At 43.9% G+C, this 57,671-nt stretch carries 63 protein-coding genes, 12 pseudogenes and 1 other annotated feature (1 of these 76 running past the window's edge); of the genes and pseudogenes, 62 read left to right on the forward strand and 13 right to left on the reverse strand.

Features of this window, described 5'->3' with window-relative positions:
• The 39 genes and pseudogenes from JCM19037_RS06030 to JCM19037_RS06205 all read left to right on the forward strand — a co-directional run.
• A partial coding sequence (locus JCM19037_RS06030) for a sigma factor-like helix-turn-helix DNA-binding protein (RefSeq protein WP_052363598.1) occupies positions 1-525 on the forward strand: 525 nt, incomplete at its 5' end.
• A gap of 92 nt (positions 526-617) precedes the next feature.
• Entirely contained in the window at positions 618-1,358 is a 741-nt protein-coding gene (locus JCM19037_RS22200; protein WP_052363599.1) for a hypothetical protein, read from the forward strand.
• 408 nt (positions 1,359-1,766) lie between these two features.
• Entirely contained in the window at positions 1,767-1,907 is a 141-nt protein-coding gene (locus JCM19037_RS26825) for a hypothetical protein (RefSeq protein ID WP_238544582.1), read from the forward strand.
• A gap of 332 nt (positions 1,908-2,239) precedes the next feature.
• On the forward strand, positions 2,240-2,794 hold the full coding sequence (locus tag JCM19037_RS06045; RefSeq protein WP_042398953.1) for a hypothetical protein: 555 nt from the start codon (positions 2,240-2,242) through the stop codon (positions 2,792-2,794).
• Between the two features lie 91 nt (positions 2,795-2,885).
• A complete protein-coding gene (locus JCM19037_RS06050; protein ID WP_042398956.1) occupies positions 2,886-3,086 on the forward strand; it encodes a hypothetical protein in 201 nt (66 codons plus the stop codon).
• Between the two features lie 252 nt (positions 3,087-3,338).
• A complete protein-coding gene (locus tag JCM19037_RS06055) occupies positions 3,339-3,677 on the forward strand; it encodes a hypothetical protein (RefSeq protein ID WP_042398958.1) in 339 nt (112 codons plus the stop codon).
• A gap of 89 nt (positions 3,678-3,766) precedes the next feature.
• Positions 3,767-3,910, forward strand: coding sequence for a phage terminase small subunit-related protein (locus JCM19037_RS26830; RefSeq protein WP_238544583.1), 144 nt, complete (start codon positions 3,767-3,769; stop codon positions 3,908-3,910).
• A 106-nt stretch (positions 3,911-4,016) separates the two neighbouring features.
• Entirely contained in the window at positions 4,017-4,382 is a 366-nt protein-coding gene (locus tag JCM19037_RS26835; RefSeq protein ID WP_052363601.1) for a hypothetical protein, read from the forward strand.
• A 97-nt stretch (positions 4,383-4,479) separates the two neighbouring features.
• The gene (locus JCM19037_RS06065) at positions 4,480-5,643 is read left to right on the forward strand and encodes a PBSX family phage terminase large subunit (protein WP_238544576.1); all 1,164 of its coding nucleotides are present in this window, start codon (positions 4,480-4,482) and stop codon (positions 5,641-5,643) included.
• Positions 5,644-5,853, forward strand: a complete 210-nt coding sequence (locus JCM19037_RS06070) for a hypothetical protein (RefSeq protein WP_042398964.1) — start codon at positions 5,644-5,646, stop codon at positions 5,851-5,853. It begins immediately after the preceding gene.
• Positions 5,854-7,314, forward strand: a complete 1,461-nt coding sequence (locus JCM19037_RS06075) for a phage portal protein (protein ID WP_042398967.1) — start codon at positions 5,854-5,856, stop codon at positions 7,312-7,314.
• On the forward strand, positions 7,311-8,504 hold the full coding sequence (locus JCM19037_RS06080; RefSeq protein ID WP_042398969.1) for a phage minor capsid protein: 1,194 nt from the start codon (positions 7,311-7,313) through the stop codon (positions 8,502-8,504). Before JCM19037_RS06075 ends, JCM19037_RS06080 begins: the two co-directional genes overlap by 4 nt.
• A gap of 48 nt (positions 8,505-8,552) precedes the next feature.
• On the forward strand, positions 8,553-8,966 hold the full coding sequence (locus tag JCM19037_RS06085; protein WP_042398972.1) for a hypothetical protein: 414 nt from the start codon (positions 8,553-8,555) through the stop codon (positions 8,964-8,966).
• An 11-nt stretch (positions 8,967-8,977) separates the two neighbouring features.
• Positions 8,978-9,190, forward strand: a complete 213-nt coding sequence (locus JCM19037_RS06090) for a hypothetical protein (protein ID WP_042398974.1) — start codon at positions 8,978-8,980, stop codon at positions 9,188-9,190.
• Positions 9,191-9,211: 21 nt separating this feature from the next.
• A complete protein-coding gene (locus JCM19037_RS28290) occupies positions 9,212-9,691 on the forward strand; it encodes a phage major capsid protein (protein WP_202963221.1) in 480 nt (159 codons plus the stop codon).
• Positions 9,670-10,242 carry a phage major capsid protein gene (locus JCM19037_RS28295; RefSeq protein ID WP_202963222.1) on the forward strand — a complete coding sequence of 191 codons (573 nt, stop codon included), beginning with the start codon at positions 9,670-9,672 and terminating at the stop codon, positions 10,240-10,242. The genes JCM19037_RS28290 and JCM19037_RS28295 overlap by 22 nt, the downstream gene beginning before the upstream one ends.
• Positions 10,242-10,682: a head fiber protein gene (locus JCM19037_RS06100; protein ID WP_042398977.1), complete on the forward strand. Its 441-nt coding sequence runs from the start codon at positions 10,242-10,244 to the stop codon at positions 10,680-10,682. Before JCM19037_RS28295 ends, JCM19037_RS06100 begins: the two co-directional genes overlap by 1 nt.
• Complete coding sequence (locus JCM19037_RS06105; RefSeq protein ID WP_052363602.1) at positions 10,679-10,777, forward strand: Rho termination factor N-terminal domain-containing protein; 99 nt, start codon at positions 10,679-10,681, stop codon at positions 10,775-10,777. The genes JCM19037_RS06100 and JCM19037_RS06105 overlap by 4 nt, the downstream gene beginning before the upstream one ends.
• 4 nt (positions 10,778-10,781) lie before the next feature.
• Complete coding sequence (locus tag JCM19037_RS06110; protein ID WP_042398983.1) at positions 10,782-11,210, forward strand: hypothetical protein; 429 nt, start codon at positions 10,782-10,784, stop codon at positions 11,208-11,210.
• Entirely contained in the window at positions 11,207-11,563 is a 357-nt protein-coding gene (locus JCM19037_RS06115; RefSeq protein WP_042398986.1) for a hypothetical protein, read from the forward strand. Before JCM19037_RS06110 ends, JCM19037_RS06115 begins: the two co-directional genes overlap by 4 nt.
• A gap of 25 nt (positions 11,564-11,588) precedes the next feature.
• Positions 11,589-11,939, forward strand: a complete 351-nt coding sequence (locus JCM19037_RS06120) for a hypothetical protein (RefSeq protein WP_152548967.1) — start codon at positions 11,589-11,591, stop codon at positions 11,937-11,939.
• A gap of 128 nt (positions 11,940-12,067) precedes the next feature.
• A complete protein-coding gene (locus JCM19037_RS06125; RefSeq protein ID WP_255357863.1) occupies positions 12,068-12,343 on the forward strand; it encodes a minor capsid protein in 276 nt (91 codons plus the stop codon).
• A 12-nt stretch (positions 12,344-12,355) separates the two neighbouring features.
• Positions 12,356-12,790: a hypothetical protein gene (locus JCM19037_RS06130; RefSeq protein ID WP_042398992.1), complete on the forward strand. Its 435-nt coding sequence runs from the start codon at positions 12,356-12,358 to the stop codon at positions 12,788-12,790.
• Positions 12,790-13,251: a hypothetical protein gene (locus JCM19037_RS06135; protein WP_042398993.1), complete on the forward strand. Its 462-nt coding sequence runs from the start codon at positions 12,790-12,792 to the stop codon at positions 13,249-13,251. Before JCM19037_RS06130 ends, JCM19037_RS06135 begins: the two co-directional genes overlap by 1 nt.
• Positions 13,252-13,349: 98 nt before the next feature.
• A complete protein-coding gene (locus JCM19037_RS29160; protein ID WP_307189735.1) occupies positions 13,350-13,499 on the forward strand; it encodes a hypothetical protein in 150 nt (49 codons plus the stop codon).
• Entirely contained in the window at positions 13,500-17,060 is a 3,561-nt protein-coding gene (locus JCM19037_RS22215; protein WP_052363603.1) for a phage tail tape measure protein, read from the forward strand. It begins immediately after the preceding gene.
• A gap of 60 nt (positions 17,061-17,120) precedes the next feature.
• Positions 17,121-17,924, forward strand: a complete 804-nt coding sequence (locus JCM19037_RS06150) for a phage tail family protein (RefSeq protein WP_052363604.1) — start codon at positions 17,121-17,123, stop codon at positions 17,922-17,924.
• 11 nt (positions 17,925-17,935) lie between these two features.
• Complete coding sequence (locus tag JCM19037_RS06155; protein ID WP_052363605.1) at positions 17,936-18,295, forward strand: hypothetical protein; 360 nt, start codon at positions 17,936-17,938, stop codon at positions 18,293-18,295.
• Positions 18,270-19,148, forward strand: coding sequence for a hypothetical protein (locus JCM19037_RS22220; protein WP_052363606.1), 879 nt, complete (start codon positions 18,270-18,272; stop codon positions 19,146-19,148). Before JCM19037_RS06155 ends, JCM19037_RS22220 begins: the two co-directional genes overlap by 26 nt.
• Before the next feature lie 2 nt (positions 19,149-19,150).
• Positions 19,151-19,459, forward strand: a complete 309-nt coding sequence (locus JCM19037_RS06160) for a hypothetical protein (protein ID WP_042398997.1) — start codon at positions 19,151-19,153, stop codon at positions 19,457-19,459.
• Positions 19,443-19,601, forward strand: a complete 159-nt coding sequence (locus tag JCM19037_RS24035) for an XkdX family protein (RefSeq protein WP_081829104.1) — start codon at positions 19,443-19,445, stop codon at positions 19,599-19,601. Before JCM19037_RS06160 ends, JCM19037_RS24035 begins: the two co-directional genes overlap by 17 nt.
• A gap of 110 nt (positions 19,602-19,711) precedes the next feature.
• A complete protein-coding gene (locus JCM19037_RS06165; RefSeq protein ID WP_042399000.1) occupies positions 19,712-19,921 on the forward strand; it encodes a hypothetical protein in 210 nt (69 codons plus the stop codon).
• 146 nt (positions 19,922-20,067) lie between these two features.
• A pseudogene (locus tag JCM19037_RS06170) lies at positions 20,068-21,167 on the forward strand (siphovirus ReqiPepy6 Gp37-like family protein).
• Positions 21,168-21,207: 40 nt separating this feature from the next.
• Positions 21,208-21,555, forward strand: coding sequence for a hypothetical protein (locus JCM19037_RS06175; protein WP_042399002.1), 348 nt, complete (start codon positions 21,208-21,210; stop codon positions 21,553-21,555).
• A gap of 12 nt (positions 21,556-21,567) precedes the next feature.
• The gene (locus JCM19037_RS06180; protein WP_042399005.1) at positions 21,568-21,912 is read left to right on the forward strand and encodes a phage holin; all 345 of its coding nucleotides are present in this window, start codon (positions 21,568-21,570) and stop codon (positions 21,910-21,912) included.
• 124 nt (positions 21,913-22,036) lie between these two features.
• Positions 22,037-22,714, forward strand: coding sequence for an N-acetylmuramoyl-L-alanine amidase family protein (locus JCM19037_RS22230; protein ID WP_052363609.1), 678 nt, complete (start codon positions 22,037-22,039; stop codon positions 22,712-22,714).
• 102 nt (positions 22,715-22,816) lie between these two features.
• A complete protein-coding gene (locus JCM19037_RS06190; protein WP_042399006.1) occupies positions 22,817-23,023 on the forward strand; it encodes a hypothetical protein in 207 nt (68 codons plus the stop codon).
• A gap of 175 nt (positions 23,024-23,198) precedes the next feature.
• A complete protein-coding gene (locus tag JCM19037_RS06195) occupies positions 23,199-23,444 on the forward strand; it encodes a DNA-binding protein (RefSeq protein ID WP_042399007.1) in 246 nt (81 codons plus the stop codon).
• A 451-nt stretch (positions 23,445-23,895) separates the two neighbouring features.
• On the forward strand, positions 23,896-24,579 hold the full coding sequence (locus JCM19037_RS06205) for a helix-turn-helix transcriptional regulator (protein ID WP_042399009.1): 684 nt from the start codon (positions 23,896-23,898) through the stop codon (positions 24,577-24,579).
• A gap of 24 nt (positions 24,580-24,603) precedes the next feature.
• On the opposite strand, the gene JCM19037_RS22235 is transcribed toward JCM19037_RS06205, so the two are convergent.
• Complete coding sequence (locus JCM19037_RS22235) at positions 24,604-24,948, reverse strand: YolD-like family protein (protein ID WP_052363610.1); 345 nt, start codon at positions 24,946-24,948, stop codon at positions 24,604-24,606.
• A gap of 981 nt (positions 24,949-25,929) precedes the next feature.
• On the opposite strand from JCM19037_RS22235, the gene JCM19037_RS06215 reads away from it, so the two are divergent.
• The gene (locus JCM19037_RS06215) at positions 25,930-26,268 is read left to right on the forward strand and encodes a YxeA family protein (protein WP_238544578.1); all 339 of its coding nucleotides are present in this window, start codon (positions 25,930-25,932) and stop codon (positions 26,266-26,268) included.
• Between the two features lie 155 nt (positions 26,269-26,423).
• The gene (locus tag JCM19037_RS06220) at positions 26,424-26,852 is read left to right on the forward strand and encodes a DUF4429 domain-containing protein (RefSeq protein WP_042399019.1); all 429 of its coding nucleotides are present in this window, start codon (positions 26,424-26,426) and stop codon (positions 26,850-26,852) included.
• A gap of 42 nt (positions 26,853-26,894) precedes the next feature.
• Here the strand turns inward: JCM19037_RS06220 and JCM19037_RS06225 are convergent, their stop codons facing one another.
• The gene (locus JCM19037_RS06225) at positions 26,895-27,626 is read right to left on the reverse strand and encodes a hypothetical protein (RefSeq protein WP_042399031.1); all 732 of its coding nucleotides are present in this window, start codon (positions 27,624-27,626) and stop codon (positions 26,895-26,897) included.
• Positions 27,627-27,921: 295 nt separating this feature from the next.
• Here JCM19037_RS06225 and JCM19037_RS25575 point away from each other — a divergent pair, with 295 nt between their 5' ends.
• Positions 27,922-28,092: a hypothetical protein gene (locus JCM19037_RS25575; RefSeq protein WP_193744677.1), complete on the forward strand. Its 171-nt coding sequence runs from the start codon at positions 27,922-27,924 to the stop codon at positions 28,090-28,092.
• 24 nt (positions 28,093-28,116) lie between these two features.
• On the opposite strand, the gene JCM19037_RS06230 is transcribed toward JCM19037_RS25575, so the two are convergent.
• The 7 genes and pseudogenes from JCM19037_RS06230 to paaA all read right to left on the reverse strand — a co-directional run bounded on the left by JCM19037_RS06230 (position 28,117) and on the right by paaA (position 32,611).
• The gene (locus tag JCM19037_RS06230; RefSeq protein WP_042399034.1) at positions 28,117-28,899 is read right to left on the reverse strand and encodes an enoyl-CoA hydratase/isomerase family protein; all 783 of its coding nucleotides are present in this window, start codon (positions 28,897-28,899) and stop codon (positions 28,117-28,119) included.
• A gap of 4 nt (positions 28,900-28,903) precedes the next feature.
• Entirely contained in the window at positions 28,904-29,680 is a 777-nt protein-coding gene (locus JCM19037_RS06235; protein WP_042399036.1) for an enoyl-CoA hydratase-related protein, read from the reverse strand.
• Entirely contained in the window at positions 29,670-29,981 is a 312-nt protein-coding gene (locus JCM19037_RS06240; RefSeq protein WP_042399040.1) for an EthD family reductase, read from the reverse strand. The genes JCM19037_RS06235 and JCM19037_RS06240 overlap by 11 nt, the downstream gene beginning before the upstream one ends.
• 12 nt (positions 29,982-29,993) lie before the next feature.
• Positions 29,994-30,482, reverse strand: coding sequence for a 1,2-phenylacetyl-CoA epoxidase subunit PaaD (gene paaD, locus JCM19037_RS06245; RefSeq protein WP_042399043.1), 489 nt, complete (start codon positions 30,480-30,482; stop codon positions 29,994-29,996).
• Positions 30,476-31,287: pseudogene (gene paaC, locus JCM19037_RS06250) on the reverse strand (1,2-phenylacetyl-CoA epoxidase subunit PaaC). Before paaC ends, paaD begins: the two are co-directional and overlap by 7 nt.
• A complete protein-coding gene (paaB, locus tag JCM19037_RS06255) occupies positions 31,265-31,633 on the reverse strand; it encodes a 1,2-phenylacetyl-CoA epoxidase subunit PaaB (RefSeq protein WP_042399044.1) in 369 nt (122 codons plus the stop codon). Before paaB ends, paaC begins: the two are co-directional and overlap by 23 nt.
• Positions 31,633-32,611: pseudogene (gene paaA / locus JCM19037_RS06260) on the reverse strand (1,2-phenylacetyl-CoA epoxidase subunit PaaA). The gene paaB and the pseudogene paaA overlap by 1 nt, the downstream one beginning before the upstream one ends.
• Positions 32,612-32,937: 326 nt before the next feature.
• Here paaA and JCM19037_RS26845 point away from each other — a divergent pair.
• From JCM19037_RS26845 to JCM19037_RS06285, 6 genes are all read left to right on the forward strand, one after another.
• Positions 32,938-33,285 carry a hypothetical protein gene (locus JCM19037_RS26845; RefSeq protein ID WP_052363611.1) on the forward strand — a complete coding sequence of 116 codons (348 nt, stop codon included), beginning with the start codon at positions 32,938-32,940 and terminating at the stop codon, positions 33,283-33,285.
• Positions 33,248-33,988: an ABC transporter substrate-binding protein gene (locus JCM19037_RS06265; protein ID WP_052363612.1), complete on the forward strand. Its 741-nt coding sequence runs from the start codon at positions 33,248-33,250 to the stop codon at positions 33,986-33,988. The genes JCM19037_RS26845 and JCM19037_RS06265 overlap by 38 nt, the downstream gene beginning before the upstream one ends.
• A 30-nt stretch (positions 33,989-34,018) precedes the next feature.
• The gene (locus tag JCM19037_RS06270; RefSeq protein WP_042399045.1) at positions 34,019-35,035 is read left to right on the forward strand and encodes an ABC transporter permease; all 1,017 of its coding nucleotides are present in this window, start codon (positions 34,019-34,021) and stop codon (positions 35,033-35,035) included.
• Positions 35,010-35,810, forward strand: a complete 801-nt coding sequence (locus JCM19037_RS06275; protein ID WP_042399046.1) for an ABC transporter ATP-binding protein — start codon at positions 35,010-35,012, stop codon at positions 35,808-35,810. The genes JCM19037_RS06270 and JCM19037_RS06275 overlap by 26 nt, the downstream gene beginning before the upstream one ends.
• A 73-nt stretch (positions 35,811-35,883) precedes the next feature.
• Positions 35,884-36,747 (forward strand): phenylacetic acid degradation operon negative regulatory protein PaaX, encoded by an 864-nt coding sequence (paaX, locus tag JCM19037_RS06280; protein WP_042399176.1) that lies wholly within the window; start codon positions 35,884-35,886, stop codon positions 36,745-36,747.
• A gap of 3 nt (positions 36,748-36,750) precedes the next feature.
• Positions 36,751-37,176: a PaaI family thioesterase gene (locus tag JCM19037_RS06285; RefSeq protein WP_042399047.1), complete on the forward strand. Its 426-nt coding sequence runs from the start codon at positions 36,751-36,753 to the stop codon at positions 37,174-37,176.
• An 847-nt stretch (positions 37,177-38,023) separates the two neighbouring features.
• On the opposite strand, the pseudogene JCM19037_RS29915 reads toward JCM19037_RS06285, so the two are convergent.
• The 4 genes and pseudogenes from JCM19037_RS29915 to JCM19037_RS06315 all read right to left on the reverse strand — a co-directional run bounded on the left by JCM19037_RS29915 (position 38,024) and on the right by JCM19037_RS06315 (position 41,917).
• A pseudogene (locus JCM19037_RS29915) lies at positions 38,024-39,205 on the reverse strand (dihydrolipoamide acetyltransferase family protein).
• Positions 39,206-39,213: 8 nt separating this feature from the next.
• Positions 39,214-40,233, reverse strand: a complete 1,020-nt coding sequence (locus tag JCM19037_RS06305) for an alpha-ketoacid dehydrogenase subunit beta (RefSeq protein ID WP_042399055.1) — start codon at positions 40,231-40,233, stop codon at positions 39,214-39,216.
• Positions 40,230-41,255 carry a pyruvate dehydrogenase (acetyl-transferring) E1 component subunit alpha gene (gene pdhA, locus JCM19037_RS06310; RefSeq protein WP_042399179.1) on the reverse strand — a complete coding sequence of 342 codons (1,026 nt, stop codon included), beginning with the start codon at positions 41,253-41,255 and terminating at the stop codon, positions 40,230-40,232. The genes JCM19037_RS06305 and pdhA overlap by 4 nt, the downstream gene beginning before the upstream one ends.
• Before the next feature lie 335 nt (positions 41,256-41,590).
• Positions 41,591-41,917, reverse strand: coding sequence for a hypothetical protein (locus tag JCM19037_RS06315; RefSeq protein WP_042399058.1), 327 nt, complete (start codon positions 41,915-41,917; stop codon positions 41,591-41,593).
• A gap of 223 nt (positions 41,918-42,140) precedes the next feature.
• Here JCM19037_RS06315 and ilvE point away from each other — a divergent pair.
• From ilvE to lonB, 14 genes and pseudogenes are all read left to right on the forward strand, one after another.
• Positions 42,141-43,045: pseudogene (ilvE, locus tag JCM19037_RS06320) on the forward strand (branched-chain-amino-acid transaminase).
• 92 nt (positions 43,046-43,137) lie between these two features.
• Positions 43,138-43,386, forward strand: a binding site (T-box leader).
• Between the two features lie 93 nt (positions 43,387-43,479).
• A pseudogene (gene ilvB, locus JCM19037_RS06325) lies at positions 43,480-45,208 on the forward strand (acetolactate synthase large subunit).
• Positions 45,205-45,723 (forward strand): acetolactate synthase small subunit, encoded by a 519-nt coding sequence (ilvN, locus tag JCM19037_RS06330; protein ID WP_042399061.1) that lies wholly within the window; start codon positions 45,205-45,207, stop codon positions 45,721-45,723. The pseudogene ilvB and the gene ilvN overlap by 4 nt, the downstream one beginning before the upstream one ends.
• A 29-nt stretch (positions 45,724-45,752) precedes the next feature.
• Positions 45,753-46,772 (forward strand): annotated as a pseudogene (gene ilvC, locus JCM19037_RS06335) (ketol-acid reductoisomerase).
• Positions 46,759-48,310 (forward strand): annotated as a pseudogene (locus JCM19037_RS06340) (2-isopropylmalate synthase). Before ilvC ends, JCM19037_RS06340 begins: the two co-directional pseudogenes overlap by 14 nt.
• A 16-nt stretch (positions 48,311-48,326) precedes the next feature.
• Positions 48,327-49,400, forward strand: a complete 1,074-nt coding sequence (gene leuB / locus JCM19037_RS06345; RefSeq protein ID WP_042399064.1) for a 3-isopropylmalate dehydrogenase — start codon at positions 48,327-48,329, stop codon at positions 49,398-49,400.
• Between the two features lie 14 nt (positions 49,401-49,414).
• Positions 49,415-50,826 (forward strand): annotated as a pseudogene (leuC, locus tag JCM19037_RS06350) (3-isopropylmalate dehydratase large subunit).
• Positions 50,827-50,846: 20 nt separating this feature from the next.
• Positions 50,847-51,436 (forward strand): annotated as a pseudogene (gene leuD, locus JCM19037_RS06355) (3-isopropylmalate dehydratase small subunit).
• A 537-nt stretch (positions 51,437-51,973) separates the two neighbouring features.
• Positions 51,974-53,032 (forward strand): sodium/glutamate symporter, encoded by a 1,059-nt coding sequence (locus JCM19037_RS06360; RefSeq protein WP_373900481.1) that lies wholly within the window; start codon positions 51,974-51,976, stop codon positions 53,030-53,032.
• 75 nt (positions 53,033-53,107) lie between these two features.
• Positions 53,108-54,001, forward strand: a complete 894-nt coding sequence (locus tag JCM19037_RS06365) for a hypothetical protein (RefSeq protein ID WP_042399066.1) — start codon at positions 53,108-53,110, stop codon at positions 53,999-54,001.
• Between the two features lie 217 nt (positions 54,002-54,218).
• A pseudogene (tig, locus tag JCM19037_RS06370) lies at positions 54,219-55,530 on the forward strand (trigger factor).
• 107 nt (positions 55,531-55,637) lie between these two features.
• Positions 55,638-55,754, forward strand: a pseudogene (locus JCM19037_RS24045) (ClpX C4-type zinc finger protein); the annotation flags it as partial.
• A 244-nt stretch (positions 55,755-55,998) separates the two neighbouring features.
• Positions 55,999-57,279: an ATP-dependent protease ATP-binding subunit ClpX gene (gene clpX, locus JCM19037_RS06375; RefSeq protein WP_042399068.1), complete on the forward strand. Its 1,281-nt coding sequence runs from the start codon at positions 55,999-56,001 to the stop codon at positions 57,277-57,279.
• 130 nt (positions 57,280-57,409) lie between these two features.
• Positions 57,410-57,671 carry the start of an ATP-dependent protease LonB gene (gene lonB, locus JCM19037_RS06380; RefSeq protein WP_042399069.1) on the forward strand. It continues 1,412 nt past the right edge of the window, so 262 of the gene's 1,674 nt are visible here — the first part of the coding sequence; it begins with the start codon at positions 57,410-57,412; the stop codon falls past the right edge of the window.

Here is a 57,671-nt window from a genome sequence, read left to right on the forward strand (position 1 = left end):
TGGATGTTGGATCTGATTATTGAGTACAAAGTGAAGCTCAAGGAATTAAAGGAATACAGAGAGACATTAGAGCGGAAACCTGTCGAGACGAAAGCGGCTTGGACGCAATTGAAGCATGAGAAAAGTGAGCACGAAATTGTGGGCGATGCAATCAGCAGCTTAGAATATGCCATCGAGTGGATGGTGACCAGCCGGAAACCGGGAGCTAAGCGGGATATTGATCGGCGCTCTGTGCACCAGCGCACAGTGTACATGGACCCGGACAAGCTCGAGCGTTTGCAGCATAATGTCGTGGAGCACACGGAGATTAGCGAGGTGGAGCACAACCGGTTGGACGACGCGCTGTCTGTGCTTACGGAGAGGGAGCGGGAGGTTTATGTGATGTGTAAGGCGGAGATGCTGTCGATGGAGCAGGCGGGGCGGTATCTGGGCGTCTGTAAGGGGACGGTGCAAAAGACGGTGGGGCGTGCAGAAGCAAAAGTTAATAACCAGATTAACACGAGCCTCTTCTCCTTTGTGGGATGAGGCTTTTTAGAGCATTGTTGATATATTGACTTAATTGACTCTTTATATATTTAGTAACGTTTAGTACACTTTAGTTAAAAAGGAGGATGAAATTGCCGCCTTTTGACGAATTTGGTTATACAGCTCGTGATTACTATGGAACGATTGAAGAAATCATTCATATTATAAAAAAACATTTTCTTGAAGTAACGTATGTTTGGATTGAATCGTTGCAAAATGAAGGATCTAATCCATATAATTTGAAAAAGAAACAAGTGTCACATATTGTGAGTATTATGGAGTCTTACGATCAGTATCAGTTCAATCATAATTTTGTTGATATTTTGAATGGCTATAATGAGTATCTAACTTTCTTGACCATTTATGACCTCGATTACTTGGAGGATAATTATTCACAGTTGGATTTGAGGATGAGGGTAAAAGAACCTCAATCATACGTAAGTAAGCTTCTTCATTATAGAATAAATAAAAATGAACTTGGAAAGATACCATTAAACAAATGTTTAAATGATCTTTTAGGTCTAAGATTGATTGTGCCGGGTTTTGATTATAATTGCCCGGAATTTAGAGGATTATTCGAAAGTATCCAGAATAGGTTTAAAGATGAGGGTTTTAGGGTTAAACTAAATCATCAATGCGTTGGTGATTACGAAGCTATTCACATATATTTCGATGGAGAGAATAACACCCATTTTCCTTGGGAGCTTCAAATTTGGAGCAAAGAAAAAGCTAAAGGGAATTATGATTCTCACGCATTACATAAGCAGGCTTACACTGAGTGGGCTGGTTCTTATAAGGATATACAAACATCTGAAAGAAAAGGAGGAGAGTAGAATGGTGAGCCATTTCATTGCAATTCAGAGCTCGTATGTTCAAGGAAAAAGAATAGGGTGGCATTCTGTCAATGAAGATGAGATGGACAAAGATCACATTCGCTCTTTCTTAATTAAATATAAACGTGAATGTGGAAATGTTCACTTAGGCATTCACAAATTAAAGACTGATAGAAGATCGAAGAAATCAATTGCTGAAAAAGACAAGTTCTTTGAAGATGTTATATTCACATCCGATATTGATGAGTTTATTAACATTGCTAAGAGGGACGGTGAACTAGTAGCTGATGACGTTGCTCGTTTCATTCTTAGTATGCTGCCTGTTTCTCATTTAAAGTTGCAGAAGTTGATTTATTTAGCTACGCTAGGTATCTTAAGAAGACCGGAACGAAACTATTCCAAGAACCGATTGTTGCATACAATTATGGTCCAGTTGTTGAATCGATATTCCGAGAATATAGAACTCATGGAAGAGACAACATTGAACAGGTTGAAGATGATGTATTCGAAATCTTAGTGGAGGAAATGGCAGTTACGCATCATTCATGAGGATCGCTACGTCAAAACACGGTTTAGTAGCAATTGAATCTATACTGGGTGTTTTGAAAAAATATATGGATTACAAACCATTCGATCTTGTGGAATTAACCCATAAATCAGGCGGGCCGTGGTCTCGAGTATACGAAGAATATATGAACAACACGATAGAGGATTCGGTGATTTTAAAGTACCACGATGTTATCGAGGATTAGATATTGCCATACGCCCGCCACCTATATATGAGAGCCATTCTTATTAAGCCGCAGCGAGGTTGGTCGTTGTGGCTTTTTGGTGCAATTACAAAACCTTCTAGATTATACTGTTTTTAGGGGGTTTTAATAATGGAACAAATTTTAAGTTTATTACCAGTGTTTTTGCCGGTTATAACAACTTTTGTGGGTATCTGGATCGGGAATGCATTAACAAAAAATAACAATGAAGAGCTAGAGCGCCGATTTATGAAAAAAAGATTACGTGCCGAGAAAATTGAAGTATTATTAAATGAATACAGCAACATATCTAGATCTATATCTAAAATAAATCTTTTAACAAAAAGGTTAGTTAGACAAGAAATAAGCAGTTTAGAATTTAGAAATCTTGAAGATGAACAAGAAATAATTATAGCTGATTCAGTAAGGTTGATTGCTGTTAACATGCCTGTTATAAGCGAATTTGAAGAAAGTTACGATGCTTTTCTAGGTGAATATATTAAAGTGATGGAAAAGGTTCATCAAAAATATATTAATAAAGAAAACGAAGGTAAAATGCTTATAAAGTTTTCGCCAGAGCAAATAAGTGACGTTAAGATAAAAGACGATTTTGAATTATTGCTGAAGCTGTTAGAAACTACTCAAAAAAAGTTAAGCGAATCATTAAAAGATGTGTTGGATAAATAATGCACCCAACCAGGCGCTTTTTGTTTATTGATGCAGGAATATAGTCCCTTATGGCGAAGTTGGTAGAGAAACCAAATTATAGGGGGTTAATATGGGATTTAGTATAAGAAAACTTCAAATGTTGCAATCAAAAGTAAATAAAATGCTCAGTAACGCATTTTGTGTTATGGACGTACTAGATAAAGAAAAAAAGTTGTCAGATGGCGATTTTTTGTTAGCTCAGGGATTTTACACACTATCAGAAAATTATAGCTCATCAGCTAATGATGTATACTTTGAAAATGAAGCTTAGAAAACTACAAATATGATGAAATATTTATTGCATTTGATGCTTGGAGCTTTCAAGTTAGAAAATTTATTGTGGACAAAAATAATTTCTCTTATGTCACAAGTAGCTTTGATGAACTTATGGAAAAATCAAAGGAATTGACCAAATTTGTTAATGAATCAATTGAGAATTTAGAATTAAAGTAAAAGATATTTAAAGTATAAGGAATAAAAGCACCCACTCGGGTGCTTTTTTAATGCTTACATAACGAAAGGGGTGATCATCATTGAAAAAGCGCTAGTAACATGCGATTGCGGGAAGCATTTTAAAGTAAGAGAGATTAAAAAAAGAAGAATGGGTGTGCACCAAGGTCAAAAGGTGCGTGCCCATTTTTTTGTTTGTCCTGATTGCCGTAAAAAACACCCGTTTCTTTGGGAGAACGATGATATACGCAAGCTCAGGCAAAAGAACAAACAGCACCAGGACAAGATGGGCGAGTATATAAGAGCAAAGCAAATTGGCAAGGCAGAGCACGAAAAATGGCAGTTTGAACAGGGAATGACGAAGGCGAGGGGGATAAAGGGGGAGTTGAAAGAACGCTTCCCATTCCCTTAAATCGCAAAACAACTTAACGAGATGTCGGGGGTGGTGAGCTTGTAGTGACTGAGCAACAGTTAAAAGCACAGAGAGATTACGTTAATGGAATGAAGTATAAAGATATTGCAGATAAACATGGCGTCTCACTAAACACCGTTAAGAGTTGGAAAAAGCGCCATGCTTGGTCACGCAAAAAGGTGCACACAAAAATAAAGATGGGGTGCACCCGAAAAAGCCCGGCGCTCCATTAGGTAACGGCAACGCAATAGGCAATAAAGGCGGTGCGCCAAAAGGAAATAGCAACGCTGTCAGCCACGGTTTGTTTGCTAAGTACCTACCGCCGAAACACTAGAGCTCGTGGAACATTTTGAGAACGAGGATCAGATTGCCAAGTTAAAGCGAAATATCGCCATACAGGAAGCTGCCATTATCCGATCTCAAAAAATCATGTATGTTGATGATAAAAACGAACTCATTAAAGAGCTGAAAAAGAAACAAAAAGGAAATGTGAGCGGCGAAGAGTGGGAAATCCAGTTTGCTTGGGATCGCCAAGGCAATTATCTCAATTCATTATCCCGTGCCATGACAACATTAGTGAGCATGTACAAGCAACTGGATGAGTTAACCAGAGATAGCGGCGAGGATGTACAGACATCTATCGGCTCATTCGTGGATGCTCTCAAAGACAACGTAGAGGACGTGTGGGACGATGAGCAAGAATAGGAATAAAATTGCGTCGTTTAAATATCGTCCATTTTCTCGCAAGCAAAAGAAGGTACTGACGTGGTGGACAGAACGAAGCCCATATAAAGATCACGACATGCTTATTGCGGATGGAGCAATTCGTTCGGGTAAAACCATTTCATGCATCGATAGTTTCGTGACCTGGTCGCTTTCGTCATTTGAAAACGAGACCTTTATCATCGCTGGTCGTTCAATGGGTGCGCTCAAACGTAACGTGTTGCAACCGTTATTTCAAATACTGGCTGCAAAAGGGTTGGGCTATCAATATAATCGCTCGGAAAACTTCTTTGTCGTTGGCTCAAACACTTATTACTGTTTTGGAGCGAGCAACGAAGCGAGCCAAGACGTTTTGCAGGGCTTGACCGCAGCAGGCGCATATGCCGATGAGGTGGCGTTGTTTCCCAAATCGTTTGTTGAGCAGATGATCGGTCGTTGTTCGGTTGATGGCGCAAAGATATTCGCTAACTGCAATCCACAAGGACCAAAACACTGGTTCAAAGAGCAATACATCGATAAGGCAAACGAGAAGAAAATCCTGTATCTGCACTTTACGATTAACGACAATTTGACGCTTGCTGAGCGAGTGAAAGAGCGTTATCGCAGGATGTTTACAGGCGTCTTTTACAAGCGCTTTATCCAAGGCTTATGGGTGATGGCTGAGGGGCTTATTTTCGACATGTTCTCTGAGGAAGATAATGTTGTCAAAGAGCATCCCAAAATCCTGCAACATTGGGTAACGATTGACTATGGTACAGCTAACCCGACGGTGTTTCTGCTACTAGGATTAGGCAACGACAACAATATTTATGTGATCGATGAGTGGCGTTGGGATAGCAAAGCTAAGGGTCGTCAAAAGACGGATAAAGAGTACAGCCAAGCACTCAGTGTTTGGTTGCGTAGCCATAAGCTCATCCCGTCCTATATATTTGTCGATCCATCGGCAAAGTCATTTATATTGCAACTTAACAAAGATGGATTTAAAAAGATTGTGCAAGCTGACAACTCAGTACAGGACGGTATACGTGTTGTCTCATCCATGTTTGGTGCCAATCACTTATATGTGCACAAACGATGTGATGGCTTAATTAAAGAGCTATACGCTTATGTGTGGGACGAAAAGGCGCAGGAGCGTGGAGAGGATAAGCCTATGAAAGTAGATGATCACGGTCCCGATGCATTGCGGTACGGCATCTACAGTCGTCCAAGCGTGTGGCGTAATATTCTAAAGGAGGCGGGGTAAATGGATGGGTATAAACAAATGGAGCTAGAATATGCCATTGAAAACATGAAAAAATTGTCGCCTTATTTTGTGGATATTTCGAAAGAAATGGCAAAAATCACAAAAAGTTATTATGATGGCTTAATTAATCAAGGTTTTATGCATGATGATGCGGTAAAGATGTCCGTAAAATATACATTGGGAATATCGCAGGGGAAAGTTGGTGATTAAATGGCATTCCCACAAGAAAATAGTCAATGGCCGCCGCCAGCGTGGCAGTTTTGGTTTGATAAATTCCGAGAATGGGGCGCTTGGTACTCCGGTGACGAAGAAACGTTAATCCGGTACTACGGTAACAAAGTCACGCCAGCCATCAAAAACACGTTTTGGCAAAATCAAGCCGTGGAAAAACGTTCGAACAGCGTAAAGGTACATTTGCCCATTGCTGGGGACATTGCTTCCACAAGCGCAAACCTGCTATTCGGCGAAGTTCCTGACATTCAGTATGACGAGGATGCAGGCGGCGGAGATCGCATCAAACAATTTTTAGAGGACAACGCTTTTTACAATCTCATATTGGAGGGTGCGGAAATGAGTGCGGGGCTGTCCGGGCTCTTTTTTAAATTGGATATTGATCCCGAGCTGATGGACGTGCCGGTTGTGTCAGCAATTACACCTATCCAAGCGTTGCCCGAGTTCACGAGAGGGATGCTTACAGCCGTTACCTTTTATCAAGTGGTGCGCAGGGAGCAGAGCGGGAAAACCTATCGACTGTTTGAGGATCGGCGTCGTGAAAACGGACAACTGGTCATCCGGTATCGCTTGTATGACGGCAGTCACGATAGGATTGGATTGCCGATGGATTTAAACCAGCTTGAGGAGACCGCCGGAATGGATTTAGAGGATATATCCTACAACATGGAGGGATTAGGTTGCGTCTATATACCAAACATGCGCCCGAATCGATTACAGCCCGGCAATGCACTCGGAGTATCGGACTACCAAGGGGCGCTATCCCTGATGTCGAGTTTGGATGAAACATGGTCCTCGCTCATGCGCGATATTCGTCTAGGTTTAGGTCGTGTCCTTGTCGATGAGGAATTAGTGGACGAAAACGACTCGTTTGATGTGTTTAACGAGGTATTTCTAAAATTAAAAATGGGTGATTTACGTGTCGGTAGTGACAGCTATGATCCTATTAAAGAGGTGCAGTTTGACATCAGAGTAGACGAACATCTACGCACCGTTGAGGAACTTTGTGGGCAGATTGCGAGTCGTGCAGGCTACAACCCTCAAACGCTCGGATTTAACATACAAGGTCAAGCTGAGAGCGGTACAGCGTTGCATATAAGAGAGCGTAAGTCATTGTTAACGCGCGAGAAGAAAAGCCGTTACTGGCAACCTGCTTTACGCCAACTGCTCACTCAGATGCAACAGATGGATATAGAGAGCAGTTTGAGCACGCGTTATACGCCGCAGACCGTTTATGTGTCCATGCAGGATGGCGTTGTGCCGAATGAGCGTGAGGAGAGCGAGACGATCCGAAATCTTGATCAAGCTAAAGCTATATCGACGCTCATGAAGGTGCGTAAGCAACACCCAGATTGGGAGGAGAAAGAAGTGCTGGAAGAAGTTGAGCGTATCAGAAATGAGAATGGATCTGAGGGAATGCCGTTCCCTGGATTGCCATGATAAATCCGACGAGTTACGAGCGATACGGAGAGCCATTATTTGGTGCTGCCGAGATCGCGACATTAGGTGTTGGTGCGGCGTTATCCTACGTGCTTGGACGTGCTGTCCAAAATCCAGATGCGGTGCACGATCTTGAGGGGCAATTCATGCAGGCGGCGAGGGAGCAAGCAAGCTTGTTTGAGTCATCGTGGCAAGATTGGGCATCGGAAGAGTTAGCAAAGGCGTATATTCGGGGTATTAGGCACACCGACGCGGAATTACGACAGTTGGAAAATCGCATTGTCATACCGCCGCCGACTCGAGATATATCTCCCGGTACACCGATCCTCAAGCGGCAACCATCTACACAACAGCCATTATCGCAATCTGAGGGGCAAAGGTTTCGTAATTATGCCAAACACACCAAGTATTATGGCGTGTTTAAAGCGGCGGCACACGAGGGATTAGAGGGCACGCACTCACAAATTATCCGTTACAGCCAGGACGTATATAGACGTACAGCAATTGCGGTTGGCGATGCTAGTTTTCGCGAGGGCAACACCTTAACTCGTGTCGATATAGCACAACGCCAGTTAGATGATTATGCTCGGCAAGGTATTAAAGGTATCACGTATCGCAACGGTCGCAACTTCCCATTAGATGCATACGCCGAGATGGTAGGGCGGACGATGTCTGGCCATGCGGCTATCCAGGCAAGCCTTAACCGATATGAAGAGTATGGATATGATCTCGTGCGAATCTCCTCGCATTTTAGAGCTTGCGATATGTGCACGCCGTGGGAAGGTATTATCCTTACTCAGTCGGGCAACGACGCACGGTATTACACTTTGGAGGAGGCGATTGCGTCGGGGCTGTTTCATCCAAATTGCGCTCATGACATTAATCCTTATTTTGAAGGTATATCACCGGAGCAAGAGGTTAGAGTTGATCCGGCCGAGAGGGCGCTGATCGACGAATACGGTTACGAGCAAGCGCAGGAGGTGGCATACAATGCCCAGCAACAGCAAAGGGCCATAGAGAGGGAAATAAGAAAGGCGAAGCGTCAAGAGGCTACAGGGCTTACGCAAAGGGATAAAGAAGATAGCAAAGCAAAAGTCAATCAATTACAAGCGCGGCAACGAGAGCACTTAGAAAAATATCCGTATTTGCCAAGAAAATATGTACGAGAGCAAGTTAAAACAGCGCATTAATCCATACGCCCCAGGAGGGCTATTTTTTATATCAAAGGAGTGGGCTAGATGCCTTATAAACCAGTTTTACCAATGAACTTGCAGTATTTTGCTGATGGAGGGGACGGCGGCGACGGTGGTAATCAGCAAACCGATCAAGGTGATGGTGGTAGTAGCCAACAAACAAATCAGCAGACCCAACAGCCAAGCCAAACATCAAATAATCAGTCGCAGGACGGCAAAACGTTTGATGAGTCATATGTAAAGTCATTGCGAACAGAAGCCGCGGGTTATCGTACCGAGAAAAACGCACTACAAGAGCAAGTGAATCAAATGAAAAGGGCGCTTGGTTTGGAAAATGATGAGGTGGACCCTGATCAACTAGCAAACCAATTGCAGGACCGAGATCAAGAGATTAAATCGCTCAAAGTCGAGAATGCATTTTCTGCAATTGCTAATAAGATTGGCGCAGACCCGAACTGACTCTGGCAGTCATGAAGGCAGGTGGTCAACTTAAAGACTTAGACCCGAGTAGTCAATCGTTTAATGCTGATTTGGAATCAGCAATCAAGTCGTCAGTGGAGTCAAATCCGAAGCTGAAAGCCTCACAACCACGCCGCGCCGGTGCAACGCCACCCGACAATCAAAATGGCGATGGTAATGGGCTAGATATGAACAGTATGATTCGTCAAAAAGCAGGAAGATAAATAAAATTAGAGGTGAATTATATGAAAAAGAACATCACTGGATCAATGAAAATGAACTTGCAACACTTTGCAGAATACAACGGCATTATCTCTCGTGATGATGCACAAGCGCTAATCCCGGAAGAGGTCAGTCGAGAAATTATTGAGGGCGCTGTACAAAATAGTGCTGTCATGCAGTTAGCAACAAGAGCACCAAACATGAGCCGTAATCAGCGCCGTATGCCGGTACTTGGCAGCTTGCCTATGGCTTATTTTGTTGACGGGGAAGCGCCGGACGGAGGTTTGAAGCAAACCACGAAAATGGCGTGGAAAAACAAGTTTCTGAACGTTGAAGAGATCGCAACTATTGTGCCGATTCCAGAGGCAGTGCTTGACGATACCGATTATGACATTTGGGGTCAGGTACGACCACGAATCGAGGAAGCGATGGGCGTGCTTTTCGACCGTGCTGTACTGTTTGGTGAGACTGCCCCCGCATCATGGCCGGAGCATGTACTCTAGGTGCTCAAAACGCCGGCAATAGCGTTGCACTTGGTACAGGATCAGATATTTATGATGACATCATGGGTGAAAGGGGATTGATTGCAGGCGTTGAAGAAAGTGGATTCATGGTTAACGGTCATGTATCTTCCATGTCGATGCGTTCTAAGTTGCGCGGTTTGCGTGATGGTCAAGGACAACCACTGTTTAACTCCACAATGCAAGAAAGCACGAGGTATCAACTAGATGGCGAACCTACCATTTTCCCGCGTAACGGAGCAATTACAGCAGATGACGCCGCGCTTATGTTTGCAGGCGACTGGAATCAACTCATCTACGCTATGCGTCAAGACATCACCTATAAAATCCTTGACCAGTCAGTGATCACGGATGCTGATGGCAACATTGTTTATAACCTCGCTCAACAAGATATGGTTGCCTTGCGTGTGGTTATGCGTCTAGCTTGGCAAGTACCAAACCCAATTAACCGTATTAATCAAGATGAGTCTAGCCGTTATCCATTTGCGGTGCTTACGCCGCGTGAAACTAGCGGAGAGGGCGGTGAGGGTTAATGACCCGTATCACAGTCAATGTTCAGGGCGATGTGCAAAAGCATCGCCTTATGTGTTTGACAAAGTGGCATGATCCAGCAGATGAGGTCAATGTCCGGGCGGCGCACGATGGTGAAGTGCCTGAATTTGTCTCCACGAGCGATCTCAGTGATGGTGACAAAGTAATTATCAACATTACAGGAAACCCTACATGGGATGTAGAGGCTGGCGAGGATTTACCGGCAGGTATCCCCGTTGCTTGCGGAGAGGATGGCGTTGTAGTTGCCACGTCACCCTCATATGCTCGATTAATCGGATACACCGCAAACGCAGCGTCCGCAGGGTCAGTCGTAAAAGTCGTTAAGCAATTTATTGTTAATCGCAATTGGTTGGATGGCGTTGAAGAAACTGATTCAGAGCCGAGAGTGGAGGAGATGGAGAAAACGAGATTGAATCGATGACGGTTGCTCAGCTCAGAGATGAGGCAGAAAAAGAAGGAATCGAAGGCTACTCCTCTATGAAAAAGGCTGATCTTATTGATGCGTTGAAAGGGTGACGCTATGTACCTATCAGCCGAGGAATTTGTTGAATTGACCGGAAAAGATGAAGAACAAGCGACGGAACAACGCATAGCACTTGCGTGCATGTTGCTAGATGCTCGGTTAGGGAGTCGATCGGCGCACCGTGGGCGCATAGCTCAGCTAGATTATGAAACTGTGCTTGATTTCCCACCAGACCGCGAATGGATATTAGATATGGATAAGTTGTACACCTATCAACAAAGTGCTGTTAAGCAATGGGTGGCTCACATGATTGGATATTTGCATGATAACCAAGATCAAGCACCCGACGCAGCCACATTGTCTCTTGGGCGTTTTTCGGTGTCTAAAAATGCAGATGAGGTGTCGCCTGTACCTGCACAACTGCAATATGCAGATGGGTTACTCGCAACATCTAGGCTTGTTAAGCGGCAGGTGAAGATGTCATGACGAGCAAACAGCAAATCAAGTCTTTAATGTCTCACCGGGTGACAATAGATAAGCGAGATCGATCATACAATGGTGATTGGGAAACGGTTGAGTCGTACAGTGATCAGCCCGCATTTGTGGAGTATGGTAAGCGTCGGAGTGTCAATCAGCAAGGTGTCGAGGTCATGGTGAATGCACTCATATTTTTGCCCGATGACGCACCTATAGATGTGCAGCACGAGAGCTGGAGAATTACGCAAACGCACCCTTATCAGAGATCACCGATGGAAGCTATTAATATAGCGCCAATAGACGACCCGCGCACGGGTGAAACACATCACTATGAAATTGAAACACGTATGGGGGTGAGGTAGTGGCAACAAAAGCAGGATGGAAAACGTGGCTGGCAGCAATCTTTTAAAGCATGTTGCGGACGGTGGTCGTGCAACGGTACAAAAAACGGCTCATGTCGTGTTAGAAGGAGCAAAACAACAAGTTCCTCATGATGAAGGAGAGCTTCAACGTTCCGGTGTTGTTGTAATGGGAAACGGCGCAGAGGCTTGCATCAGCTTTGGCGGTGGTAGTGGCACTGGTCGTCAGAGGTTGCCATATGCAGTCCGTTGGCATGAGAATAACGCCAACTTCCAAAAAGGAAGAAAAATGCGCTATCTTGCTGATCCATTGCAACAATTAGGCCCGCGTGCATTTATAGCGGCTGCACAGCATGAGCTTGGAGGTCGATTGCGATGAGCATGGCAGATCAAGTCGCAAAATATTTAGTTGGTGAAGGTCTTGGCCGTTTAGGTCAGGACTTTTTTTGTTGGCACGCAACCAGATAGCCCTAACGACTGTGTGACATTTTATGATGAGGCAGCGCAATATACGAGCCGTCACACGGATTAAATGTCGATCAATTTGGTGTGCAGGTTATTGTGCGTAATGATAGCTATTTTTTGTCTGAGGAACTGTTGATGGAGATACACAGTCATTTGGTCGCTTTTGGTGATGACAAGTTTGTTGAGGGTGGTCCCGATATTTGGGTTGTGATGCTCCAAACAGCACCAGGAAGCATAGGGCGTGATGATAAAGGCAGAAATGAGTGGACAGTGCATTATACAATACGCGCGGAAGGGCGCGGCAAATACAGATTATAGGAGCGTGAAAATATGCCAGTAGCACGTAGATTTGCGGGCACGACAGTTGATGTAAACGAGGAAGTAGTTGCAAAGATCACTAGTTTCGGACACTCGATGGATATCGAGGAAGCAGACATTACCGGTTCGGAGGATTTAGTTGAGGGTGGCCTTATCTATCGTCAACAATTTATTGCGACGGCAGTTGGCGAGACGGTATCACTTGAGGGTATCTCAATTCAAGGCGACAAAGGGCAATCAGAGTTAAAAACAACCGCAGAGCAAGGCCGACAAGCCGAGCTCACGCACACAGACGCATCTGGGCGTGGTCACAAATTAACAGGATTTTTCACTTCATACGAGGAAGAGGGTTCGGTTTCTGACGGAATTTACAATTTCTCTGGTGAATTCCGAGTGAACAGCAAAGAAGAAATTGATCCAGGTAACGGGGAAGGAGGCGAAGGATAATGCATAACGCTGAAAAGCTTCACTATCTCAATGAAAAAGCAGATGAAATCTCGCAAATTCAGCAAGAAAGTCTCGCTGCTGATTACGATGTTGCATTAAAAGAATACAACGAAAAAGACAAGCCGAAAGTCGTTAAGTTTAACAACGAGTATTTTCCAGTTGCCAAAGAAATGCCGTTTAAATTTGCAACATTTTATTTTAGGCATTGCGTGCGTAAAGTACAAGGAAAAACACAAATGGAAGTGCCAGAAGATCGGATGTATGAGTTTATCGAGTTGATGTTTGGTGAAAAATTTTTAAGCTCGCTTGAACGATCAGAAGCCGGTATTAATTTTGTGTTTCAGCACATCGTGCCTGACATCATGGGCATGTGGGGACACGATGTAGACACTGGTCAAGGTGGTAAGGCTCAAATCAGTGGGAACGGTGGAGCAAAAAACGGAATGACCCCCGGGTATTAATCTGGGGGTGGGCGTCGTTAGAAGCTGATTTTTTAAGATTTTATAGCATGGATTTAAATACAGAAGCGTTTTCAGACCGTCTCTCATGGAGGCGGTTTTTGGTTTTAGTTGGTGCATTGCCAGAGGACTCCGCATGGATACGTTTCATGCGCGATAAAAAGAAACGCTCAATGGCTGAATGGGACGAGTCAGAAGTCAACCAAGCAGCATCAGCAACAAGCAAACCAAGCAAGAGGGGAGGGGCATAAATGGCTTTTGTGGTTGGTCAATTATCTGCACCAATTACGTTGGATGACTCGGGGTTTTCCTCGTCCTTGTCTGGCGTGAGGTCAGCAGGAGAATCGTCAGCAAGTGCAATAGGCAAGAGTTTTCAACAAGCCGGGCAGAAAGTTACGGACATAGGGAAAACACTCACAAAAGCAGTCACCGTACCTATTGCTGGTATTGCGACGGCCGCCGTTGCTGCAGGTATGAGTTTTGATAGTCAAATGTCAAAGGTACAAGCAATATCTGGCGCTACAGGCAGTGCAATGGACGACATGCGTAATAAGGCAAAGGAGATGGGCGCTACCACTCGTTTTACGGCTACACAATCCGGTGAGGCGATGGAATACATGGCATTGGCTGGTTGGGATGCTCAGCAGATCATTGCAGGTTTGCCGGGCGTACTTAATCTAGCGGCTGCCGGTGCACTTGATCTCGGTCGTGCTTCAGATATTGTAACGGATACGATGTCGATGTTTAGAATGGAGGCGCACGAGGCGGCGCGTGCAGCGGACGTGTTTGCATATGCTCAGGCAAACTCAAACACGAACGTAGAGCAATTAGGCGAGGCGCTTAAATACTCTGGTGCGACAGCGGCAGCCGCAGGAATGGACTTGGAGCAGACATCTGCAATCCTCGGCGTACTTGCGAACAACGGTATTAAAGGATCGTCAGCAGGTACAGCGCTTGATGCGATGTTTAGAGACTTACGCCAAAGCGCGGAAAATGGAGCTATAGCGATTGGAGACACAAGCATTGCTCTGTACGATGCGCAAGGAAATATGCGGCCGATGACAGATATACTCGGCGATATTGAGGGTGCGACAGAGGGGATGACAGATGCTCAGCGAGATGCGGCACTAAGCTCAGTTTTCCAAGCGCGTTCTATGCGTGGTGTAAACATTTTACTTGGAGAGGGTACAGATGCAATACGAGAACTAGAAGCAGGCATGTATGGCGCTGACGGTGCGGCTCAATCAATGGCAGACATCATGAGTAACAATCTAGGTGGATCAATGATTGCACTTAAATCAGCTTTAGAGGGTGCTGCCATCGCTATCTACGAAGTGTTTGAGCCTGCCTTACGAGCAATCATAGATTTTTTGGCAATGCTAGTACGTAGCTTTATCGACTTAGATGACAGTATCATGAAAGCTATCGTTGTGATAGGTGGTATCGCTGCAGCAGTCGGGCCCGTTTTAATCGCTATGGGTGCCATGCTCAAAATTATAGGTGCAACAATACCGGCTCTCGCTGGGATGGTGTCGCCGGTTGGTTTAGTGGTTGCTGGTTTGGTTGGTCTTGGTGCTGCTTTTGTAGCCGCATACAGCAACTCGGAAACCTTTAGAAATATTGTCCAAGGTGCGATGGAAGCCGTAAGAAACATCGTTATGACAGTTGTCACAGCAATTACAGGGTATTGGGAACAGTACGGATCGACAATATTGGCGACTGCAACCACTGTATTTGAGACCATCCGCACGACAATCATGACCGTATTAGATGCAGTTGTATCATTTATCAGCGAGAAATTACAAATGATTCAACAATTTTGGGCAGAAAACGGCGAGGCGATTTTGCAAGCGGTCACTAATGTCTTTAACTTTATCGCTACGATTATCACAACCGTAATGAATACCATTTGGTCAATTATGGAGTTTATCTGGCCAGCAATTAAATACCTCATTATTACAACGTGGGAGCTAATCAAAGGAGCAATAGATGGGGCGCTTAATTTTATTATGGGTCTTGTCAATACATTTGCTGGTTTGTTTACTGGAGATTTCAGCCGCATGTGGGAAGGTATTAAGCAGATGTTTACAGGTGCGGTGCAATTCCTATGGAACGCTATTCAGTTGTATTTTATTGGACGGATCGTCGGTGTTGTAAGGTCATTCGTAGGCTTAATGCGTAACTTTATATCAAACATGTGGAACGGCATTAGAAATCTGTTTACAAACGCACTAAACACGATAAGGTCAACAGTCCAAAACGTCACAAGTAATATACAAAGCATTTGGAATCGTATCTGGGATGCGGTTTTTTCTTTTATCCGCACAATTTGGAACAACATTTTAGGCGTGTTTCGAAATGCACTGAGCAACATCGTGAACTTCGTACGTACTCAGTTTACAGCAGCACAAAACAATATTCGCACAATCATGACAGCGGTACAGACGGTAATCCGAACGATTTGGAATACGATCCAAACCGTTTTTCGTAACATTTTAACAGCGATTGTTAACTTTGTACGTGGGCGTTTTGATGCTCAAAGACAAATGATTCAAACGACGATGAATAACATTAGAACGTTTTTACAAACAGTTTGGAACACAATTAGAAACGTATTTCAGACGGTGCTTAACGCAATCAGAAGCGTCGTGCAAACAGTATTTGATGCCATAAGGAACGCCATTACTACAGTCATGAATGCTATACGGTCACTAATCACAACAGTGTGGAATGGCATTAGAAACACGGTGACAACAGTCGTTAATGCTATTAGAAACGTGATCCAAACCGGTTTTAATGCAGCGCGTAACATCGTCAACAATGTGATGAGCGCAATTAGAGGGTTTATTTCGAATGGCATGAACAGTGCTAGAAACGTTGTTACAACAGTTACATCAGCAATCCGCAGTACTTTTACAACGGTATTCAACGCTCTCCGTGGCATTGTATCTACAGCGTTTAATGCTGTTGTTAGCGCAGTGAGATCAGGTATTACTAGTGCACTAAATGTTGTCCGAAACGCAGGGCAACGCTTTTTAGATGCCGGTCGTAATATCGTAAAAATGATTGCTGATGGAATCAAGAATGGTATTGGTATGGTAACAGGCGCTATTACAAATGTCGTAGACGCAGTGCGTGACTTTTTACCATTTTCCCCGGCAAAGACAGGACCATTAAAAGACATCCACAAGCTCGATTTTGGAGGTCCAATGGCAGAGTCGATTGAAAAGGCGACGACACAGGTCGTTAAAGCGATGAAAGAAGTCATGGAAGAGGTTAAGAATGTAATCTTATCCACGCTAGATGAGATTGTTAGAGATATGAAGGGGTACGCTCCAGAGTTTAAGGACGCTGGAAAAACGCTTGGAGAATCTGTTGCTGAAGGTATGGAGGAATCAAAAGATAGCATCAAAAAAGCCGCAGATGGGATCAAAGATGCTGCTGGCGGCGCCGTAAATCAAACGTTTAAAGGAAACGGACAAAGCATCCGAGGTGCACTAGAAAACATGGGTGTTGACCTCGGTTTTGGTAGCACAGGATTTGCGATCCGTGACAACCTCGGGGCAGATAGTGTAATCGGCAAGAATGGCGAAACGATAGTGGATCGGGAAATCTATGAAAAGGCTCTAGGAAAGGTAAGAGGGAATGGACTTGGCGAAGGCGGAGGAATACCGATGCGCCAAGAAAGACAAAATCAACCCCCTGTAATTAATCAGTACAATACGTATAATGACCCGAGAAATCCAAGTGAAGAGCGACGAAAGCAGAAAAAGCAAGGAAAAGACCTAGCGACACAATTGGGGATGAGCTAATGAGGATATCTTATACAAACCCTACAGGCAGAGTATTACATTCAGCCCGATACTAGTCCTATGTACAAAGTGAGAAACAAACAGGGTTTTGGTGGCACTGATATTGAAATGCAATTACAGTCTGCCCCGTATCAAGATGGGGCGACTCTCATTGATCAGCTCTTTGATCCTCGGGATCTATCTATCGGCATTTTTATATTTGGTGATCAATCAGAGTTGGCAGACCGACGAAGGATGATAGCTCGTGTTTTTAATCCTCGTCTTGGGTTGGGGCAATTACATGTAGTTGCAAACAACGGGGTTGAGTATGTGCTTCTTTGTGCACCTGATGGATCACCTAAATTTGATGAGGATAGCACGCAAGGGGCACAACACCAATTATCGACATTAGAACTCGTCGCCCCCGACCCGTTTTGGCGGAGTGTGCGCATCAGCGAGACACCACTAGCGGCGTTTCTTGGTTTATTCGAGTTTCCGTTTGAATTTCCTATGGAGTTTGGTATTCAGTCCGATTACGCATACATCAACAATGACGGCGATGTGCCTTGCCCGATCAATATTGAGTTTAACGGTCCAGCGGTTAATCCTACGATTGAAAATGTTACTACGGGCGAATACATCACGATCAGCCGTGATCTCCTTGAAAACGAAACGCTGAGGATCAACACAGCGCAGGGGAGCAAAACGGTCGAGATTACACGAGAGGATGGCACGACAGAAAACGGATGGAACTATATCAGAGATTACAACATAAGCTTTTTTGACCTTATTGTCGGGGAAAATGAAATCAAATACAGTGCAGATGAAGGTGCGGAGGATGCGACCGTTGTAATCACGTACCAAAAACGATATGTCGGTATTTAGGAGGGGTAACGTTGACCGAGATTTATAGCTTTTTTAATAGCACACCCGATGATCGTAGACCAAAGCAAGCAGAGGATTGGGCGAATTACTTTTCCAAGTTTTTAACCACAGGCTTGTACCACAAAAACGCCGAGGCAGGGCTTGCCGTCACGTCCGACGCCCAGATGAGAGTCCTGGTGGATGCGGGCGCGGCGTTTTTTAGCGGCTACATGTATGAAAACACCGCCCCGTTGCCATTAACCGTGCCACTAGCAGACAACAACCGTATCGATCGCGTGGTCGTGCGTCTCAACTTAAACGAGGATCAGCGCAATATCAGGGCGCATATCAAGCAGGGAACAGAGGATGAGCCGCCGGAGCTACAGCGATGAGTGGATCTATGAGCTCTCCATTGCTCGCATCAACGTAATCGGCGGGCAGTCGTTTATTGAGCAGTCTCAAATAATGGATGAGCGGTATGATGAGGACGTTTGCGGACTTGTGAGGTCGTTGTTGGACTTAAACGTCGATGAGGCGATGGAGCATATTGATGCGGAGATCCAGAAGTTTAGGGATGATTTTTCTAATGTAAATAATTATCCGATGGCTACACAGGCGCAAGCTGAGGGTGCTAGTTGGTTAATTGCTTATATGTCACCCAGAAATACAAGACAATTAATCCAAGCAAACACCCCATATCAAATTATCCATGATCAAGCAATTCCGAATGGCACGAAAGAGTTGGAAGTTAATATTCCCAATGGCAGTGATGTACGTGGTTTAAAAATACAGATAAACACATTTTTAAGTTTAAGTAACGCAAGTGGCGGTAGCGGTAGTACCACTCAAGGTGTTATTCCTTATTTAGTTGTAGGCAATACAGATATAAATTTGGTAGGTCATGTAGGTAATCTTAGGCTTGGGGGGTGGAATATAGCTAGTAGTTTTAATGATCCCGGTAGGGTATATGAAAGATTCGCAGAAGCAGTATGGATATGGAATCAAAACAATAGAATAGGTACTCCTGCTAGTGACAATAGCCGAGGGCTATCAAAGATATTAACTTTGGATTATAATAATACATCGCCCGCAACTTATTACAACACTAACGCTAACCTGAATTCTAACAATAGAAAGCTTAAAATATCCATACCCCAAAGTGCAGGGATTTTAAGTGCCGATGTTTCATTCAGAAAAGGTTCACGCTTAAAAGTTTGGGCAATTTATGATGATTGGAGTTTTTGAATATGGAGGATAATCTGGATAAATTTGATGTAGTTACAGACGATGACGGGAAATGGCTTGTTTGCAGGGAAACAGGTGCAAAGTATTTAACTGATGGTTTTAATGCTTGGTATAGAAAAATGCGCAATAAACAAAATGAAGCAGAACCAGAACCCGAAGAACCAACACCCCCTAATAACGACGAAGAAGTTGCCCAGCTAACCTACATGCTCATGCATGAGTCAGCCCGCAACGACTCACACGATAAAGACATTGGCAACCTATACTACGAACTCATGAGAGGTGGTGTGCTCCGTGCTGAACTGGTTTGATATGATTTCACGCTTTTACGCTAATGGGTCGTGGACACTTTCGATGGTCGCTGAAGCGGTAGAGTTTAAGAAGCTTAATACGGATGAGTTTGAGCAGATCACAGGTCAACAATACGATGCAGATGAGGATAACGCCGAGTAGGGCGTATTTTTTATATGCATAGATTTATTTATCATTTCTGTGAACTTTCGTAATTTTATGCGTTTATGTGTTAAAGTGTTGTTAGCATATCCAACATGGAGGGTTTACGATTGGAGCATATAACAATACAAGAGATCAACAAAGTAGACAAAGATAACGGTGATGTGCGTCTTATACTTGCTGAAAACGACATGAGAAAGGTAGTTGAAGTCAGTATATCTGAGGGTGTTTTTGTTTTCTCACGATATGATTTAGCTTACAATAAGCGAGTTAAAGTCATTGAGCATATACACAGTATATGGAATTCGGTTAGAGATTAGATCTCCCGTAAAAGGGAGGGAGAATGCACCTGGAAAGGTGTATTTTTTTATGCCTGAGGAGGTGACACATGCAACCCGAAAACTACCCACTACGGTTATTTACACCCGATATGGAGCTGTTAAATGAAATCGACCAATACGATTCCATGATCCACACACGGCGCTGGTCGGGCGTCGGGGATTTTCAGCTTGTCATCAACCAAAATTCGGTCGATATATCCCAGCTGGCAATAAACAACCTGATTATGATTGGCAATGATGTAAACCGTGTGGGGCGCATCCTGCATCGAGAGGCGGCGGTGGATCAAGCTGGGGCTGAGTCAGAGTTGTGGACCATACAAGGCGTGACGTTAGAGGCATTGCTAAAGACTCGCTTACACTTGCCCCAGCTGATCGAGACTACGACCGTATAACGAGCAATGCCGAAACGGTTATGAAGCACTATTTTAACAACAACGTGGTTGCCCCGGATGAGGGAGAGCGACACAAAGGTATACGGCGCAAAGAGCAAGTGGTCATTGCCCCCGATCAACAGCGAGGACGGCGTATCCAGTGGCAAGCCTCATATAAAGAGTTGGACGCTGAACTCGAGCGCATGTCAACGCTCACAGGCTTAGGGTGGTACTGCTATCTCGATTACGAACAACGCAAGTGGGTTATGGACGTGTCCGAGGGTCGAGACCTGACGCAAGGGCAGTCAGACAATTCCCCGGTCATCTTTAGCCCCGAGTTTGACTCAGTCGCCGAGCAACAGTTTTTAGACAGCATTGTTGACTACGCTTCAGTGGTTTATGTAGCTGGACAGGGCGAAGGCGCAGAGCGTCGTATCGTTGTTGTCGGCGATGGTGACGGACTTGATCGCCGTGAGGCATTTGTCGATGCTCGAGACGTTGAAGAGGAAATTGAGGATGAGGAAACGGGTGAAATGGTCCCGCGTCCGGTTGAGGACATCGATGAGGAACTACGACAACGCGGGGAGGAAGCGCTGGCAGAAAAGGCGCGCAAGCAGTCGTTTACATGTCAGATCATAGACGGCTCTCCGTTTAAGTATGAGGAAGACTGGGACCTAGGCGACATCGTAACTATCCAAAATCGTAAGTGGGGTGTCACTTTAGATGCCCGCATCGAGGAGGTCGAGGAGGTGATCGAGCGTGATAAGGGTCGCTCGCTATCTGTAACGTTTGGTCATGATTTGCCTAGCTTTATCAAAGTGATCAAGAGAGAGATGCGACAGAGCACCCTATAGGTGCTATTTTTTATGTAAAACGTGGAGGCGAGATGATGCATTGACGGAAAAGGACTGGAGAGAAGGCTTTACAGAGGTGAAAGAATCACTCGCTGAAATACGCACAGATCAAAAACACTTACTGCAATATATAAAAAACAATCAAGATCTAACATCACAAACGATGACGAAGGCAGACGAGGCATCCAACACAGCTAATCAAGCACTATATATTGCGCAAGGAGCAAAGACCGATCTCGTTTTATATAAAGAAGAGCAAGACCAAAAAATGATGAGGCAAAAGAAAAGCAGACGGTATTTACTGACAACCATATTTACCATAATTGGTTTATTGCTTACATTAATCGCAACCATAGCGCCTATACTTTTTAGGTTTTATGGCAATTAAGGAGAGGATCACATGTTAGAAGCACTGCAAACATCACTTATCGAGGTAGTCTTATCAACTGTCGGCATCTTAATCGCGGCGGCTGTATCTTATTTTACGCCGAAAATCAAGCGTTACCTGGACATTGCCGCAGACCGTGACAACCTCGGCATCATCGCTGAGATTACAAACGTTGCGGTAGAGCGTGTCGAGGAGCAATTTTCGGGCGAGTCTGGTGCGCTGAAGTTTGAAGAGGCAACACAATACGCATCCAAAATCTTGGAACGATACGGCATCGAGGTGTCTGACGATCTTATCCGTGCGCAGATCCAAGATGGTTGGCACCGCATGCAAACGGCAGATAAACAAGAGGTGTAGGCATGGTCAACATTATATCTGATATGATCCCCCGGTCTGCCAGCAACAGGCCGGGGCACTGGCAAACGCCAAATAAGATCGTCGTGCATGAGACAGCAACGTATCAAGAGGTGCCAACGCTGCTATGCACGGGCGTTATGTAAAAGGACAGGATGCCCGTAATCGGTCGGTGTCTTGGCATTTTACCGTTGATGACAGAGAGATCCGCCAGCATTTGCCCATTAACGAGCGTGGCTGGCACTCGGGTGCAGGTAACATTGATAGTGTCGGCATAGAAATATGTGTTAACGCTGACGGCAACTGGCAAAAGGCGAAAGCGAACGCTCAAAAGCTGATTGCTCACTTGCAATCACTAGGCATAAGCGTCATTACTACACACCGGCAGGAGACAGGCAAAAACTGCCCAGCTAGGCTGTTGCGTGAGGGCTTTGCTTCATTTTTGGCTGGGGTTAACAGCGTGGAGCAAGTCAAATCTGAGACTACAGAGGATGAGGTGATTTATGTGTTGGCTGGAGAATTTGAGTGGGGATCAAACAAAAAGGCGTTTGAGCAGGCGCTCAGGCGTTACGGCAACGTCAACGAGCGCGAGGCTTACGCTAACGATAAACTCAAGCTGGAGGATGCGTTGGGTGTCTTAGCAAAAGGCATCGATGCTGAGCCATCTGATAGCGTAGCAGAGGCGCATCGAGCGTCGTGGGATAAAGCCAAGCGAGTAGGCGTGCTCAATGGCGAGCGTCCCAAGCATTTTACGACTCGGGAGCAACTTGCGTCTGTCCTAGACCGCACTGGTCATCTGGATTAATCCACTAAAATGCGGGGAAATTCCTGCCATTTATTTTTGGTTTACCTATAGACACGTATATATAGATATGATATAATTAAAATATAGAAAGGAGGTAATAACTTGGAGATAGCGAAAGAATTAGCTAAGATATTCAAAGACTTGGCTATCGGAATCGGAGCACTTGGGCTACTCTACATCCGGCTTAAATCTCAAAGGAGAAAGCCCAAAAGCAAGCAGAAACGAAAGAAGCCCCATGCAAGAAGCGAAAGGGCAACAGGTAAAACGCTAGGTGAGGGATTGCGCCCCTCACCTTCCATACTATCATAAATTGGAGGGATTCAAACATGAACAAGATTGAAATTTCGTTCGCATTACTGGTAGCAATAGCGTTGTTATTTACAAACTGGTATGAAACGACTTTAGGGATTGTATCTATAACCGTTGCGGTAGTGTGTATGATTACAATATTTTTGATCACTCGTAACAAGAGGAGAGAAAAAGCATGAAGCACACCATTAACAGTAAAGATGAGCTTATAGCATTTGTCGACCACTACGTTTTGACCCCTAGTGAAGTAATGGAGATCCTCGATATTAATCGCCAAAGACTCTCTGCATTAAGTGCGGGTGGTAGGTTAAACCCGGTGAAGAAAGAGGGGAAAACTACAATCTATTACAGGCCGGATGTTGAAGCTTTAAAAAAGGAACTGGAAAAAGGGCGAGAAAAGTACAGACCGTACGACCAATAAGCCGCATAGCTTGCGGGCTACATAAGGGAGTGGATCGCATGAACAAGTTTCGAAGCAACCTGTACAAGCTAGCTCGTATCTTGGGAGACATTAATGCAGTAAAGAAAGGGACAGTCGGCAATCGCATCGCTAGAAGGGCGGCGGGTAAGGTCACAGGCCGAGGGTTACGGCGGATCTTCAAATGAGTGGGGTTGGAATATATCACTAGTAAAAAAGAATCAAAATATCTGTCAATTTGTGTTATAATGGAAATCCATCATTTGTTCGGTGCTTATCGAGCAATTAACCTCCACTATCGTGGGGGTCTTTTTTATGCCTAAAAATCCTTGGATTCTGGGCTTATTAGTTTCTATTGGTGATTCAACTTAGAATATTGACAACAAGATGAGTTTTGTATATCATTAATATACCGAATCGTAATAAATTGAATTCACTGAGGAGGGGAGTCTGTTTGAATCGTATATCTTTGTATAGAAGACAAAGTAAACTAACGCAAAGTAAGTTAGCTATAAAGATGGGGATTAGTCAGAAAAGAGTTTCGCAATTGGAAAGTGGCACTTCTGATCCCTCTATCTTTGAAATTCATAAGATGACTTATTTATTTAATTGTAGTTTTGAAGACCTTTACCCTAAAAAAGAGGAGCGTGGGAATGGAATGAATATATTTATAAAATATAAAGAATTAGAAAAGCATGCGGATCCCGATTTTACTCACTTAACCTATGGTGATGCTGATAATTTACGTGGGGCTAACACAAAAAAGAATGCAAAAATAGGGAGTTACGCTTTTTTCCATACGTCAATTGGAGATCAAGAGTATATTACAGCATACTATTTAATTGATAAAATACTTGAGCGCGGAGCTGATGGTAAACGAATTGATCAACTAAACAGTGCTGCGAAAGTGGATCATATTGTACTTGTAGGGGACCGTAATAAGTCAAAAATTCTGTCTACCCCTCTTGCATTGGACAGAAAATTGATTAAGGATTTGCCATCCTTAGGGATAACAGAAAACTATTTAGATAATTCGAAAACAGAGTTATTCGGAATAAGTAGTAAAACTAGGAATCATCGTACGATTAGCGATAAAGAAGCAAATCATATAATTCAATTGTGTAAGAATAAAGGTTAAACCCAAAAAGCTAGGTATGTTAATCTACCTAGCTTTAATATCAGAAATCACATCAAATTTTAAGTAATGCACCTCATCCCCAGCAAGCACATGAAACTGCCGTTGGTCATGATTGACATAATGGCAGTGACCGAGCACCTCGTAAAACAAGCCATCCTGCCAATACTCAAACTTAATCAACTGGTTATGCTCCATGCAGTCATCTAAGATGAGAGCAAACTCTTCCCATTGCTGCTCATCAATTTCTGGTTTATCCACCTTTTTGTGGTCCTTTTGATGATCTAGCCACGCCTCGCGCCACTCAGGTAAGATCATACGCATTGATTCCCAGCGCATGTTTGAGCCGGGCGTTAGTTTGTTGTCTCTCATGATTCACCTCATAGAACATTTGTTCTTATTATATAGGAACGAACGTTCGTGGGCAATGGGTTTTGAGATTGACGCAATATTGACGCAGGATTTTTTCGATCTTGCGTCAACTTTACGTAGTATGACTTTACTCGAATGATTCAATGATGCGATCTATCAGTAAATATTGAACGCTATATAATAGGAAGTAATGTGCTTATACAGCCTTCTAAGCTGTGGGTCGGGAGTTCGAATCTCTCCTGGGACGCCATTTATAATAATTACCAACCCCAAAATGGGGTCGGATCGGGGTCGATAATTTATATCAGCCCTTTTTTTGTGTGTAAATTTATAATTCGAGCAATGTCACCCCGTATCATCTACTCGTGAGGAAAGTTAAAATTATACGAACAATAACGATGTAATTACAGACAGTGACAGCTTTTTCAATAGTACATCAAGTTTAAACCCCGCGCTTGGATCTTTCCACCCTAACGCATTTATTATTTTTTCTCTACATGTAAAAAGGCGGGATAAATCATCATCAAAAGTGATACTACTCGTAAACGCATCTGTGCCTATTTCAGCAGCATTAGGCACGTAGTGTGATGGTGGCTTCGTCGAGGGTGATGATTGTGAGCCGGCGTGCGCAGCATGAGAAACGTAGCTTTTAAACAGCACAGGGAATATGAACGCCCAATGAGAAGTTATTTTTTTGTGCCAATATTCAATGATTTAAAGCTATTTATTTCAATTCAATGCTAATCATGTTAAATCTAATAATCAACTTTATCTATATCGAATCCATAAAGTAGTAAGGAATTCAACGGAATTTTGTTTGTTCAATTTATATGTATTTTCTTTATCCGATGTAAAAAGAGGAACATTTCAGTTTGCCCACTACCTTACAACATCGTAAGCTGACGTAAGATCAATCAATTCAGCATCGTGCGTCAAGGAGGTAAAATGTGTGTTAAAGACATAGGTTCAGGAGGCAATATGATGAGAAAAGCAGTGATTGGCATTAGTGTAGCAGTGATTCTAGGAATTGCTGCATTTATCGGGTTGTATTACTCGTTGAGTGATATGACTAGAGCGAACATCAACCCGTTTATTCAAGAAGAATATTGGTATGTTCAAGTTGATGAAGATGGCATAGTTGCTGAAGATGAGCAAGGAACTGTCTATTATGAGCTACCTGCAATGAATGAAGATGGAGACGAAATGGACATTGAGTTTACAGCGCTCAGTGAATTAAGAGAAGGTGCGTTTATTCAATTAACGATGAAAGAAGGCTTTGTGATGACGTATGAAGAGGTAGGGGAAGAGGACGTTCCTTAAGCGAGTAGTTAAATGTTAAGTATAAATGTATTGCACCATAAAGATTCTCTCAAACGTGTTTACTTGTGGTACACTTTAATCGATTATAACGTGTTTTAGGAGAGGATCTTGATGAGTGAGATTTAAAAGGCAAAGGGACGAATGGCCAACTAGAGTTGCACGAACATAAATTGGTCATTAAGCGAAAAGGGCTAACGAATAAGATGTTACATGGGCTCAAAGGGGATAAAGAAATATCCATTAGAGAGATTACCTCGATTCAATATAAAAAGCCAGGACTCGTTGCCGGCTATATTCAGTTCTCGTTTAGAGGGGGAACTGAGGCACAAGGGGGTGTGTGGCAAGCGGTAAGTGATGAGAATACGATTACGTTTAACCCCGGTCAAAACAAGAATTTCCTAAAAATAAAAGAAGAGATTGAAAAGAGGATCAATGATCTTTACGCCACTCCAACCGTCACTCAGCCTACGAACCAGAACTTGAACGATTATGATGAGATTGAAAGGCTCGCCTCATTGATGGAAAAAGGCTACATTACAGACGAAGAGTTTCAGGCAAAAAAGAAACAGATCTTAGGTCTATAACAATACAATTAAACGAATCCACCATATGGTGGATTCGTTTAATTAAAGGGTTTGTGTGTCTTCAATAAAGTCTTCAAGGTCACGAAGCTCTCTTAGGTCCACAAGATCGTATTCATCTGCAATTAGGATGAGTTGTTCGTAGGCGTTTGCAAGATGCTCGTTTCCGGCTACAACTTGTTCTACGAATGCTTCCTCTACATCTTGAGCAGTGTCGTTGTGGATCTCATCAAAATTGCCGTCTAATGACTCGACTGCTTCGGTATGAAGCTCCATTGCGAGTAAAAATTCATCAGCGTAATACGTCATTTCTGGTGTGCTAAATTCAGCTCGTTCCAGGTTGCGAATCTGGTATGGTACATTGTCCATGTAGCGGTTGTAGTGTACGTCGACTGTTGTTCTTACCTCCATGGCTGTGAAAACGGCACTCAAGTAGTACGGGTGTTCACGCATGTTCTGCGGATTGTCGGGATCGACAATTTGGGACTCTAGTAATGTAATCACATCTTCCTCTAAATCATCTTCTGAAGAGGTGACTTCTATTGCTTCAGGCGAGTCCGTTTGCTCTTCTTCGGGTTCTACATCCTCTTCTTCCGTTGCGGGTTCTACCGCGACGGGTTCATCTTCAGTCGTTTCTTGGTCCTCTTGTTCGTCTACACTTGTATTTTCGTTATCTTCTTCCTCAATCGTGCTAGATAGGATTCCGCACGCAGAAGTGAGTATGAGAATGGAGAATAATCCAACAAATTTCAACGTATGATGCATTCTTATTTTCATCCAGTCACCCTCCTTTTTCTTAACGATACGCAAAAGAAAAAACATCGTCAAACCAAGAAAGAGGGGGAGGTCATGCATAATATAGTTATAAAGCATTAGCAAATAAATGGAACAAGGTATGTACTCTGTTTGGCAATCGTTGTTTCACTCCATAGCACTGGGTCGTAGGACATGAAATCTTCACTAATAACGATATTTAGGTATCTCGGCTTAATTTTTCGTATGTGTGCGTCACTTCATTGATAGCAGATATGGTACAATGCCAACTAGATCTGGAATAAATGAGGTGCGAGACATGAAATGGTTGGACGTATTGTTTCCGCTAGCCGCTGTGTTCTATTTGATTGCGTTTGACTGGCAAGAAACAACGCTTGGCATTTTAGCTGCGATCGCCATTCTCCTTGTGGCGTCACTAGCTGTTACAAATATGATTTTACGAATCACACAGAAAAAGAAGAAAATGTAAAAAAGCAGGGTGCGCCTGCTTTTTTTAGTGTCCCGTAAATGTGGGGGTTCGTTTTTCTTTGAAAGCGTGCAGTCCTTCAACGTGATCATCGGATTGCCCGGCAATCGTTTGTGCGGCCGCTTCTTTTTCTAGCAACACGTCGTAAGATTGATCCATTCCATCGTACATATACCGTTTGATGAGTCCCACTGCTCGTGTTGGTGAATCGGCGAGTCGGCGGGTGAACTGCTCGATCTGCTCCTCCCAATCCGCTTCATCAATACACAATGATGCAAGGTGCAGTCCAACGGCTTCAGTGCCTGAAATTGGGTCGCCTAGAACGGAAATCTCCATCGCTTTTGCATAGCCAACAATTCGTGGTAAGACGGAAAGAAAACCTGCATCTGGAATGAGGCCGATGTTAACAAATGCACTAACGAACTTCGTGCGTGGCTGGACGAGTCGGAAATCAGCGGCTAAAGCAATGCTCATTCCAGCACCGGCAGCGGTTCCGTTGACAGCTGCAACAATCGGTTTTTCGACGGATCGCATCATGTTCAGAAGTGGGTGATAGCTAGACTTCAGGAAATCACCGTACCGTGTCGCCTCCTCAATGCTGTGAAGGTCCTGACCGGCAGAAAATGCTCGACCACTGCCGGTCATCATGATCGTCCGAATTTTTGGATCTTTGTTTGCGTGTTTCAAGGACTTTGTGATTTCTTTTAGCATGATCGGTGTTAATGCATTATAGGCATCCGGTCGGTTTAGACGAATGGTCGCAATATTGTGCTTCTCAGTATAAATAATTTCTTGAAAAGAATCAGTCACGTCACTACACTCCTTTAAACCGTGGCTGGCGTTTTTCTTTGAATGCGTTCATGCCTTCTTTCTGGTCGTCTGTAGCGAACGTGAGGTAAAAGTTCTTTCTTTCAAAAAGCATCCCATCGTGAATGGATTGGTGCTCCGCAGCGAGAACCGACTCCTTTATCGCACGTAGCGCAACGGCAGGTCGTTTTGCAAATGTACGTGCGAATTGAAGCGTTTCTTCATGTAGAATTTCTGAGGCGAATACCACGTTTACAACTCCGTTTTCATACAAGTATCGGGCAGAGATTGGTGTCCCTAGACCGATGATCTCCAACGCTTTTCTTCTACCGAGCGCATGGGTGAGGAGCTGTGTGCCACCAGCACCAGGGAGAACACCGAGGGTGACTTCAGGAAAACCGAACTGGCTGTTCTCTGCAGCAATAATACAGTCACAATGAAGAGCTAATTCAAAGCCTCCTCCAAGAGCCGAGCCGTGGACAGACGCAATCATTGGTTTCTTGATTCTCATGATCCGTTCCCAATCCCGAAACGGATCGGCATATTCCAATGAGACCGGTGATTCATCTTTCATCTCACTAATATCAGCACCTGCGGCAAACATCCGCCCGCTTCCATTTACAATGATGACCGATATTTGTCGGTCGTGATCGAACGCTTCCAGTTGATTGGCGATTTCTTTGACCATTTGCCGGTTGAGGGCATTAAAAACCTCTGGTCGGTCGAGAGTAATGATCCCGATCGACTCCGTTTGTGAAACACGAATATATTCGTTATTGCTCATCGACGTCCTCACCGATCATTAGCGTCACGAGGTTACCGGCGAACCCCATTAAATCTTTGCCTGAAGCTTTGCCTTCGTCACTTTTAAGGCCGGCTTTTAATGATTCGTGAGAATCATAAAACATCTCACAAAGCAAATAAAAATCACTTTCTCCTCCCATCGGGGAGCCAACAATCTTCGTCACTTTCATGTCGAGAAGTCCGGTTATTTCTTTTGTTATCGGTGCATGCGTATTGAAATAATAATCATCAAAGGCTGCTCGGTCTTCGGGCTGTTTATAAAGAGCGATAAGTTTTACCATACGATCATCTCCTTAAGAATGGATAGGTTTCATAGCTTCAAACGGATTTTTACAGTGATGGCAATAGAGGATACTACGACAGGCGGTTGGGCCGAACAAATTATCTACGGACGTAAATAAAGACTCGCAATACGGACAGTTCACCTCCCAATTAAAGTCTTCATCAGGAGTGGTGGGTACAGCAATTCCGTTTTGTCTCAATGATGCGATCCCTGCTTTCGTAATACGTGTTGTTGACCACGGCAAATCGAATGAAAAAGCAACATCAATGCGAGTGAACCCTTGTTGCTGTAAAGCTTGAACCACTTGACGTTCAATGAAATCAAGTGCTGGGCAACCGGTAAAAGTAGGAATCAATCGAACGAAGATTTTCCCTGAGGATGTAACGTCTATTTGGTCAATCATTCCTAAATCAACAATGCTTACACCAGCGAGTTCTGGGTCATCGACGGTCTTTAAAATCTGGTGGACAGTTTCCTTATTCAAACGATTCCCTACCATACCGCATGCTCTTCCAATCGATACACTTCTGAAAGCGTATCGATCGCTTGTTCGAGGTCTTTTGTATGTTCGCCTATTCTACCGCTAAACACTTTCTGCAGCGGTCTATCGGGCACTTGAACGAGTGTTTTACTCAATTCGTGAATCCATTGCTTTTCAATGAGACTTTCTTCTGGCATTAATTGATAGACGATCATCTTCTCTTGTTGGTCACCGAGTTGCAATAGATCGAGGCATTCGTTCCACGCTTCTTGAATGCGAGTATCAAGCTTTTGTTTTGCTGTAGCACTTGATGATTGCAGTTGATTGACCCACATTTTCCAATAAGCGAGATGGTACGTTTGCTCGGCTAACATACGATTGGCTGCATGGGTGAGTGGTACGTAGGAGCAATTTTTGAGCATTTGCAAACGCACTCGTTTAAATGTTTCATAGAAAAATCCGCGAATGACAGCAAGCGCCCAATCATAATAAGGATCTTGGTCGTATACTCCGTCACCGTTCTTTTTCTCCAAGTACGTAGCGTTTCGCCGCTCATTTGCCGATCTTTCATGGGCAAGTTTGTTCTTCGGCCCTTGGCCGAGTTCTTCTAATAATTGATAGAAATAAGCGGCATGACCATCGTGTTTTGGGTGATCGAAGAATACGCAACGTCAGCTTCAATATGGGGTGCAAGTCCGAGCCATTCAGATCCACGAAAAGCGACAATGAAATCATCATCGGCAAGTTGATACAACAATTGAATAACAACGTCCTTATACTCCGCGTTTTTAGCAGCTTCTTCAGCGTTGTGAATGATCGTCATGTGAATTCACCTCTTTCCATGACATGATTTCTTTTTCATCAAGCATTCCTTGTTCTTTCGCTTGCCACTTCTTGCGTAAATAGCCATAAGCTTTTGTTGTTCGATAATCTTTATTATCGATGCGGGTAGTCAACTGCTCCCGTTCTTCGCTCTCTAAACCGTAGATATGTTGTTTTGGTATGACCCAAATGTCAATTACATCTTCGCGTCGCATAAAGTTCTCTTGAGCAAGTAACAGTGCCATTTCAGCATTTGGTGCGACGAGACTAAACTGATATTGAAAAGACTGTTTGTTATTCTTTTTGCTGAATACTTCGAATTCTTGATAGAAAGAAGATTCATCCATTACGACACCTCATCTCGATTGGATAGTGCTTCTCGAACCCAGCGATTATTCTCATAAGCAATTTCTCGCAATGCGAGTCGTTCCTTTGAACGAGGGCCATTATTTGAGATGATTTGTTTAAATTCATTCCAGTCGGGTTGCGCATATATCCAACGTTGCTGCTGTTCATCGTAACGGACAGTAGGGTCAGGGACGGTTAAGCCTAATGAAAATACACGTGGCAAATATTTGTCCAGAAACGCCTGACGTAATTCTTCATTTGAGCTTTTGCGAATCCGATATTTCTTCGTAATTTCTTGTTTTGAAGACCCTGTCGTCGCAGCACTTTCTGGGCCAAAAAACATTAGCAACGACGGCCACCAACGGTTTAGTGAGTCTTGTAACATTTGTTTTTGGTCGTCAGTACCTTCGGCAAGTGCCATAATAATTGATTCTCCGTGTTGAGCATGAAATACTTCTTCTTTGCAAATGCGAAGCAAAGCGCGTTGATAAGGTCCATAAGAGGCATCAAGCATATTTGTTTGCGAAATAATCGCCGCCCCGTCCACGAGCCAGCCAACAATGCCCGCATCTGCACGTGTACGTTGGCATATGAAAAACATTATGAAACTTTAACCGTCCACTAAGCAAATCTTCCATAAGATGTTGTCGGTTTCTTCCGTACGGTTTCATGAGATCTTCGGTGACGCGCAGAAGTAGCTGCCCATGCCCCATTTCATCTTGAACTTTTGCCATAATGGCGAGCTTTCGTTCCAAACTCGGGGCTTTTGGAACCCATTCTTTTTCTGGAAGTGCGCCCATAATCTCACTAATACCATGCATGGAAATTAGCTTAATCAGTGTTGTTCTGTATTCTTCGGGCATCCAGTCGTCAGCTTCAATTTTATCTCCTCGTTCAATCTTCTCCATAAACTGTTCGTATAGAGCCGGGTCGTCGTTTGAAGAATCGGCGATTTGATGTTCCAGAAAATGATACATCACGCACGCTCCTTTTATTACGTTATTTTAACGTTATAATATCATTCTGTTATACGAATCGCAATATCGAAAGTTAGGAAAATTATATCTATTCTTGCGTTTATTTGTAAGATTATTCAAAAAATATGATTGACAGCGAGCGATAATCGATGTAATTTATGTATAACAAAATAAGATCAGCCGTAATGAAAAAGAATGACATCGGTAAATTTTAGCAAGTTAAAGTGTTAATTTGTTGAAGGTTGTGCGATAATACGATAAAAGAAATGAAGAACAGTCTTATATCTTGTTCTTTTTTCGAATATTTTGTTTAAGGGGGATTTCATTTGAAAAAGTATCTACTAGGGTCGGGGTCTTTAGTATTTGCTGCTGCATTATTCATGGCGTGTGATGCAGGGGAGGAGAATGGCGAAACAGAAGAGGCGTCGGGAGATGCTACAGGTGATGAAGAAGTAGAAGACGAAGATGATGCGGGCGAAGAGGCGACATCAGCGAATGGTGAGGCGTTTGATATTGGTGTCGTTCAATATGCTGACCACCCATCTCTTGACGCTGCCACAGATGGATTTAAAGACGCCCTTGATGATGCCGGGTTAGACATTACTTATGATGACCAGAACAAATGGGGATATGAATGTGTTGCAAACGATTGCGGATACGTTTATCGGGAATGATGTGGACCTTATTTTTGCAAATGCAACACCAGCAGCACAAATTATGTCAAGCTCAACTGCGGACATTCCTATTTTATTTACCTCGGTGACCGACCCAGAAGGAGCGCAACTTGTGGATAGTTTGGACTCACCAGGAGGCAACGTTACAGGTACGATGGATTTGCATCCAGATGCCATCTCACAAACGGTCGAACTGATGAGTGAAGAGTTTGATATTGAGACGATTGGAATGATTTACAATGCAGGCGAGCAAAATTCAGAATATCAAGTGAGTATTGCTGAAGAGACTGCCGACGAATTAGGAATGAGTGTACAAACGGCAACTGTTCAAACATCAGCAGACGTGCAAAGTGCAACTGAAAGCCTGATTGGTAATATTGATGCCATTTATATTATTACAGATAATGAAGTCGTTTCTGGACTTGACGCGGTCATTGGTGTGGCAGAGAGCGAAGGCTTACCGCTTTTTGTTGGGGAATTAGATTCTGTTGAGGCTGGAGGTTTAGCAGGTTTCGGGTTTTCATATTATGATATTGGCTACAAAACTGGAGAAATGGCGGCAGACGTACTCGTGAATGGGGAAGACCCAGCCACGTTATCTGTAGAATTCCCACCAGAGCTAGAGCTTGTCTTTAATGAAGGAGCAGCAGAACGCATGGGTCTGGATTGGATGAAGAATGGGAAACCATCGCTGACAACATAATCAACGAGTGAAAAGGTGAGGTGAAACGGCATGTTTACGGCCATTTTTGGCTCACTTGAACTCGGGCTATTATATGGAATTATGGCATTAGGAGTCTATCTGTCATTTCGGGTGTTAAACTTCCCTGATTTGACGGTTGACGGTAGTTTTGTCACGGGAGGTGCGGTAGCTGCCATTCTGATTACGAGTGGGTACTCGCCGATTCTCGCGACTGTAGCGGCCGTCGCCGCCGGATTTCTTGCCGGGACAATTACGGGGACGCTTCATGCCAAAGGCAAGATTAACCCGTTGTTATCCGGCATTCTCATGATGATCGCTTTGTATTCCATCAACTTGCGAATTATGGGGAACAGCCCAAACATTCCGTTGATGCGAGAAGATACAATCATGACGATGTTTGGCAATGCGTGGGCATCACTTCCGTTTGATGGATGGATGGCAAGCTTGTTTGGTGCATTGAATATTGGGTTCCAACCGAGCACGTGGGGGATTTTATTGCTCGCGTTCGTGATCGTCATCTGTGTGAAGCTCTTTACGGATTTCTTTTTAAAGACGGAAGTTGGTCTTGCTGTTAGAGCGACGGGTGATAACCCAAGAATGATTAGCTCTTTATCAGCGAATACAGACCGTTTAAAAATCATCGGGCTTGGGATATCGAATGGATTTGTTGCATTGTCAGGTGCAGTGATTACCCAGTATAGTAGTTTTGTTGATGTGAACATGGGTATTGGGATGATCATTATCGGTCTCGCTTCAGTCATTATTGGAGAATCGATTTTTGGTAAAGGCTCAATTTTCAAAATTACGCTTGCGGTCATCGTTGGTGCGGTTATTTACCGTATTGTCGTGGCATTGGCGCTTAGGGTTGGGTTTTTGGAAACGGGTGATATGAAACTCATTACTGCCGTCATTGTTATCGGAGCGCTCGTTATTCCGAAAATGATTGATGATGGGAAAGAGCGAAGGCGTAAATATAATAAAGCAAGAAAGATTAAACGAGAATACGAAGGGGAGGAGAGCGTTGCTTCAACTAAGTCAGATTTATAAAGTGTTTAATGAAGGCACGATTGATGAGAAAGCAGCGCTGGAACGCGTCTACCTTACACTAGAACCAGGGGATTTTGTGACGGTAATTGGCAGTAACGGTGCGGGGAAATCAACAATGATGAATCTAATAGCCGGTAATTTGACTCCTGATGTAGGCACTGTCAAAATTGATGGCAAAGATGTGACCCGTCAAAAAGAACATGAACGATCGAGGTTAATCGGTCGAGTGTTTCAAGATCCTATGGCGGGGACCGCACCTTCAATGACGATTGAGGAGAATATGGGAATGGCGTATAGCCGGACGCATAAACGTTCATTCTTCTCAATGGGCGTGACGAAAAAACGGAAACTTTTATTTCGAGAGCAACTTGCGACACTAGGTCTCGGGCTTGAAGATCGACTGAACGCGAAAGTTGGCTTTTTATCAGGGGGAGAGCGTCAAGCGTTATCGCTCCTCATGGCCACGTTTACGAACCCGTCAATCTTGCTTTTGGATGAACATACCGCCGCACTTGACCCGTCTCGCGCCAAGTTGATTACCGAGAAGACGAAAGAGATCGTTGCAGGGACAGAGCTGACAACACTTATGGTCACCCACAATATGCAGCAAGCGTTAGATCTAGGCAATCGGCTAATTATGATGGATAAAGGACAGATTATATTTGAAGCTTCAGGCGACCAGAAGAAAGAGCTCACGGTGGAACGGCTGTTACATGAGTTTCAAAAGATTCGTGGCGACCATCTCGCGAATGACCGTGCGGTACTCAGTTCATAAGATAGAATAAGAGAAACGTACTTTCAAAGAAGGGAACGGCGATACTTTGTCTCAAAAAGTCAATGCACGCTCCATGATCTTTACAATCTATGGGGATTACATTCATCACTATGGAGGAAAAGTTTGGGTTGGGACACTCATTCGCCTTTTAGAAGCCTTTGGACATAATGCACAGGCAGTGCGAGCTGCGATATCTAGAATGCAAAAACAAGGGTGGGTGCAAGCCGAAAAAAGAGGCAATCGCAGTTTTTATTCACTTACCACCCAAGGTCAAAAACGGATGCGAGAAGCAGGAAAGCGTATTTTCAATGATGTGGAAAAAGAATGGGACGGAAGATGGCGTATGCTTATTTATTCGATTCCAGAAGACCAACGCAAGCTCCGAGATGAATTACGAAAGGAATTAGGGTGGAGTGGTTTTGGCTCACTGACGCATAGTTGTTGGCTCACACCCCATCGATTAGAAGATCAAGTTCAGCAGCTTTCCAAGCGCTATGGAATTGCAGAATATATCCATTTTTTTACAGGTGATCATCAAACGCCAGAACGCAACGACGAGCTCGTTGAAAAATGTTGGGACCTTGCCGCAGTGAACGAACGTTATCGACAGTTTATTGATGAATACAGTAAGCGGTTCATCATTACGCGAAACGAAATTAAGAACCAAAAGATGAACCGAGAACAATGCTTTGTAGAGCGCACGAAACTTGTCCACGAGTATCGGAAGTTTCTTTTTATAGACCCAGAACTTCCTGAACCGCTGCTCCCAGATTACTGGGTGGGTGATCATGCGTCTTCCCTATTTCATGAATACTATGAAGTGTTAGCCGAGCCAGCGAATGAGTTTTTTGAATCGGTGTACAAGGAAGATAATGATGCCGCAGCCAGTGTGAAGCGTGGCAAAGGATACCGGGAACCTTTGTCTGTAAAGGAGTAATTCATGGAGCCATTTACAATTCGAGATTTCAAACAAGTCGCCAATCACAATCGTCCACCGCCTGCGTGTGATACGCATATGAATGTTATAGTACAACGTGCAGAACATGGGAAATCCACGGGCATCTGGTCGCCAGATGAGCGGTTTGTAAACGGAAATGGGGTTGTTATGGGCGGGTTTTTGTCTGGTGCTACCGATATTCTGATGGCGTATGCACTCGCATCAACACTTGAGGACAACCAAAGCTTTGCAAGTGTAGATCTTCATACAACATTTCACCGTCCCATTTTCCCAGGTAATGTGACAGTAAATGCCGAAGTTGAGAAACTCGGCAAAAAGATGGCTTACGTGACTGGGGAGTTATGGCAAAACGATAAAAAAGCAGCATCAACTGTGTCTTCAATCTTCATCCAAACGAACCAACAGTGAGGGTCGTGAATGTACGAACCCCTCGCTGTTTTTCTGTGTGGGCAGACAGGCATAATAAGTAAAGTGTTGTGGGGAATCTATAATTGGTATATAGCGGCTTTTATCAATTAAGACAACGTCCAAAACGATCTATATAGGGTGATCTTTAAATCTTCCTGATTTGCGTTGTTAGTTTTTACTTTCCGCTACAGGCGAATTCTTGTACTCCAGAGCACAAGTGCAACATCGGTGGTCAGAAATCGCCCACCGTGTTTACTATGCACTCCAGAGCACAAGTGCAACATCGGCGGCCAAGGTGCTGCACTCCAAAATCCAAAACATGCGGTATGTTGAACGTGGAACGGAAGAACTGGTTCCAAAGATCATCGATTGGAATCAGATTCACTCATAAGTGATCGGTTTGCCTCGTTCTAATTCCAATCGATCGACGTCTCGTTCCAAACCTTCGTTTATGGAATCAGATTCAACATATTATAGAAAATGACCAACAATCTAGCCCAAAATCGATGCTCATTGAGTTGCACGCCCTGCCCCAATCTCCGAGTTGAAAACCCAAATCCTAACGGCGCTAGCGCGCCGAATTGAGACCTATTTCGGTTAGGCCCCGCTGGGGCTGACAGGTCGTATGGTGTTCGATTTAATTCAATCTGCGCTCCAGTTGAAACAAACTGCGCGCAAGTTTTACGAAATGAGCGCTAAATTCGCTAAAAAGTGTAAACTTGTTCGCAGAAAATTCAAACTAGCGCACAATGTGAACCACTCTCCCTTGCCCTTTCCCATAGTATTATAAATAGAAAAAGCGAACCCTAGCATCGGCTGAGGTTCACTTTTTTTCATCGTCTCTTCCTTATTTGAGAGAAGTAAGGAGGCGATATGGCTTTTCAAGTAAGCTTTTCATCCGGTTCGTAAACATCACCGCTGTGTAGCCATCGGCAACGCGGTGATCAAAAGAGAGTGACAGGTTAAGCATCGACCTTATGACGATTGTTTTGTTACGCACAACCGGTGTATCTTCGATCTGATGAAGAGCGAGAATGGCGACTTCGGGGTGGTTAATAATCGGTGTTGCATAAACCCTCCGATCGGACCGACATTGCTAATCGTAAATGTGCCTCCTCGTAAGTCGCTCACTTCACACTCGTTGTTTTGCGCTTTCTCGGTAAGTTGTTTCATCTCTTCATGCAGGTGCGGAATGCTTTTTTGTTCGGCGTTCTTTATCACAGGAACAATGAGACCTCATCGGTATGTGTCGCGATTCCACAGTTTATCGTCGGCTCCAGCGTAATTTCCTCTCGTTCTTCATCTAATTTTGAATTAAAGACAGGGAACTCTACTAGGCAATCGATACGGCTTTTAGAAAAAATGCCGTGAGAGAAAGATGAACACCGTCTTCTTTTAATTCATCTTTCACTTCAATTAACGCGCTTACATCAATCCGGTCAAAGTGCGTGACGTGCGGAATCGTGTAAGCGGAAGTTGTCATTTTTTTAGCAATTTGCTTTCTGCGTCCTTTGAAAGGTAGGGTTTCTTTCTTCGTGTGCGTATCCAATAGTGTACGATCGGTTGTTGGATTGTCGCTACTTTGACGTATACGTTCAATATCTTCGTTCGTAATTCGTTTGTTTTTACCCGTTCCTTCAATCGTTTCAATCTCGATGCCATATGAACGAGCAAGTTTGCGTGTGTAAGGAGCTGCTTTTACATTCCTCATTCGAAAAAGACGCGAAGGTGTAGGGGAGGAGAAGCCCTTCTCAGCATTTTGTGTTGGTGAGGGAGAAGGTGTTGTCTTTTTGGAGTGATCCTCAATTACAATAATGGTGGCACCTGTTTGCACGACGTCTCCCTCTGCAACAGGGATGTTAACGACTTTTCCGGCAACCGGTGAAGGCAGATCAGCGGTCACTTTATCAGTCTGGACACTCAACACAGGCTGGTCAGCTAAGACCGAGTCCCCTACTTTTACAAAGACGGTGTCCACAGTACCTTCAGTAATGCCTTCACCGATGTCGGTTAATTTCATTTCAAACATACACACCCCTACCCTTCATTCATGACATGTTCAATGGCTGCGCCAATTCGCTTGGCACTTGGAATATACGCTTGTTCAATAGAGAAAAACGGTACGTGAACGTCAAACCCCGTCACTCGTTGAATCGGGGCGCGTAAAGAGTACAAAGCTTCATCATTAATCATCGCAATAATTTCCGCACCAAAGCCGCTCGTCTGGTGACCTTCATGGACGACAACGACCCGGCCTGTTTTTTCTACGGAAGCTATAATCGTTGGAACGTCTAGCGGGTCAAGCGTACGTAAGTCAATGACTTCTGATTGAATCCCTTTTTCTTCAAGTGTGTCACGTGCAGCCTCCAATGCTAGACGTACCATGTTGCCCCAAGCAAGAACGGTTACATCCTCACCCGTTTGACGAACACTCGCTTCTCCAATGTTTACGATGTATTTCTCAACAGGAACGTCTTCACGATACGCACGGTACGTTTTCATCGGCTCCATAAAAAGTACCGGGTCAGGGTCAAGAATACTTGCGATTAACAGCCCCTTAGCATCATAGGGGGTTGATGGTACGACGACTTTTAAACCCGGAATGTGCGTGAAAAGGGACTCCATACTGTCTGAATGCAGTTCAGGAGCATGAATTCCCGCACCGTAAGGAGCGCGGATAACGAGCGGTACAGTGAAGCGGCTTAACGTTCGTGTACGCATACGGACGGCGTGGGACACAATCTGCTGAAAGGCAGGATAGATAAAACCTTGAAATTGCATTTCAGCCACAGGTAAAAAACCGTTCATCGCAAGACCGATACTCGTGCCGATGATTCCTGATTCAGCAAGGGGGGTATCCACAACCCGTTGTTCCCCAAATTCTAGTTGCAGTCCATCGGTAGCTCGGAACACACCCCCATTTGTTCCGATGTCTTCCCCAAGTAATATGACGCGCTCATCTTCACGTAACATTACTTCTAATCCAGAAGTGATCGCACCAACAAGAGTCATTTCTTTCGTTTTTTTCTCCTCCGAAGCACTCGTTTGACTCGTCATTGGTGGGCCTCCTTTTCAAAGCGTTCATGTTGCTTAATTAGTGAAGCACTTTTCGTTTGAAATACGTGTTCAAACATGACGGTTGCATCTGGATCCGGATAGCGATCAACGGCTTCGGCTGCTTCGTCAATTTCAGATTGAATGATCGCCTGTTCTCGTTTTAGCCAATCATCTCCGATGGCTCCTTTTAATGATAGGTACGTATGTACCCTTGATAAGCAATCTTCAGTGCGGCGGGCCTCGCTTTCTTGTTGGTCACGATACTTCGTCGGATCATCGGCGGTTGTATGCGCGCCGTACCGCCACGTTACGGCCTCAATAAGCGTTGGTCCTCCACCGTTTCTAGCTTTATCTATCGCTTTTGACACGGTTGTATAAACGGCATAAACGTCATTACCATCGACGCGAATTCCTTCAATATCATAGGCATCGGCTTTTTGAGCGATCGTTTTGGATTTCATCTGTTTGTGTTGAGGGACGCTAATCGCGTACTGATTGTTTTGGCATAGGAAAATCGTAGGTGTATTGTAAACGCTTGCAAAATTGAGCCCTTCATGAAAGTCACCTTCAGATGTGGCGCCGTCACCGAAGTAAGCAATAGACACACGATCGGTTCCTTTTAGTTGTTCAGCCCAACCTGTACCTACGGCGTGTAGTAATTGTGTAGCAATTGGAACGGAAGGGGGGAGGATGTTCATGCCTTCGGGAGGAATACACCCTTCAATTCTACCTTTCCAATAGAGAAAAATGGTGAGAAGGTCATGACTGTAAGTCATTGTCGCAGCATGATCTCGGTACGTAGGAAATAACCAATCTCCATCGGATAGCGCCATCGCACTTCCAATTTGAGCGGCTTCTTGGCCTTCAAAAGGCGCATATGTTCCAATTCTTCCTTGACGTTGCATCGTGACCGCTTTCTGATCGAAAAGACGTGCACGAAGCATCTTCGTATACATCTTAATGAGTAAAGAAGTGTCTATGTCTCGATCGTCGGCGAGCGTGTCTCCGTCTGGCAAAATCATTTGAAAGAGCGGATAGCGTTCGGTAGAGTCTGAGTTATTCGCACGTGTAGAATTTACAAATTGCGCCAATCTGAACCCTCCTATAAATATAACGAAATATTCATGCTACGACATTATACTGTTATGATAACGGGCAATATGATGTGTTGTCAATAAAATTAAGAATATTCAGTTCTGTATCTGAAAACCCTATGAATAATAGCATCTATGTGATTTTTCCGTTTAAAACAGTAAAGCAAAACCGTAGTTATGTAAGAAAACGTGAAGTTGAATAAATGTATGACGAACAAAAAACGATAACAAAAAAAGTGTAACAAACCCGAAGAGGGTCCATGCTACACTTCACTAATAGAATAAATGGAGGAAAATAAGATAAAGAGGTAGCGATGCGTTGAGCGGAGGACGATTCTCTCGTTCTGCCAATCCATTTCAACACAGTGGCCTTGGAGCCATTCCACATCGCCTTGATTCCCGCTGCAAACGGCTATGCGCAATTCTTGATCGTTAGACTGTTGGATTACACGCACAAGTCTGTGCCATTCCCTTTGATTTGCGAGGGTATACGGTCGTTTGCGATATTCTATATGATGTAAGGTTTGGCGTTTCTCTAAATCATTCCAGTTAAGCGTCATCATTCGTTTTACTTGATCATTGTAATGCATCGTCCATCCCCCTTCCTAAACAGTGACGATGTTGTAATAACTTCAATTTAACACGAACACTAGTTCGCAGTCAACGTAAATTGACTTTGTGAAATTATGTGACAAAAAACGGTTGACCTCGAAGAGATAACGATGTAACATTGTTTTCATATTGTCGGTGTTCATTTAGGGTGAACAAATGAACGTGTTGAGTGAACAAGAGGTTGGGATTGGGGTGAATGCAATGTCAGAAAAACAGCAGTGGATCTTTATGAATGGAGAGTTTGTAGAGAAACACAATGCAAAAGTATCTGTATATGATCATGGCTTTTTATATGGAGACGGCGTGTTTGAAGGCATACGTGCCTACGACAATAATGTGTATAAGTTAAAGGATCATATTGTTCGTCTGTATGAATCAGCCCGATCAATCATGATGGAGATCCCATACTCACAACAAGAAATGGAAGACATTGTTGTAGAAACGATTCGTAGAAATCAGCTTAAAGATTCTTACATTCGTGTCGTTGTCTCACGTGGTGTTGGTAATCTTGGACTTGACCTAGATCATGTGGAGAGCCGCAAGTCATCGTCATTGCTGAAAAGCTTGCGTTATTTCCAGAGGAATTATATGAAACGGGAATTGAAATTGTAAGTGTTGCGACAAGAAGAAATCGTCCTGATGTACTCAGTCCAAAAGTAAAATCATTAAATTACTTAAATAATATTCTAGTAAAAATTGAAGCGAACCTTGCAGGCGTTCCTGAAGCGCTCATGCTAAACGATGAAGGTTATGTTGCAGAAGGCTCTGGGGACAACATCTTCTTAGTGAAGAATGGAACGATTTTCACGCCTCCGGGTTACGTCGGCGCTTTGGAAGGGATTACCCGCCAAGCCATCATTGATATCGCGAATGAGTTTGGATATCCAATTAAAGAACAACCATTTACTCGCCACGATGTGTATACAGCTGATGAGATGTTTTTGACGGGTACGGCGGCAGAGGTTATTGCTGTTGTAAAGGTAGACGGTCGGACAATCGGCGACGGTATACCAGGCAAGGAAACGGTAAAACTTACCGAAGCATTTCGTGAGAAGGTTACCCATGACGGTACCCCTGTATACGAAAAGAGCATGGAAGCTGGATAATTTTTAAAAGTTGTTGAATAACTCTGTTTTTCTAAGCATAGGTGTGTTACTATATCAATCAATAACAAATTCGAAATTCGTACAATTCAATATTTAAAACGTTGAAGAGGACCAGTAGTTATTAATACTTTCTTTACAGAGAGCCGTTCGTGCTGAGAGACGGTGAGAAAGCTAATAATGAACTCCCCTCGGAGTGTGATAGTGAATGTATAACAAGTAGCTATCACCGGTCGGATTATCATCTGACCGTTACTAACAAGCGCTTTTAGCGCAATGAGCCGGTTGCTGTTTAGAACCGGGAAATTAGGGTGGTACCGCGGAATAACCTTTTCGCCCCTTTGGTTAAATGTCCAATGGGGAGAAAAGGTTATTTTTTATCGTAGACAGATGGATGCTTTGGAGGAAGAGGAATTGTATGAAGGAGGAAGATGGAGATGGGCACGAATCTCGAAGTGCAAGGTGATGAACGGAGAACTGACCGGAACAACGAAGAGATGAATGGCAGTCAAATGGTTCTCGAATCACTGTCAGAAGAAGGTGTTGAAATCATTTTTGGCTATCCTGGCGGAGCCATCCTGCCGACGTATGACGAGATTTACAAAAAAGGGATTCGTCACATTTTAGCAAGACACGAGCAAGGCGCAATACACGCTGCTGAAGGTTATGCAAGAGTGTCGGGGAAACCAGGTGTTTGCATCGTTACGTCGGGCCCAGGGCGACAAATGTTGTGACGGGCATTGCCGATGCGATGATTGACTCATTGCCGCTTGTCGTCATTACCGGTCAAGTTGCAACGAATGTCATCGGTACGGATGCTTTTCAAGAGGCGGATATGATCGGTATTACGATGCCAATCACAAAGCATAATTTTCAAATCCGAAATGTCGCAGATATCCCTACGGTGATGAAAGAAGCTTTTCACATTGCGACAACTGGTCGTCCAGGTCCTGTACTCATTGATTTGCCCAAAGATGTATCCATCGATCGAGGGAACTTTACGTATCCAAAAAGGGTGCAACTACCCGGTTATCAACCAACCGTTCAACCTAATCGATTGCAAATTAAGAAATTAAAAGCGGCGATTGAGAAAGCCAAACGTCCTGTCATACTCGCTGGTGCTGGCGTTCTCCATGCAGGTGGTGCAAATGAACTTGAACGTTTTGCAAAAACACAAAACATTCCGGTATCGTCAACACTGCTCGGTCTGGGAGGATTTCCTGCTCATGATGATTTGAGCCTTGGAATGGCAGGAATGCACGGCTTGTACGCATCTAACATGGCGTTGCATGAATCAGATTTACTCATCAACATTGGGGCTCGCTTTGATGATCGTCTTACGGGTAAACTGGAACACTTTGCTCCATACGCGACGGTTGCACACGTCGATGTAGACCCTGTTGAAATCGGAAAGAACATTCCGACTGACATTCCGATTGTTGGGGATGCAAAACGAGCGTTACAGCTACTGAATGAAACAACTGAACCACTAGGTCGCTTCGATGAATGGCACGAGCGGTTAGGTGAATACAAAAGCAACTACCCACTCTGGTATGAAGCGGACCACGAAACAATCAAACCGCAAGCACTCATGGAAATGGTTTACGAGGAAACAAATGGCGACGCGATCGTGACGACAGACGTAGGTCAACATCAAATGTGGGCAGCCCAGTATTACAAATTCAATGAACCCAATCACTGGGTCACATCTGGGGGCTAGGAACGATGGGCTTTGGTTTTCCGGCAGCCATCGGCGCACAGTTTGCTGAACCCGACAAAACGGTTGTAGCCGTCGTAGGAGATGCAGGTTTTCAGATGACCCTCCAGGAGATGTCGATTCTTCAAGAACTGCATCTTCCTGTAAAGATTGTGATTGTAAACAATGCTTCGCTTGGGATGGTAAGGCAATGGCAAGAGTTGTTCCACGGAGAACGGTATTCTCATTCACTGTTTCCGATTCAACCCGATTTCACGAAACTATCGGAAGCGTATAACATTCCAGGATATCGTATCGACGACCCAAGTGAAGCAAGAACGGTTCTAAAAAAAGGGCTAGCGATTGACGGACCTGTATTGTTCGATTTCAGAGTGACAGGTCAAGAAAATGTGTACCCAATGATTGCACCTGGTAAAGGTCATCAGGAAATGGAGGGAATTGCGCCGTGATTCGAACGATAACTGCAACGGTGAACAATTCGTCAGGTGTACTAAACCGGATTACAGGATTGTTCGCTAGGCGACAGTTCAATATTGAGAGTATCACCGTTGGAACGACCGAGAATCCCGAGATATCAAGAATGACTTTCGTTGTGAATGTAGAAAGCGATGGCGCGCTTGACCAAGTTGTCAAACAGTTGAACAAACAAGTAGATGTACTAAAAGTAAGAGATATTTCGGGTGAATCGATTGTTCTTCGAGAGTTAGCGCTCATAAAAGTAGTTGCTTCAGCAGAAAACCGTGGAGAAATTGAAACACTCGCCCGTCCATTTCGAGCAACCATTGTTGATGTCGGTCGGGACACTGTCACACTTCAAGTTACTGGCGACCATAGCAAGGTTGAAGCATTGATTGACCTTCTCAAGCCTTACGGAATCAAGGAGTTAGCTCGAACGGGGGCAACAGCCTTGAAACGAAGCTCAACCACACAAGCTCAAGAATTGAAATACTCGCTTTTCCAATAATATAACACAATCTAAAGGAGAGATTTAAGATGGCTACAGTATTTTATAATAACGATATTAATGAGAACGTACTTGGAGGAAAAACAATTGCCGTGATCGGTTATGGCTCACAAGGACATGCGCACGCATTAAATATGAAAGAAAGCGGAGTAAATGTCATTATCGGCATCCGTAAAGGCCGTTCTTGGGAGAAAGCAGAAAAAGATGGGTTTGATGTGTATGAAGTATCCGCAGCTGCTGAGCGTGCAGATATTCTCATGCTTGCTCTACCTGATGAAGCGCAGCCTGCAATCTATGAAAATGAAATCAAGCCTATTTAACAACTGGAAAATCACTCGTATTTGCACATGGATTCAACATTCATTTTAGCCAAATTCAACCACCAGCAGATGTGAATGTGTTCATGGTCGCTCCAAAAGGTCCAGGTCATATCGTGCGTCGTACGTATGAAGCAGGTGCAGGTGTTCCAGCACTTTATGCGATCTACCAAGACCCTCATGGCGAGGCAAAAGATCTAGCACTTGCCTATGCGAAACAAATAGGGGCAGGTCGAGCAGGTATTATTGAAACAACGTTCCAAGAAGAAACAGAAACCGACCTATTCGGCGAGCAAGCTGTCTTATGTGGCGGAACGTCGGCACTAGTAAAAGCTGGTTTTGAAACACTTGTTGAAGCAGGATACCAACCAGAAGTCGCATACTTTGAATGTTTACACGAATTGAACTTATTGTTGACCTGATGTATGAGGCGGTTTGGAGTACATGAGGTACTCGATCTCAGATACTGCACAGTGGGGTGACTTCCAAGCTGGATCTCGAATTATAACGGATGATACGAAACAAGCCATGAAAGAAATCCTTGATGACATTCAAACAGGGAAGTTTGCTAAAGGGTGGATTTTAGAAAACCAAGCGAATCGTCCACAATTTAATGCCATTAATAATCGTGAACATGCGCACCAGCTGACAGAAGTTGGTCAAAAACTTCGAGAGATGATGCCGTTTGTTAAACAAGACCAAAAAGGAGTGGTATCACGTGCGGGCAGTTGAGTTTTTTGACACGACTTTACGAGACGGTGAACAGCAACCGGGTTTGAATTTAAATCGTGACGAAAAATTGGAAATTGCAAAGCAGCTCGACCGTCTAGGTGTTGATATCATTGAAGCCGGTTTTCCGGCTTCCAATGAGGCGACTTTTTATCCGTCAAGCAAATTGCAGAAACAGTAAAAAATAGTACGGTGACCGGTCTGTCGCGAGTGAAAAAGCAAGACATCGACATTGCCTATGACGCTCTGAAAAACACTGCAGCGCCTAGAATTCATTTGTTTATCGCAACGTCTGACGTTCATATTAAGCACAAATTGTTCATGACCCAAGATGAAGTATTGGCTTCTGCTGTAGAAGCTGTTAAATACGCAAAGACGTTGTTCAAGACGGTCCAATTTTCAGCAGAAGATGCGTGTCGGACGGATTGGGGATTTTTAACGAGAATTTCTGAAGCGGTCATTGAAGCGGGTGTTGACGTCATCAATTTACCGGATACAGTTGGGTATACAACGCCGAATGAAATTCGCGCCATGTTTAAACACATGAAAGACAACGTAAAAGGCGTCGAAAAGATTAAACTCTCAAGTCATTGTCACGACGACTTAGGAATGGCAGTTGCCAATTCACTTGCAGCTGTTGAAGGTGGAGCTGACCAAGTGGAATGTACGATAAACGGTTTAGGAGAGCGGGCAGGCAATGCTTCACTCGAAGAAATTGCCGTCGCTTTGCATATCCGAAAAGACCATTACCAAAGATCATCAAACCTAGTACTTTCTGAAATCAAGCGAACGAGTAACCTAGTGAGCACGTTGAGTGGTACCGTCGTTCCTGGTAATAAAGCCATTGTCGGCGCTAATGCATTTGCTCACGAATCCGGGATCCACCAAGACGGAGTTTTAAAAGAGAGCACCACGTATGAAATCATTACACCAGAACTTGTCGGTGTTGAGAAGAATAAACTCGTTCTCGGTAAGCTTTCAGGTAAGCATGCCTTTCGAAATAAGTCGTTGAACTTGGGTTTGATCCGACAGATGAAGAGTTAAAGCGAGTATTCGCCTCGTTTAAGGCACTTGCCCACAAAAAGAAAAATGTTACCGATGATGATATCTTCGCGCTAATGGCTGCTGACAAGGCTGGCAGTCCAGTCGGTCAATATGAACTGCAAAGCTTGCAAGTAAACGTAGCGACGCAAGCGAACGTCATCCAGACGGCAACAGTCATCGTAAAAACACCGAACGGTGAAACGGTTGAAGAAGCGGCAACGGGTAAAGGGAGTGTTGAGGCGGTGTACAACACGTTGGCTCGGATCATCGGAGAAGAGATCCGACTTGATGATTACCGTATTCAATCGGTAAGCGGTGGAGAAGACGCACTAGCTGAAGTGGTTGTTCACCTTACGTATAAGGATGATTCGTCACTTGGAAGAGGTACGGCGCATGATGTGCTAGAAGCTTCCGCATATGCCTATTTGAATGCAGTAAACCGAATCCTACTTGGAAATCCTGCGAAGCAATCCGCTGAGCAACCGGTAAAGTCATAGAAGTGAGGGTGCAGTAATGAGCGTGAAAAAAATAGCAGTATTGCCTGGAGATGGCATTGGACCGGAAGTGACAGAAGCGGCAGTTGCTGTGTTACAAACCGTAGCAAAAAAGCGGGATCACCAGTTTGAGTTTTCCTATGGGAGCATCGGAGGTGCTGCCATTGATGAAACGGGAGACCCCTTTCCTAAGCAAACCGAAGAGCTATGTAAAGGAAGCGACGCGATTTTGCTTGGGGCTGTTGGTGGTCCGAAGTGGGATGGAATTGATGTGGCAAAACGTCCGGAAAAAGGTTTGCTCAAAATGCGGAAAGAATTAGGGTTGTTTGCGAACTTGCGACCAGTAAAGGCGTACGCTCCTTTACTGGATTCCTCTCCATTAAAGCGTGAAGTCGTTAAAGATGTCGATGTTTTAATCGTGAGGGAACTGACCGGAGGCATTTATTTCGGTGATCATGAACGAAAAGAAGACAACGGAGAAGTGTATGCTGTCGACACACTCACGTACTCGGTATCAGAAATTGATCGGATTACGGAACGTGCCATTGATGCGGCTGCTCTTCGTAGCAAGCGGATCGTATCTGTGGATAAAGCTAACGTATTGGAGTCAAGCAGATTGTGGCGCGAGGTGGTTGAAGAAAGAGTCGCAAACCATCCCGATATTTCTTTGTCGCATATGCTCGTAGATAACGCAGCAATGCAGCTCATTCAGAACCCGTCCTCATTCGATGTCATTCTTACAGAAAATATGTTTGGAGATATTTTAAGCGATGAAGCGTCCATGCTGACAGGGTCTCTCGGGTTATTGCCATCAGCAAGTCTTGGTGAAACTGGACCCGGTGTGTTTGAACCGATCCATGGCTCGGCCCCTGACATTGCTGGTTTAGAATTGGCGAACCCATTGGCTGCAATTTCGTCAGCTGCCATGCTATTAAAATATGGATTTGGTTTTGCAGAAGAAGCAGAGCAAGTAGAACGAGCAATTCTTTCTGTGCTCGAACAAGGGTATCGAACGAAAGATCTTCAACGGAACGAAACAAAAGCGCATACGACAAAAGAAATGACTGAAGCGGTCATTCAAGCGTTAGCATAAGGAGGGGAAGAAAGATGGCAAAAACGATCATTGAAAAAGTTTGGGATCAACATACGGTCACTCAAGAAGAAGGGAAGCCTGATTTGTTGTATATTGATCTCCATCTTGTTCATGAAGTCACGTCTCCGCAAGCTTTTGAAGGGTTACGTATGAATAATCGATCTCTTCGTAGACCGGATTTGACGTTTGCAACGATGGACCATAATATCCCTACAGAAGATCGAAGAACGATCACCGATCGGATTGCAAAAAAACAAATTGATGTGCTCGTTAAAAACTGTGAAGAGTTTGGGGTAGAGCTCGCTGACCTCGATAGTCCGAGCAACGGGATTGTTCATATTATTGGACCGGAGCTTGGATTAACTCAACCAGGAAAAACAATCGTTTGCGGGGATAGTCACACGTCTACACACGGTGCATTTGGCGCTTTAGCTTTTGGTATTGGTACGAGTGAAGTTGAACACGTGATGGCGACCCAAACTTTATGGCAAAGTCGGCCAAAGACGATGGAGGTTGTCATTGATGGCCGTCTTAACAGTGGTGTGAGTGCAAAAGATATTATTTTGGCGCTTATTGCTAAGTACGGTGTGAATTTTGGAACAGGACATGTGGTCGAGTACCGGGGTGAAGCGATTCGTGGACTTACAATGGAAGAGAGAATGACCATTTGTAACATGTCAATTGAAGGAGGGGCGAGAGCAGGATTAATTAGCCCTGACCAAGTGACGTTTGATTACTTGAAAGGGCGTGTAAATGTCCCGAAAGGTGATGATTACGAACAAAAGGTCAAAGAGTGGAAAGCGCTAGCTACCGATGAAGGTGCAACGTTTGACGAGACGCTCACATTGTCTGCAGATGAAGTGAAGCCGATGGTGACGTGGGGAACGAACCCAGGTCAAGGAATTGCGATTGACGGTGTCGTTCCGTCTCCTACAGATGCAAAAAGTGATGCTGAGCGAAGAGCGATCGAACAATCACTAGCGTATATGGGTCTCTCTCCTGGAACAAGGATGGAAGACGTTGAAATTCAACACGTATTTTTAGGCTCATGTACAAATGCGCGAATTAGCGATCTTCGCGAAGCCGCGCGCTATATTAAAGGAAAGAAAGTAAAGCCAGACGTTCGTGCCTCGTCGTACCTGGTAGTATGCAAGTAAAACGCCAGGCAGAAGCAGAAGGGCTTGCGGAATTATTTATTGAAGCCGGTTTTGAGTGGCGAGATGCCGGATGTAGCATGTGTTTAGGAATGAACCCTGACCAAGTACCTGCAGGTGAGCGCTGTGCTTCTACATCGAATCGTAATTTCGAAGGACGACAAGGGAAAAATGCCCGTACGCATTTGATGAGTCCGGTTATGGCTGCAGCTGCAGCGGTTCACGGTCATTTTGTTGATGTAAGAAAGCTCGAAGCAGAGCAGGTTACGTAAGGAAAAAGGAGGCGATAAACGTGGAGAAATTCACTACGCATAAAGGAAATACAGCGGCTCTCCCTTTTGTGAATATTGATACCGACCAGATTATCCCAAAGCAATTTCTAAAGCGTGTGGAGCGATCTGGTTTTGGTCAATTTCTATTCTATAATTGGCGCTTTCTCGATGATGAGTCCCAAATCCAGATTTTGCGCTTAACCATCCGAGTGCTGAAGGTGCGACAATTTTGTTAGCTGATGAAAACTTTGGTTGTGGTTCGTCCCGAGAACATGCAGCGTGGGCACTTCAAGACTATGGCTTTCGCGTTGTCATTGCACCAAGTTTCGGTGATATCTTCTATAACAACAGCTTTAAAAACGGATTGCTGCCGATAAGGATTGAAAGCGAACAGGTGAGAGAGTGGTTGAAAGCGAGTGAAAACAAGTCATTTGAATTACTCATTAACCTTGATGATCAATATATTGAAGATCCTTCAGGAGAAAGGCATCCATTTGACATTGATGCATATTGGAAAAATATGATGGTTCATGGATTAGATGAAATTGGACTCACTTTACAATATATAAATGACATTCGTGAATATGAAGCAAAAAAACAACCATTATAAAGGAAGAAAGCCGGATTTATTGACCGGCTTTCTTCCTTTTTTTGTAGGTAAAATCATACAAATCCAGCATTTTGTATAGATGTCGTTTTAAAAGCCTGTTAGTTTGGGTAAAGAAAAGGTATTCATGTTCGTTGTTAGTCATGAATGTGGAGAAAGCGAGGAAGGTGAGTACATGGAAGCAGTAGAGATTGTTGGATTTGCACTAGTTGTTATTAGTATTGTTCTCATCATCGGGAAATGGATACGATTGAAAGTTCCCGTACTTCAACGGTTATTTTTGCCGAGTTCAATTATTGGTGGGTTCTTTGCCTTACTATTTGGCCCTGAGGTGTTAGGAAGAATTATAACAGCAGTGACCGGAAACGAAGTCATGCCATACGGGATATTTACAGAACCGATGTATGAAGTGTGGGCAGAGCTGCCGGGTATACTTATTAATGTCGTATTTGCATGTTTATTTATTGGTTTTGCACTGCCTAGGTTACAAGACATATGGAAAGTCGGTGGGCCGCAAGTAGCACTCGGTTATACGATTTCTTGGGCTCAGTACGCTGTCGGTATTCTCGTCGCCATAACGATTTTAACACCGTTATTTGGCATGAGCCTGCAGCAGGTGCACTTATTGAAATCAGTTTTGTTGGCGGTCACGGAACGGCAGCGGGACTTTCCGATAGCTTTGAATCATTAGGGTTTGAAGAAGGTTATGATCTTGCGATTGGCCTTGCAACAGTTGGTCTATTGTCCGGTGTTCTCATCGGTATTATTATGCTGAACATCGCTGCGAGAAAAGGCGCTTCGGAGACATTGAAACACCCTGATGATATATCTGTTGATCAGCAAACGGGTGTTTTAGATCAAAACCGCCGTGAACCTAGTGGTCAGATGACGACGTCAACCGTTTCCATCGATCCATTAGCGTTGCATATCGGTATGGTCGGCTTGTCTATTTTTATCGGTTATTGGTTGCTCGAAGGTTTAATGTGGGTAGAAGAGACTTTATGGATTGAGCAAATGGAACTAATTACTCACGTCCCTCTCTTTCCATTCGCAATGATTGGCGGGATTATCGTTCAAATCTTTATTACTCGGTTTGATAAAAACGATATTGTTGACCGCCCGACGATTAGTAGAATCCAAAATACGGCACTGGACCTGCTTATTGTCAGTGCGCTCGGTACACTAAGCTTACAAGTCATCGGCAATAACCTGATGGAATTTATTATTTTAGCTGTTGTTGGTGTAGCGCTCAACGTATTTATGTTCTTGTATCTGGCGCCGCGCATGATTCCTCATTATTGGTTTGAGCGAGGAATGGGTGACTTCGGTCAGTCAATGGGTGTTGCCGCGACCGGCATTATGCTCATGAAAATTGTCGACCCAGAACAGAAGACACCAGCAATGAAAGCATTTGGCTATAAACAAATTCTATTTGAGCCGATGGTAGGTGGTGGACTTGTAACGGCAGCTGCTATGCCAATCATCATTCAGTTTGGAGCCGTACCAGCACTCATTGTGGCGACAATTCTCATGATTGGTTTTTGGTTGCTCGGTGTGTTATATTTTGGGAAAAACAAACAAAATGAAACGCGTTCATAAGAAACGTGTTTCCGCTCAACCTATGGCGAGGCGATGCTTCGTACATAGGTTGTTGCTCTGGATTGAGGGATCGTCATGAATGAAGAAGAACAAAAGGTGATCGTGTTTCCTGGTACGGTTCAGCGTTTAATAGAAAACGGTCTGAATGATTTAAAAGGCGGGCAGTTTGAGAAGTCGCTCCACACGTTTCAGGAAGTGATTCAATTTGAGCCCGATCATCAAGAAGCAATCTATGGGAAATGGGTGTCACTGCTCAAATTGGAAAGGCACAACGACGTGATACAAGATGCGTATGAAGGTCTTCCGCGCTTAGGGCATTTGTATAGAGACGGGCTCATGATTGTTGCTACGGCACTGGTAGAGCAAAGTCGTTGGCAGGAACTGGCCGATCTTATTAACGATGCAGCGGATGGAAATCATATTCAATTGAATGATGATTTAGAGTTTCGTGCACTGCTTGAAGAAGCGAACAGTCATAAGGAAGCGCCTGCAATCGAAATGGAAGAGGAAACGCGACCTGTTCCGACCGACCTAACGAGATCCTTGCGATTTGGATCGGCGGAAGAACAGTGGTCGGCATTTCAGCAGTTGAAGACGTATCCTCTCGTCGTAGTTATTGACACTTTCGACGATGTTTTACAGGACAAAGACCGGTCTCCTGTCGTTAAGTCACTCATATTGCTTCATCTTAAAGATGAGGAAATGGAAACGCCTGTATTCGTTACTAAAAACGAAAAGGAAACAACAATTGTGCCGAAAACCCTTCCGGCGTTAGAAAATTATGCAGGGGATGCCCAGACTGAGATTTTTTCAGCACTTGCTCCGATCGAATCGGACAATCCCCACTTGTATGAGACGTGCCGGCACGTGTGGGATTGGATGGCGGTCATATTGTACCCTTTCGAATATGAAAGAGTTTCGTCAATGGATTGGGCAGCGGCCTCCATATTGAAGCACTTAGATATGTAGGCGAAAACTTAGACACTTATACAGGTGAGTGGGTTGAATACTACGGAGCAAGTCAAGTAAACGTGAATGAGTTGCTCTTGATGTTCAAACACTATGAAAGGTAGATACTGGCGAACTTTTCTAATTTGGTGCGATTGAAATGCACGTGGAGTATGTTATAATATAGTGGTTGTAAAAATGGAAGCGTAACCTATGAAACTTGGAGGGAACACAATAAATGACTGCAAAATGGGAAAAAGGTGAAGGAAACCAAGGGTCCTCACTGTCGATGTAGATGCGAAACAATTTGATGAAGCCATTGATCAAGCATTTGAAAAAGTCAAGAAAAGCGTAAACGTACCTGGATTCCGTAAAGGGAAAGTCCCACGTAAACTATTTGAATCTCGTTTTGGTGTAGAGTCACTCTATCAAGATGCACTTGATATTGTTCTTCCAAAAGCTTATTCAGAAGCGGTAGAAGAGACAGGCATTGAGCCAGTAGACCAACCAGAAATTGATATTAAAGAAATGGAACAAGGAAAGACGTTAACATTTACAGCGAATGTCATTGTGAAGCCAGAAGTTGAGCTTGGCGATTACAAAGGGTTAGAAGTTCCTGCATTCAACACAGAAGTGAATGATGAAGATGTTGAAACTGAATTAAATAACCTACGCGATAAGCAAGCAGAGCTTGCTGTTGTTGACGAAACTGCACAAGATGGCGATACGGTTGTTTTTGACTTTGAAGGTTTATGGACGGCGAACCTTTTGAAGGTGGAAAAGCAGAGAACCATTCGCTAGAGCTAGGATCTGGACAATTTATTCCTGGTTTTGAAGAGAAAATGGTCGGCTTGAAAGCAGACGATGAAAAAGATGTCGAGCTTACGTTCCCTGAGGAATACCATGCGGAAGACCTCGCTGGTAAACCTGCGGTATTTAAAGTGAAAGTTCACGAAGTGAAGCGCAAAGAACTTCCTGAGCTTGACGATGAATTTGCAAAAGACGTAGACGAAGAAGTTGAGTCACTAGAAGCGCTAAGAACGAAGAAGAAAGACGAACTTCAGCACAATCTCGAGCATGAGAAAGAGCACCATTACAATGATACCGTTGTAGAAAAAGCAGCGGAGAATGCAACTGTCGATATTCCAGATGCGATGATTAAAGCAGAAACCGATCGCATGATGCAAGAAATGGAACAGCGATTCCAATCACAAGGCATCTCTATGGATATGTACTACCAAATGGCAGGAACAGATGCAGAAGGTATGAAAGAACAATTTAAGCCTGAAGCAGAAAAGCGCGTTCGCATGAACCTTGTACTTGAAGCCATTGCAAATGCGGAAGAACTTGAAGCGAGTGACGAGCGTGTCGAAGAAGAGCTCGACAAAATGGCAGAAATGTATCAGCGCGATAAAGAAGAAATTCGTCAACTACTTGCCATGCAAGGTGGCGTAGATTCTTTAAAGAATGATCTTCGCATCCAAACAGCTGTTCAGTTCTTAGTAGATGAGAGCGTAACAGTTGAAGCAAAAGAAGATAAAGAAGCGTAAGTCGCAAAGAAGGCACGAGTCTTATTCGTGCCTTTTTATGCAATAGAAAACCGCTTCGATTGATCTTTTCATTGGATTCCTGTACATTAAAAAAGTAGGTGGAACAGATGAGCAGAAACGAAAAAGATCAACAAGAACACAAGTGTTCGTTTTGCGGCAAAACGAAAGATCAAGTGAAAAAGTTAATTGCCGGACCGGGTGTCTACATTTGCAATGAATGTGTAGGCGTAGCTCAGAAAGAATTATAGAACAAAATGAGGCGCGAACGTCGTGTCCTCTTTTTTCATGAATACATGATTGTGTTCATTTTGTGAACGTACAGAAGGACCTCCATTAAAAAAACATGAATGAATTTACGTTTTTCAACGTAAAGCTGATGAAGAATGGGTACGATAATGTAGGGGCTATTGTTTGACGTGGAGCAACCATTCGGTGTAGTCTACATAATACAAAAGAGGGGTGAATCACATGATCAAGTTTAACGAGGAGAAAGGGCAACTCAAGTGTTCTTTCTGTGGCAAAACACAAGACCAGGTTCGGAAATTAGTCGCTGGACCAGGTGTATATATATGTGATGAATGTATTGAATTATGCTCTGAAATCGTTGAAGAAGAACTCGGAACCGATGAGGAAGTAGAATTTGAAACCGTTCCGAAACCTCAAGAGATTGACGGGATTCTCGATGACTATGTGATCGGGCAAGAAAGTGCGAAAAAGGCACTGTCGGTTGCTGTGTACAACCATTATAAGCGCGTGAACTCAACGATTGGTCAAGGTGGCGATGACGTTGAGATTTCAAAGAGTAACATCTGTTTGATCGGACCTACTGGTAGTGGTAAAACACTTATGGCTCAAACGTTAGCTAGAATATTGAATGTGCCGTTTGCGATTGCAGATGCGACGTCGCTAACTGAAGCTGGTTATGTCGGTGAAGATGTAGAGAACATTCTTTTGAAGCTCATCCAAGCAGCAGATTATGATGTTGAAAAAGCTGAAAAAGGGATCATTTACATCGATGAAATTGACAAAGTAGCCCGCAAGTCAGAAAACCCATCCATCACGAGAGATGTGTCTGGAGAAGGGGTGCAACAAGCACTCTTAAAGATTCTTGAAGGAACAACAGCAAGCGTGCCACCACAAGGCGGGCGTAAGCACCCTCATCAAGAATTTATTCAAATTGATACATCAAACGTTTTGTTCATCGTTGGTGGAGCATTTGATGGGATTGACCAAGTCGTAAAGCGCCGTCTAGGTAAGAAAGTCATCGGATTCGGCTCTGAAGGCGAGAGCGGTGAAATGACAGAAGATGATTATCTAGATAAAATTCTGCCTGAAGACTTGCTTCGCTACGGGTTGATTCCAGAATTCATTGGACGTCTACCGGTAATTTCAAGCTTGAAACAACTCGATGAGAATGCGCTAATTGAAATTCTGACGAAACCTAAGAATGCACTCGTTAAGCAATTCCAACGTTTACTTGAGATTGATGAAGTGGAACTTGAGTTTACCGAAGACGCTCTTACGGAAATTGCAAAGAAAGCGATTGAACGTAAAACAGGGGCGAGAGGGTTGCGCTCAATTATTGAGGTTATCATGCAAGATGTGATGTATGATCTTCCGTCACAAGATAACATTAGCCATTGTAAAATTACTGCTGATTGCGTGTTACACGACGCGTCACCAGTTCTTACGACCAAAGATGGCAAATCGATCACGTTAGATGAGATCGTGCCGCGAGAAAGCGCATAACACTTTAATCTTACAACCCGGGAGAATTTCTTCCGGGTTTTTTCGTGTGCCCATTGTGAAACTATGGGGATAGCTTCTGAGCGACCGAGTCATACTACTTGAGAATGATTCGGTTGTAAGGAGGAATTGCATGAATTGGACATCGATCATTATGTTGGTTCAAGTGTTTTTTGGGATCGTTATTGGCCTTTATTTCTGGAACTTGCTAAAAAACCAGCGTACACAAAAAGTATCGGTCGATCGTGAGTCGAGAAAAGAAATGGTGCAGTTACAAAAGTTAAGGTCTGTATCTTTGAATGAGCCATTATCGGAGAAAGTCAGACCAGAAACTTTAGATGATATTATCGGACAAGATGAAGGGATTTTATCTTTAGAAGCGGCACTTTGTGGTC

It is taken from the genome of Geomicrobium sp. JCM 19037, from assembly GCF_000698105.1.
Classification (GTDB): Bacteria; Bacillota; Bacilli; order Bacillales; family Marinococcaceae; genus Geomicrobium_A.

What these genes read in the sequence shown, in the direction of transcription:
- JCM19037_RS06090 (WP_042398974.1), top strand. Translation starts at nt 8,978, where the DNA reads ATGAAGGCAGGTGGTCAACTTAAAGACTTAGACCCGAGTAGTCAATCG.
- JCM19037_RS06045 (WP_042398953.1), top strand. Translation starts at nt 2,240, where the DNA reads ATGGAACAAATTTTAAGTTTATTACCAGTGTTTTTGCCGGTTATAACA.
- JCM19037_RS06180 (WP_042399005.1), top strand. Translation starts at nt 21,568, where the DNA reads ATGTTAGAAGCACTGCAAACATCACTTATCGAGGTAGTCTTATCAACT.
- JCM19037_RS06215 (WP_238544578.1), top strand. Translation starts at nt 25,930, where the DNA reads ATGAGAAAAGCAGTGATTGGCATTAGTGTAGCAGTGATTCTAGGAATT.
- JCM19037_RS06285 (WP_042399047.1), top strand. Translation starts at nt 36,751, where the DNA reads ATGGAGCCATTTACAATTCGAGATTTCAAACAAGTCGCCAATCACAAT.
- paaB (WP_042399044.1), bottom strand. Translation starts at nt 31,633, where the DNA reads ATGGATGAATCTTCTTTCTATCAAGAATTCGAAGTATTCAGCAAAAAG.
- JCM19037_RS06305 (WP_042399055.1), bottom strand. Translation starts at nt 40,233, where the DNA reads ATGACGAGTCAAACGAGTGCTTCGGAGGAGAAAAAAACGAAAGAAATG.
- JCM19037_RS25575 (WP_193744677.1), top strand. Translation starts at nt 27,922, where the DNA reads ATGAAATGGTTGGACGTATTGTTTCCGCTAGCCGCTGTGTTCTATTTG.
- JCM19037_RS06065 (WP_238544576.1), top strand. Translation starts at nt 4,480, where the DNA reads ATGCTTATTGCGGATGGAGCAATTCGTTCGGGTAAAACCATTTCATGC.
- paaD (WP_042399043.1), bottom strand. Translation starts at nt 30,482, where the DNA reads ATGGTAGGGAATCGTTTGAATAAGGAAACTGTCCACCAGATTTTAAAG.
- JCM19037_RS28290 (WP_202963221.1), top strand. Translation starts at nt 9,212, where the DNA reads ATGAAAAAGAACATCACTGGATCAATGAAAATGAACTTGCAACACTTT.
- leuB (WP_042399064.1), top strand. Translation starts at nt 48,327, where the DNA reads ATGAGCGTGAAAAAAATAGCAGTATTGCCTGGAGATGGCATTGGACCG.
- JCM19037_RS06100 (WP_042398977.1), top strand. Translation starts at nt 10,242, where the DNA reads ATGACCCGTATCACAGTCAATGTTCAGGGCGATGTGCAAAAGCATCGC.
- JCM19037_RS06195 (WP_042399007.1), top strand. Translation starts at nt 23,199, where the DNA reads ATGAAGCACACCATTAACAGTAAAGATGAGCTTATAGCATTTGTCGAC.
- JCM19037_RS28295 (WP_202963222.1), top strand. Translation starts at nt 9,670, where the DNA reads ATGGCCGGAGCATGTACTCTAGGTGCTCAAAACGCCGGCAATAGCGTT.
- JCM19037_RS06115 (WP_042398986.1), top strand. Translation starts at nt 11,207, where the DNA reads ATGACGAGCAAACAGCAAATCAAGTCTTTAATGTCTCACCGGGTGACA.
- JCM19037_RS06050 (WP_042398956.1), top strand. Translation starts at nt 2,886, where the DNA reads ATGGGATTTAGTATAAGAAAACTTCAAATGTTGCAATCAAAAGTAAAT.
- paaX (WP_042399176.1), top strand. Translation starts at nt 35,884, where the DNA reads ATGATCTTTACAATCTATGGGGATTACATTCATCACTATGGAGGAAAA.
- JCM19037_RS06160 (WP_042398997.1), top strand. Translation starts at nt 19,151, where the DNA reads ATGGAGGATAATCTGGATAAATTTGATGTAGTTACAGACGATGACGGG.
- JCM19037_RS06150 (WP_052363604.1), top strand. Translation starts at nt 17,121, where the DNA reads ATGTACAAAGTGAGAAACAAACAGGGTTTTGGTGGCACTGATATTGAA.
- JCM19037_RS22230 (WP_052363609.1), top strand. Translation starts at nt 22,037, where the DNA reads ATGCACGGGCGTTATGTAAAAGGACAGGATGCCCGTAATCGGTCGGTG.
- JCM19037_RS06135 (WP_042398993.1), top strand. Translation starts at nt 12,790, where the DNA reads ATGCATAACGCTGAAAAGCTTCACTATCTCAATGAAAAAGCAGATGAA.
- JCM19037_RS06075 (WP_042398967.1), top strand. Translation starts at nt 5,854, where the DNA reads ATGGCATTCCCACAAGAAAATAGTCAATGGCCGCCGCCAGCGTGGCAG.
- JCM19037_RS22215 (WP_052363603.1), top strand. Translation starts at nt 13,500, where the DNA reads ATGGCTTTTGTGGTTGGTCAATTATCTGCACCAATTACGTTGGATGAC.
- JCM19037_RS06110 (WP_042398983.1), top strand. Translation starts at nt 10,782, where the DNA reads ATGTACCTATCAGCCGAGGAATTTGTTGAATTGACCGGAAAAGATGAA.
- JCM19037_RS22220 (WP_052363606.1), top strand. Translation starts at nt 18,270, where the DNA reads ATGAGCCGCCGGAGCTACAGCGATGAGTGGATCTATGAGCTCTCCATT.
- pdhA (WP_042399179.1), bottom strand. Translation starts at nt 41,255, where the DNA reads ATGATTTTGCCAGACGGAGACACGCTCGCCGACGATCGAGACATAGAC.
- JCM19037_RS22235 (WP_052363610.1), bottom strand. Translation starts at nt 24,948, where the DNA reads ATGAGAGACAACAAACTAACGCCCGGCTCAAACATGCGCTGGGAATCA.
- JCM19037_RS06085 (WP_042398972.1), top strand. Translation starts at nt 8,553, where the DNA reads ATGCCTTATAAACCAGTTTTACCAATGAACTTGCAGTATTTTGCTGAT.
- JCM19037_RS06070 (WP_042398964.1), top strand. Translation starts at nt 5,644, where the DNA reads ATGGATGGGTATAAACAAATGGAGCTAGAATATGCCATTGAAAACATG.
- JCM19037_RS06225 (WP_042399031.1), bottom strand. Translation starts at nt 27,626, where the DNA reads ATGAAAATAAGAATGCATCATACGTTGAAATTTGTTGGATTATTCTCC.
- JCM19037_RS26830 (WP_238544583.1), top strand. Translation starts at nt 3,767, where the DNA reads ATGAAGTATAAAGATATTGCAGATAAACATGGCGTCTCACTAAACACC.
- clpX (WP_042399068.1), top strand. Translation starts at nt 55,999, where the DNA reads ATGATCAAGTTTAACGAGGAGAAAGGGCAACTCAAGTGTTCTTTCTGT.
- JCM19037_RS06130 (WP_042398992.1), top strand. Translation starts at nt 12,356, where the DNA reads ATGCCAGTAGCACGTAGATTTGCGGGCACGACAGTTGATGTAAACGAG.
- JCM19037_RS06240 (WP_042399040.1), bottom strand. Translation starts at nt 29,981, where the DNA reads ATGGTAAAACTTATCGCTCTTTATAAACAGCCCGAAGACCGAGCAGCC.
- JCM19037_RS06365 (WP_042399066.1), top strand. Translation starts at nt 53,108, where the DNA reads ATGAATGAAGAAGAACAAAAGGTGATCGTGTTTCCTGGTACGGTTCAG.
- JCM19037_RS06270 (WP_042399045.1), top strand. Translation starts at nt 34,019, where the DNA reads ATGTTTACGGCCATTTTTGGCTCACTTGAACTCGGGCTATTATATGGA.
- JCM19037_RS06080 (WP_042398969.1), top strand. Translation starts at nt 7,311, where the DNA reads ATGATAAATCCGACGAGTTACGAGCGATACGGAGAGCCATTATTTGGT.
- JCM19037_RS06235 (WP_042399036.1), bottom strand. Translation starts at nt 29,680, where the DNA reads ATGAGCAATAACGAATATATTCGTGTTTCACAAACGGAGTCGATCGGG.
- JCM19037_RS06315 (WP_042399058.1), bottom strand. Translation starts at nt 41,917, where the DNA reads ATGCATTACAATGATCAAGTAAAACGAATGATGACGCTTAACTGGAAT.
- JCM19037_RS06105 (WP_052363602.1), top strand. Translation starts at nt 10,679, where the DNA reads ATGACGGTTGCTCAGCTCAGAGATGAGGCAGAAAAAGAAGGAATCGAA.